Annotated in this window: 44 protein-coding genes and 1 pseudogene (2 of these 45 only partly in view); 41 read left to right on the plus strand and 4 right to left on the minus strand. The window is 38.8% G+C overall.

Features of this window, described 5'->3' with window-relative positions; all coding sequences use genetic code 11:
- The 16 genes and pseudogenes from CLO1100_RS01315 to wecB all read left to right on the plus strand — a co-directional run.
- On the plus strand, window positions 1-149 hold the 3' end of the coding sequence (locus tag CLO1100_RS01315; RefSeq protein WP_014311963.1) for a putative manganese-dependent inorganic diphosphatase. Its footprint begins 1498 nt before the window's first position; 149 of the gene's 1647 nt are visible here — the last part of the coding sequence; its start codon lies beyond the left edge, outside the window; it ends in the stop codon at window positions 147-149.
- Between the two features lie 183 nt (window positions 150-332).
- On the plus strand, window positions 333-1019 hold the full coding sequence (locus CLO1100_RS01320) for a polyphosphate polymerase domain-containing protein (RefSeq protein ID WP_014311964.1): 687 nt from the start codon (window positions 333-335) through the stop codon (window positions 1017-1019).
- A gap of 25 nt (window positions 1020-1044) precedes the next feature.
- Window positions 1045-1716, plus strand: coding sequence for a DUF4956 domain-containing protein (locus CLO1100_RS01325; protein ID WP_014311965.1), 672 nt, complete (start codon window positions 1045-1047; stop codon window positions 1714-1716).
- Between the two features lie 15 nt (window positions 1717-1731).
- Window positions 1732-3972: a CotH kinase family protein gene (locus CLO1100_RS01330; RefSeq protein WP_014311966.1), complete on the plus strand. Its 2241-nt coding sequence runs from the start codon at window positions 1732-1734 to the stop codon at window positions 3970-3972.
- Between the two features lie 156 nt (window positions 3973-4128).
- Window positions 4129-5433: a hemolysin family protein gene (locus tag CLO1100_RS01335; RefSeq protein WP_014311967.1), complete on the plus strand. Its 1305-nt coding sequence runs from the start codon at window positions 4129-4131 to the stop codon at window positions 5431-5433.
- 277 nt (window positions 5434-5710) lie between these two features.
- On the plus strand, window positions 5711-6079 hold the full coding sequence (locus CLO1100_RS01340; protein ID WP_014311968.1) for a DUF2089 domain-containing protein: 369 nt from the start codon (window positions 5711-5713) through the stop codon (window positions 6077-6079).
- Window positions 6080-6115: 36 nt separating this feature from the next.
- Window positions 6116-7318 (plus strand): DUF4097 family beta strand repeat-containing protein, encoded by a 1203-nt coding sequence (locus tag CLO1100_RS01345; RefSeq protein WP_014311969.1) that lies wholly within the window; start codon window positions 6116-6118, stop codon window positions 7316-7318.
- A 256-nt stretch (window positions 7319-7574) separates the two neighbouring features.
- Entirely contained in the window at window positions 7575-8654 is a 1080-nt protein-coding gene (gene prfA / locus CLO1100_RS01350; RefSeq protein WP_014311970.1) for a peptide chain release factor 1, read from the plus strand.
- Between the two features lie 58 nt (window positions 8655-8712).
- Entirely contained in the window at window positions 8713-9495 is a 783-nt protein-coding gene (locus CLO1100_RS01355; protein ID WP_014311971.1) for a ZIP family metal transporter, read from the plus strand.
- Window positions 9496-9523: 28 nt separating this feature from the next.
- A complete protein-coding gene (locus CLO1100_RS01360; RefSeq protein ID WP_014311972.1) occupies window positions 9524-10588 on the plus strand; it encodes an L-threonylcarbamoyladenylate synthase in 1065 nt (354 codons plus the stop codon).
- A gap of 20 nt (window positions 10589-10608) precedes the next feature.
- The gene (locus CLO1100_RS01365; protein ID WP_014311973.1) at window positions 10609-11115 is read left to right on the plus strand and encodes a low molecular weight protein arginine phosphatase; all 507 of its coding nucleotides are present in this window, start codon (window positions 10609-10611) and stop codon (window positions 11113-11115) included.
- Between the two features lie 76 nt (window positions 11116-11191).
- Window positions 11192-11644 carry a ribose 5-phosphate isomerase B gene (gene rpiB, locus CLO1100_RS01370; RefSeq protein WP_347456369.1) on the plus strand — a complete coding sequence of 151 codons (453 nt, stop codon included), beginning with the start codon at window positions 11192-11194 and terminating at the stop codon, window positions 11642-11644.
- An 11-nt stretch (window positions 11645-11655) separates the two neighbouring features.
- On the plus strand, window positions 11656-12285 hold the full coding sequence (gene upp / locus CLO1100_RS01375) for a uracil phosphoribosyltransferase (protein WP_014311975.1): 630 nt from the start codon (window positions 11656-11658) through the stop codon (window positions 12283-12285).
- A gap of 60 nt (window positions 12286-12345) precedes the next feature.
- Complete coding sequence (locus CLO1100_RS01380; protein WP_004619728.1) at window positions 12346-12783, plus strand: cytidine/deoxycytidylate deaminase family protein; 438 nt, start codon at window positions 12346-12348, stop codon at window positions 12781-12783.
- Window positions 12784-13042: 259 nt separating this feature from the next.
- Window positions 13043-13642 (plus strand): annotated as a pseudogene (locus CLO1100_RS20925) (MraY family glycosyltransferase); the annotation flags it as partial.
- A 408-nt stretch (window positions 13643-14050) separates the two neighbouring features.
- Entirely contained in the window at window positions 14051-15202 is a 1152-nt protein-coding gene (gene wecB, locus CLO1100_RS20930; RefSeq protein WP_278244406.1) for a UDP-N-acetylglucosamine 2-epimerase (non-hydrolyzing), read from the plus strand.
- Between the two features lie 106 nt (window positions 15203-15308).
- Here wecB and CLO1100_RS01390 read toward each other — a convergent pair whose 3' ends face one another.
- On the minus strand, window positions 15309-16085 hold the full coding sequence (locus CLO1100_RS01390; protein ID WP_014311977.1) for a flagellar motor protein MotB: 777 nt from the start codon (window positions 16083-16085) through the stop codon (window positions 15309-15311).
- A 2-nt stretch (window positions 16086-16087) separates the two neighbouring features.
- Window positions 16088-16888 (minus strand): MotA/TolQ/ExbB proton channel family protein, encoded by an 801-nt coding sequence (locus CLO1100_RS01395; protein WP_014311978.1) that lies wholly within the window; start codon window positions 16886-16888, stop codon window positions 16088-16090.
- A 395-nt stretch (window positions 16889-17283) separates the two neighbouring features.
- Here CLO1100_RS01395 and CLO1100_RS01400 point away from each other — a divergent pair, with 395 nt between their 5' ends.
- The 24 genes from CLO1100_RS01400 (at window position 17284) to argS (ending at window position 53317) form a co-directional block, all read left to right on the plus strand.
- A complete protein-coding gene (locus CLO1100_RS01400) occupies window positions 17284-17535 on the plus strand; it encodes a hypothetical protein (protein WP_014311979.1) in 252 nt (83 codons plus the stop codon).
- Window positions 17536-18246, plus strand: coding sequence for a F0F1 ATP synthase subunit A (locus tag CLO1100_RS01405; RefSeq protein ID WP_014311980.1), 711 nt, complete (start codon window positions 17536-17538; stop codon window positions 18244-18246).
- Window positions 18247-18260: 14 nt separating this feature from the next.
- A complete protein-coding gene (atpE, locus tag CLO1100_RS01410) occupies window positions 18261-18485 on the plus strand; it encodes an ATP synthase F0 subunit C (RefSeq protein WP_014311981.1) in 225 nt (74 codons plus the stop codon).
- A gap of 150 nt (window positions 18486-18635) precedes the next feature.
- The gene (gene atpF, locus CLO1100_RS01415) at window positions 18636-19121 is read left to right on the plus strand and encodes a F0F1 ATP synthase subunit B (RefSeq protein ID WP_014311982.1); all 486 of its coding nucleotides are present in this window, start codon (window positions 18636-18638) and stop codon (window positions 19119-19121) included.
- Entirely contained in the window at window positions 19121-19648 is a 528-nt protein-coding gene (locus tag CLO1100_RS01420) for a F0F1 ATP synthase subunit delta (protein WP_014311983.1), read from the plus strand. The genes atpF and CLO1100_RS01420 overlap by 1 nt, the downstream gene beginning before the upstream one ends.
- A 32-nt stretch (window positions 19649-19680) precedes the next feature.
- Window positions 19681-21189 carry a F0F1 ATP synthase subunit alpha gene (gene atpA / locus CLO1100_RS01425; RefSeq protein WP_187288902.1) on the plus strand — a complete coding sequence of 503 codons (1509 nt, stop codon included), beginning with the start codon at window positions 19681-19683 and terminating at the stop codon, window positions 21187-21189.
- Window positions 21190-21282: 93 nt separating this feature from the next.
- A complete protein-coding gene (atpG, locus tag CLO1100_RS01430; protein ID WP_014311985.1) occupies window positions 21283-22167 on the plus strand; it encodes an ATP synthase F1 subunit gamma in 885 nt (294 codons plus the stop codon).
- A 60-nt stretch (window positions 22168-22227) separates the two neighbouring features.
- Window positions 22228-23625 (plus strand): F0F1 ATP synthase subunit beta, encoded by a 1398-nt coding sequence (gene atpD / locus CLO1100_RS01435; protein WP_014311986.1) that lies wholly within the window; start codon window positions 22228-22230, stop codon window positions 23623-23625.
- Between the two features lie 57 nt (window positions 23626-23682).
- The gene (locus CLO1100_RS01440) at window positions 23683-24087 is read left to right on the plus strand and encodes a F0F1 ATP synthase subunit epsilon (protein ID WP_004619753.1); all 405 of its coding nucleotides are present in this window, start codon (window positions 23683-23685) and stop codon (window positions 24085-24087) included.
- 242 nt (window positions 24088-24329) lie between these two features.
- Window positions 24330-27800: a hypothetical protein gene (locus CLO1100_RS20585; protein WP_014311987.1), complete on the plus strand. Its 3471-nt coding sequence runs from the start codon at window positions 24330-24332 to the stop codon at window positions 27798-27800.
- A 159-nt stretch (window positions 27801-27959) separates the two neighbouring features.
- Window positions 27960-30308 carry an S-layer homology domain-containing protein gene (locus tag CLO1100_RS01450; protein ID WP_014311988.1) on the plus strand — a complete coding sequence of 783 codons (2349 nt, stop codon included), beginning with the start codon at window positions 27960-27962 and terminating at the stop codon, window positions 30306-30308.
- A gap of 19 nt (window positions 30309-30327) precedes the next feature.
- A complete protein-coding gene (locus CLO1100_RS01455; protein ID WP_014311989.1) occupies window positions 30328-32823 on the plus strand; it encodes a BslA/BslB family hydrophobin in 2496 nt (831 codons plus the stop codon).
- A gap of 442 nt (window positions 32824-33265) precedes the next feature.
- Window positions 33266-34507, plus strand: a complete 1242-nt coding sequence (locus CLO1100_RS01460) for an RHS repeat-associated core domain-containing protein (protein ID WP_278244407.1) — start codon at window positions 33266-33268, stop codon at window positions 34505-34507.
- 15 nt (window positions 34508-34522) lie between these two features.
- The gene (locus CLO1100_RS01465; RefSeq protein WP_014311990.1) at window positions 34523-34903 is read left to right on the plus strand and encodes a hypothetical protein; all 381 of its coding nucleotides are present in this window, start codon (window positions 34523-34525) and stop codon (window positions 34901-34903) included.
- 830 nt (window positions 34904-35733) lie between these two features.
- Window positions 35734-40626 (plus strand): hypothetical protein, encoded by a 4893-nt coding sequence (locus tag CLO1100_RS01475; RefSeq protein WP_014311992.1) that lies wholly within the window; start codon window positions 35734-35736, stop codon window positions 40624-40626.
- 51 nt (window positions 40627-40677) lie between these two features.
- The gene (locus CLO1100_RS01480) at window positions 40678-44634 is read left to right on the plus strand and encodes a fibronectin type III domain-containing protein (protein WP_014311993.1); all 3957 of its coding nucleotides are present in this window, start codon (window positions 40678-40680) and stop codon (window positions 44632-44634) included.
- 19 nt (window positions 44635-44653) lie between these two features.
- Window positions 44654-45502 carry an S-layer homology domain-containing protein gene (locus CLO1100_RS01485; RefSeq protein ID WP_014311994.1) on the plus strand — a complete coding sequence of 283 codons (849 nt, stop codon included), beginning with the start codon at window positions 44654-44656 and terminating at the stop codon, window positions 45500-45502.
- Between the two features lie 136 nt (window positions 45503-45638).
- Window positions 45639-46391 (plus strand): YwmB family TATA-box binding protein, encoded by a 753-nt coding sequence (locus tag CLO1100_RS01490; protein WP_014311995.1) that lies wholly within the window; start codon window positions 45639-45641, stop codon window positions 46389-46391.
- A gap of 40 nt (window positions 46392-46431) precedes the next feature.
- The gene (gene murA, locus CLO1100_RS01495) at window positions 46432-47694 is read left to right on the plus strand and encodes a UDP-N-acetylglucosamine 1-carboxyvinyltransferase (RefSeq protein WP_014311996.1); all 1263 of its coding nucleotides are present in this window, start codon (window positions 46432-46434) and stop codon (window positions 47692-47694) included.
- A 185-nt stretch (window positions 47695-47879) separates the two neighbouring features.
- Window positions 47880-48908 carry a stage II sporulation protein D gene (gene spoIID / locus CLO1100_RS01500; protein WP_014311997.1) on the plus strand — a complete coding sequence of 343 codons (1029 nt, stop codon included), beginning with the start codon at window positions 47880-47882 and terminating at the stop codon, window positions 48906-48908.
- A gap of 69 nt (window positions 48909-48977) precedes the next feature.
- The gene (locus CLO1100_RS01505; protein WP_014311998.1) at window positions 48978-49802 is read left to right on the plus strand and encodes a M23 family metallopeptidase; all 825 of its coding nucleotides are present in this window, start codon (window positions 48978-48980) and stop codon (window positions 49800-49802) included.
- 188 nt (window positions 49803-49990) lie between these two features.
- Window positions 49991-51121, plus strand: a complete 1131-nt coding sequence (locus tag CLO1100_RS01510; protein WP_014311999.1) for a D-alanine--D-alanine ligase family protein — start codon at window positions 49991-49993, stop codon at window positions 51119-51121.
- A 71-nt stretch (window positions 51122-51192) separates the two neighbouring features.
- Window positions 51193-51660, plus strand: a complete 468-nt coding sequence (locus tag CLO1100_RS01515; protein WP_014312000.1) for a DUF1934 domain-containing protein — start codon at window positions 51193-51195, stop codon at window positions 51658-51660.
- Complete coding sequence (argS, locus tag CLO1100_RS01520) at window positions 51623-53317, plus strand: arginine--tRNA ligase (RefSeq protein ID WP_014312001.1); 1695 nt, start codon at window positions 51623-51625, stop codon at window positions 53315-53317. Before CLO1100_RS01515 ends, argS begins: the two co-directional genes overlap by 38 nt.
- A 64-nt stretch (window positions 53318-53381) precedes the next feature.
- On the opposite strand, the gene CLO1100_RS01525 is transcribed toward argS, so the two are convergent.
- Window positions 53382-54308 (minus strand): polysaccharide deacetylase family protein, encoded by a 927-nt coding sequence (locus CLO1100_RS01525; protein ID WP_014312002.1) that lies wholly within the window; start codon window positions 54306-54308, stop codon window positions 53382-53384.
- A gap of 316 nt (window positions 54309-54624) precedes the next feature.
- Window positions 54625-56319, minus strand: coding sequence for a methyl-accepting chemotaxis protein (locus tag CLO1100_RS01530; protein ID WP_014312003.1), 1695 nt, complete (start codon window positions 56317-56319; stop codon window positions 54625-54627).
- Window positions 56320-56595: 276 nt separating this feature from the next.
- On the opposite strand from CLO1100_RS01530, the gene CLO1100_RS01535 reads away from it, so the two are divergent.
- Window positions 56596-57671: the 5' portion of an S-layer homology domain-containing protein gene (locus CLO1100_RS01535; RefSeq protein WP_014312004.1), read on the plus strand. The gene runs 1648 nt beyond the window's last position; the window shows 1076 of its 2724 coding nt (coding positions 1-1076); it begins with the start codon at window positions 56596-56598; its stop codon lies off the right edge, out of view.

The raw sequence follows: 57671 nt of genomic DNA on the forward strand, positions 1-57671 counted from the left end.
TGTTTGTAGGAGACGACCACGCTGCCCTGATGGAAAAAGCCTTTAATATAAAAACAGGGGAAAACAGTGCTTTCCTAAAAGGTGTAGTTTCCAGGAAAAAACAGGTTGTTCCGCAGATTTCAAGTACAATTCAAAGGGAATCCATTTAAAAAACCGTATTTAATAACAAGGTATCAGTGCACATAAGTGCGTAGCTGGTACCTTTTTTGTTTTCATTTTCGTAACAATTATACTTCCAGAATTCATCCAACGTTCAGAAAATCATCACATTTTAAAGATAATATTTTTATGTAATTGTTATACCGGGTCTTAAAAAAATCGGGAGGTGAAGCATGGAAGAATTAAAATTAAGGCATGAAATAAAGCATGAAATTTCAACAACTGACTACATTGCCTTGCAGCACCGGCTTAAATTTATAGCCCAAAAGGACCAAAATGTAGATGAAAGCGGCAGATATAAAATTAGGAGTTTGTATTTTGATAATGTTGATGATAAAGCACTTAAAGAGAAGATTATAGGCCTGAATAACAGAGAGAAATTCAGAATCCGTTATTACAATGGTGACACTCGGTATATCAAACTTGAAAAGAAAGGAAAAATAAACGGACTGTGCTACAAAAAGTCCACTCGATTAACGATGGGACAGTGTGAACAAATAATTAACGGTGACATAAAATGGATGGGATTTTCAGGGGATCCGCTGCTGCTTGAATTATATACTAAAATGAATTTTCAGCAGTTAAGACCGAGAACTCTGGTGGATTATATCAGAGAGCCTTATATTTATAAACCGGGTAACGTAAGAATTACTTTTGACAGTGGCATAAAGACCGGTCTCAATTCAAAAGAGCTATTTAATCAACAATCCGCTGCAATGAATGTTCATAACCTTAACAAGATTATACTGGAAGTAAAATTTGATGAGTTCCTGCCGGAAATAATCAGGGACATCATTCAGCTTGGACAGAGGCAGAATTCAGCATTTTCAAAATATGCGGCCTGCAGAATATTTGGCTAATCTAAAATCAGGAGGGATTAAGTAAATGAATTTTAATGATATTTTTAAATCCAATTTTATTGAAAAGGTTTCATCTTTTTCACCCTTGGATATGGTAATCGCATTGGCGGTTTCCTTTGCACTTGGATTATTTATATTTTATGTATACAAGAAAACCTTTAATGGTGTAATGTACTCCGCAAGCTTTGGAGTTTCCCTACTGGCAATGACACTTATAACCACGCTGATAATATTGGCGGTAACATCCAACGTTATTCTTTCCCTTGGTATGGTTGGTGCATTGTCTATTGTGCGTTTCAGGTCAGCTATAAAGGAACCCATGGACATAGCATTCCTGTTCTGGTCCATTTCCGCAGGTATTGTAACAGGTGCGGGACTCATACCTCTGGGTGTATTTGGATCATTGTTCATAGGAGTAGTTATGGTATTGTTCGTAAACAAGAAAACCACTGATAATCCGTACATCTTGTTAGTAAATTGTACCGACGAAAAAGCAGAAAAGCTGGTCAACAGTGCAATAAGTGATAATGTTAAAAAACACATGGTTAAATCAAAGGCTGTTACCACAAGCGGAATTGAACTCACTGTAGAAGTCAGACTAAAAGACAGTACTACTGAGTTTGTAAACAGAATTTCTGATATCGGCGGAGTAACAAACACAGTACTTGTAAGCTATAACGGGGAGTACATGTCATAAATTTGGAGGCAGCTTATGATAACCGGCAAATATATAAATATACTTATTGCTGTTGTTCTGCTCGTGGTGGTTGTCTTTACCGGAATCTTTATGACTGTTCCCGGCTCAATAGGAATAACCACTGAAAATTCCCAGCCTGAATATGTTACAAAGTTGTTTAATAAGGATAAGATAATTTCTATTGATATAAAGGCAGATAAGAAAGAATGGGAAGACATGTTGAAAAATGCAACAAGTGAAGAGTATATTCAATGTGATGCAACTATCAACGGTACAACCTATAAATCGGTGGGTATAAGGCCTAAAGGTAATTCGAGCTTATCCATGGTAGCAAACAGCAATTCAGACAGATTCAGCTTTAAATTGGAGTTTGATCACTATATAGAGGGACAAACCTGTATGGGGATGGACAAAATGGTTATAAACAATATACAGGCTGACTCCACATATATGAAGGAGTACCTTTCTCTTGACATGATGTCCTATATGGGTGTTACTACTCCTTTATATGCCTACACCAATGTAACCGTAAACGGAGAAAAGTGGGGCTTTTATCTTGCAGTTGAGGCTATGGAGGAGTCCTTCGCCAAGAGAAACTATGGAGACGATTTCGGGAAATTGTATAAGCCTGAAACTATGGGAGACCGGGGAAATGGAATGATGAAGGATTTTCCGGGCAATCAGGAAGGCCAAAAGGATATTAAACGGGAAAACGGAAATCAGCAGCAACAATCAGAAGCAGTTACAGGTGCCGCTGCCAAAGGCAATGGAATGAATGGCAAAGAAAATACAGCTGATACGAAAAATAATAATCAAGACCAACAAAAAGACCCAAATAATCAGAATCAGGGCGAAAATCAGGGAGGTCCCGGAGGTTTCCCGGGAGGGCCGGGATTCGGCGGATTTGGGAATAACCAAGGCGGAGGGGCCGACCTGAAATATATCGATGATAAAATAAGCAGTTATTCAAACATATTTGAAGGGGAAATATTTAAAGGTACCGATGCAGACTATAAAAGAGTTATAAAAGCTATTGAGAATCTAAACAACGGAACAGAACTTGAAAAATATATTAATATTGATGAATGTCTTAGATATTTCGCAGTAAATACAGTGGTAGTTAACCTGGACAGTTATTTCAGCAATATGAAGCATAACTATTACCTTTATGAGGACAACGGTCAGCTTTCAATGCTCCCATGGGATTATAATCTTGCTTTTGCAGGATTTCAGTCGGGGTCGGCGTCGGCAGCGGTAAACTTCCCTATAGACACGCCGGTATCAGGCATTGAAATGTCTGAGAGACCGATTTTAAACAAACTTCTTGAAGTTGATGAGTATAAGGAAAAATATCATAATTATTTGCAGGACATAATTAACGGGTATTTTGACAACGGAGAATTTGACAAAAAAGCGGATGAACTGAATTCATTGATTGGGGAGTATGTTAAAAATGATGCAACGGCATTTTTTTCATATGACAAATATACCTCAGGCATAGCTATGCTGAAAGAATTCGGCAAGCTAAGAGCAAAAAGTATTCAGGGACAGCTTGACGGAAGTATTCCATCAACTACCCAAGGACAGTCAAAGGCTTCTGACAAATTAATAGATGCATCTGCAATAAACCTTTCAGTTATGGGGACACAAGGCGGAGGCGGCAGAATGGGCAGAGATGGTGCAAACCAACCGCAAGGAGAGCAGCAACAAGGTGATAATCAAATACCTCAGGAAGGAATGGAGCCGCCTCAAGGGAACCAACAGCAAGGCAATGGCCAAATACCACAGGGAGGCATGGAACCGCCCCGAGGGAATCAGCAGCAGGGTGATGGTCAAATGCCACAGGGAGGAATGGAGCCGCCACAAGGGAACCAACAGCAAGGTGATGGTCAATTGCCGCCGGGTGATATGCAGGGCTTCGGGGATATGCCTGACAGGGATGTGATGATGCAGGCGATGAAGATAATGCAATCCGCCAACGGAAAAGATTTGACTGACGAACAGCTCCAGCAATTAAAAGCACTTGGAATGACTGACGAACAGATAAATTTTACTAAAAATATGCCCTTCGGAAATGGAGGCATGAGGGAAGGCGGATTTCCTACACAAAACGGTAAAAATGATATAGGAACCCATAATATGCAGTCATTAACACGAATGTCTGTTGAGGATGCTGTGGTATTGGGAGTTTGTTTAGCATTTATGGCAGCAGGACTGTTATTTGTCGTAAAATTTAAACGTAGAAAAAGCAGTTGATAAATATATCTGGCCAAAATGAGAAAAGCTATATTAAACAAGGTTTTGGGACTGTTTCCATGAGTTGACACAAAATTTGCTTTTTAGTATATTAGGTTTATACGAGACGGTTGCGTAAATAAACTTTGCATATATATGGCGTGGAGGTTGGATTATTTGTTAACTAAAGTTTTACTGCTTGTGATTCTTGTACTGCTAAATGCATTTTTTTCGGGGTCTGAGATTGCCCTCATTTCTTTGAATGACAAAATAATTAAGAAGCAAGCGGAAGAGGGAGATAAAAAAGCAAAACAGCTCTATAGCTTTCTTAGCGAGCCAAGCAGGTTTTTGGCAACCATTCAGATAGGTATAACATTGGCAGGTTTCCTTGCAAGTGCATTTGCAACGGAAAGCTTTGTGGACGATTTAACAGGATTATTGATAAAGGCGGGTTTGCCTGTTGCTGAATCCGTTATCAGAAGTGTTTCACTTGTAGTGATTACCATAATTCTTTCGTACTTTACATTGGTTTTCGGTGAGTTGATACCTAAAAGATTGGCAATGCAAAAGGCGGAGTTCTTAGCCAACATTGCTGTAGGACCATTGATGTTCTTATCCCGCGTAACAAATCCTTTTGTAAGATTTCTGACGTTTTCAACAAACTTCTTCATTAAGATTTTTGGAGGAAATCCGGCAGGTGGGGACGACGAAAAAGTAACCGAGGAAGAAATCAGGATGATGATGGAAGTCGGAGAAGAGAGAGGCGTTATTCAGGATTCTGAAAAGGAAATGATTGACAATATATTTGAGTTTGATAATAAACATGTTTCTGAGATAATGACGCATCGTACAGATATCGATGGTATCCCTGTGGATTCAGACCTTGAATATGTTTTATATGTCATGAACCGGGACAAATATACCAGAGTGCCTGTTTACAGTGAAAATTTGGATAATATTGTGGGCATACTGCATGTAAAGGATTTATTGGAGTACACGCAAAATAATGCTAAGGACTTTAGCCTGAAAAAAATTACAAGAAGTGCTTACTTTGTTCCGGAATCAAAGAGAACTGACGAGTTATTTAAAGAAATGCAGAAGAACAAGGTTCATCTGGCAGTTGTAATAGATGAGTACGGTGGCACAGCGGGAATAGTTACAATAGAAGATTTGCTGGAAGAAATAGTTGGAAACATTTTTGACGAATACGATGTAGAACAAAAAGATATAGAATATCTTGAGAATGATACTTATATTTTCGGTGGTGCAATCAGTCTTGACAAGGTTGAGGAAGTATTGGACGAAGATCTTCCTGCTGACGAATTTGATACCTTGGGAGGTTTTATTCTAAAGCTTCTGGGTCGAATACCAAAAGTAGATGAGAAACCTATTGTTCAGTATGAAAATATAGTTTTTAGAGTAACCGAAATGGAAGGTAAGAGAATAGTAAAGGTACAGGCAAGTAAAAAGGAAAATGTTTAAAAAAGGGTTATTAGACTGTCTCACACAGATTATTAAATCTTGTTGAGGCAGTTTTTTTATACCTTTATTAAATATTTTAATCAACATTTCATAAAAATTAATAATTCAGTTAAAAAAATTAAAAATAATATTGACATTATATGAGAATGAGCATAATATATTAATATAAGATTAATAATATTAATTGACGGATTAAAAAAATTAATTAATTGTCTGGGAAAATTAACATTAGCGGATATAAACAAATTTAACTTAATTAAATTCAAGAGGTGATTTTATGGCAAGAGAAGCTATCGGCAAATGCCCGGTCTGCGGAAACGAGACTGAAGTAACAAGGATAACATGTAACAGCTGTGATACTGTTATTGAAGGGCATTTTAAACTATGCAAGTTCTGCAAGCTTACAAATGATCAAAGAGCATTTTTGGACGTATTCATAAAGTGCAGAGGAAATATAAAGGAAGTTGAAAAAGAGCTGGGCGTGTCATATCCCACAGTAAAGAATAAGCTGGAAGATGTAGCGGCCGCACTTGGACATAAAGGTGAACCGCAGCCCGAAGTTCCAGGTAGAAAGAAGGAAATACTTGATAAGCTTAACAGCGGAGAAATTAGTGTTGAAGAAGCAATAGAACTGATGAAGGAATAACATTTTTCTATCTGAAATTTAGGAGGGATTTAAATAATGTCTATAAGCGAAGAAAAATTATTAATACTAAAGATGCTTGAAGAAAAGAAAATCACAAGCGAAGAGGCTGCAAAATTACTGGCGGCTCTTGATGAAAAGGCAGAACAGGAATCTGCTAATGGATACAAAGGTAACCAAAAGGCAAACGGCTTTACTGAAGAGGCAGCAAAAGTAAGAGAAAAGGTTAATGAATGGAAAAAAGGATTCAAGAACAATTATAATCAGGCTGATTTTGATAATATGATTGATGATTTTGCTAATAAAGCTGAAAAAATCGGTAAAAACGTTGCCTCAACAACATTTGGAATTGTAGACAAGGTAATAGATTATGTAGGAAGCTTCGTAGATACAAATTCTTTTAACGTTTTCGGAAGCTGTCAAACGGTTCAAAAGAACTTTGAGGTCTACCCTTCCGAAGATGCAACCTTTGACATAGCAGGAGTAAATGGAGCAATTACTATAAAAAAGCATCTCGATTCAAAAATTGTTATTATATCAAGAATTAAAAGCTCAGTGCCCGACGGAGAGGGAGTTGTTACATTTTCCGATGATCCGGCCAATATTTCTATAAAGGTTAACAGTACTGGATTTAATGTTAGTGTATCCCATGAAATATTTATTCCTGACATTAAGTTTAAAAAAATTGCAATTCAGAACTCAAATGGTAAAATATATATTGAAGATTCTATTTCTGAAGAAATCACAGCTGTTACCAAAAATGCACATATAGAGTTGATGGGAGTAAACAGTGACAGGATTTCCGTAAACACAAAAAATGGTAGAATCCAGTTAAATTACATTATCGGGGACACCATTGATATAAATACCTCAAATGCTGTTATAGATATAAAACACATAAAAGCAAAATCTGTTAATGCAGTTACAAAAAATGGCAGAATTAGTATTGAAAATGCCCAGAATGTTAATGGGGAAACTGATATGGATATGTACCTCAAAACCTCAAATGGGGGCATAAAGGTGAATATGAATGATATGGACAGCAGGGTTTACAAAGTAAAAGCCCATGCAACCAATGGAACTATCAACTTGCTGGTTCCGGAAATTCTATATCATAATGTTAACCGTCAGGGTACAGGCGGAAGTTTTATCGAAGCGGAAAGCAAAAATTATGAGTCTGGACTCTGCAAGGTTAATATAACCGCAGAAACTATGAACGGTCATGTAGAAATTGTAAAGTAGTACAAATAACCACCGTAAACTTACCCATACTATAAAATAGATATTTTCCACCAAAATAAACAGTCTGAAAGCTAAGCTTTCCAGACTGTTTATTTTTTGTAGATTAAATTAATTGTTCATGATATAATATTGAATTGCGTGTGGGATTTTACTGTATATTCAGCATTTATGCAAATTAATGCATATTAGCAAATTAATATATAAAACTATTACTTATTAGCCAAAAAATAGAAACTGTTGTTTTACGGAGGAATTTATGTTTGACAAACTTCAGGCTGCAGAAGACAGATACGAGGAGATAAGCCACAAGCTTAGTGACCCCGATGTCATTAACAACCAGGATGAATATAAAAAATATATGAAAGAGTATTCTGATCTGGAAGAAATCGTTCAGAAGTACAGGGAATACACAAAAGTAACAAAAGAAATTGAAGAGGCAAGAGAACTTCTTGATCAGACTTTGGACAAGGACTTCAGGGAGATGGTTCAGCAGGAGTTTCAAGAAGCTCAGGAAAAACTTGAGGTAATAAAAAGACAGCTGAAAATATTGATTGTACCCAAAGACCCAAATGATGATAAAAACGTTATTGTTGAAATACGTGGAGGAGCTGGCGGTGAAGAAGCTGCATTATTTGCCGGAGTACTTTTCAGAGCTATGACAAAGTATGCGGAAAAAAAACGTTGGAAGTATGAAATTATGGACTCCAATCCTACCGAATTGGGCGGTTTCAAGGAAGTTGTGTTTTCCATAGAAGGAAAGGGTGCGTACAGCAGGCTTAAATTTGAAAGTGGAGTACACAGGGTTCAAAGAGTACCATCTACAGAATCAAGCGGACGTATTCACACCTCAACCATAACTGTTGCCGTTTTGCCGGAAGTTGAGGAAGTTGACGTAGATATCAATCCCAGTGATTTAAGGATAGACACTTACAGAGCCAGCGGTGCAGGAGGACAGCACATTAACAAGACTGATTCTGCAATAAGAATAACCCATATGCCTACAGGAATTGTGGTAAGCTGTCAGGATGAACGTTCACAGCACAAAAACAAAGATAGGGCTATGAAAATACTTCGTTCAAAACTTTATGAAATAGCGCAGGAACAGCAGATAAACGAGGTTGCTCAGGACAGGAAGAGTCAGGTTGGAACAGGTGACAGAAGTGAAAGAATCAGAACCTACAACTATCCTCAGGGACGAGTAACCGACCATCGTATCAATCTTACACTGTACAAGCTGGAGCAGGTACTTGACGGAGACCTTGACGAACTCATAGATGCTCTCATAACTACAGACCAATCCGAGAAGCTCGGAAGCGGTACTGATGATGAGGATTAATGAGTGTAAATAAAAAAGTAGGACAATTTAATAATATTCCACACCAAGCAGGAATAGTATGTTTAGTAGACATACTATTTTGAAAGAGGAAATTAATGTGGAACATATATTGAAGATAACAATTGTGGGCTTGATATCAGGCATTACCGGAACAGGTATTGGCGGATTGATAGCCTTTTTTGTGGATAAAAGGATAAGCAACAGGCTGCTTAGCTCAATTTTAGAATTTTCAGCAGGATTGATGACAGCTGTAGTGTGCTTTGAACTCGTCCCCGAAGCCTTTAAGATTGCGGGACTGAATTTGACAATCATAGGAATGGGCTTGGGGATATTGATTGTAATAATCCTTGACGATATGGTGAAAAGGCTTGATAGCGTGAAAAATACAAAAGGCAATTCAAGTTTGCTTCGAGCGGGAATACTTGTATCGGTAGGTCTCGCACTTCATAACCTCCCTGAAGGATTTGCCGTTGGTTCAGGCTTTGAAGCTTCTGTTAAGCTAGGGCTTACTCTTACTATTATAATTGCCATTCATGATGTACCCGAAGGTATTGCAATGGCACTTCCCATGAAAATAGGGGGTTTTTCTGCAAAAAAGGCTTTTCTGTTGACTGTACTGTCAGGGGTACCAATGGGCTTGGGAGCTTTTATTGGAGCAGTTTTAGGCCATGTCTCCCAGCAATTTATTGCACTGTGCCTTGGCTTTGCTGGAGGAGCCATGTTGTATGTAGTCTTCGGTGAACTTATCCCAGAATCCAAGAGGATTTATCTGGGGAGAATGTCATCGGTAGGCAATATATTGGGAATAGTATGTGGTATAATAGTAACGATGCTCAATTAGTACCAATACCATATTAGAGGTGAAATATTTGAAAACACAGGTTATTAAAATAGATGTAGAAAATATAGACATAATTGCATTAGAGCCGGCTGCTGAAGCGTTAAAGCAGGGCATGACCGTGGCTTTCCCTACAGAAACTGTGTACGGCCTGGGAGCCAATGCCCTTGACGGAGTAGCTGTAAACAAAATATTCAAGGCTAAGGGAAGACCGTCCGATAATCCTCTTATAGTACATATCGCAGACAGAGAGAAGGTATCGGAGTTGACTTCCTTTATCCCTAATAAAGCGGTTGCATTAATGGACAAGCTTTGGCCCGGGCCGCTTACCCTCGTAATGAAAAAAAGTTCTGTTATTCCAAGAGAGATAACAGCAGGGCTGGATACGGTTGCCATAAGAATGCCGGGACATCCTGTTGCCCTTCAACTTATAAAACTTGCAGGTATTCCTGTTGCCGCCCCCAGTGCCAATGTTTCGGGCAAACCGAGTCCCACTACCGCACAGCATGTACTGGATGACCTAGAAGGGAAAATAGAAATAATAATTGATGCAGGCAGTTCCAGAGTAGGACTTGAATCCACTGTTCTTGATGTTTCGGTAGACCCTCCGGTGCTTTTAAGGCCGGGAGGAATAACACCACGCCAAATAGAAGAAATTATAGGACATATAGATATTGATAAGACGATTATGGAGAAAGCGACTGCGGATAATGTACCAAAGTCACCGGGAATGAAGTACAAACACTATTCTCCCAAGGCCCATGTTATTATAGTTGAAAGCAGCGATATGGACAAACAGGCTGAAGTACTGTGCCGTTTAGCGGAAAAATATATAAAGGAAGACAAAAAAGTTGGAGTATGTTCTACAGATCAGACCTTTGACAGGTATCCTCTCTATGAGACGATTTCCATGGGCGACAGAAATCACCCCGAAACTATTGCATCCAGCCTGTTTTCAATTTTAAGAGAATTTGATGACAGGGGAGTTGACATTATTCTGGCAGAAGCTGTTGATCAAAACGGTGTAGGATTGGCAATAATGAATAGGATGGTAAAAGCAGCCGGATATGATATTGTCAAGGCAGACCTTGTTTAGTTTTATTTTGGAGGTTGACAATGAAGGAAAGTAACTCATTAACAGATTCCATAAAGATAATATTCGTTTGTACCGGTAATACATGCCGCAGTTGTATGGCAGAAGGATTGATGAAAGAGGCTTTAAAAGATCTGCAGAATTCCCGAAGAATAATAACCGTATCAAGGGGAATAAATGCATTTGACGGTGAGCCAGCTTCGGGGCACTCCATAAAAGCACTGAAAAACCTGTGTAATATAGACATATCTTCTCACAAGGCAAAAATGCTCAGCAATATGGATGCAGAACAGGCAGATTTGATTCTGACAATGACAAGACAGCACAGGGATATTATTAAAAGATTATGGCCCCAGAAAAAAACTCAGATTTTTACATTAAAAGAGTATGTTTATCCGGATTTAAACCCAGATGGTAGTGTGGCTGATATAAGTGATCCCTACGGAATGCCGTATGGCGTATACGAGGCTTGTGCCAAGGAATTACAGGAATGTATAAAACTGCTTTTAAACAAATTGAGTTTTTTTTGACATGTAATAATTTATACTATAAAATAATTAAAGATGTGATTATAGTTATAGAGTAATTTTGTCAATTTTTGGAGGAATTATGATTGCAATAGGAAGTGACCATGCGGGATATCTGTTAAAAGCAGATATTATAAAGTTTTTGGAGAGCAAGGGACTTGAGGTGAAGGACTTTGGTACAAACTGTCCGGATTCAGTTGATTATCCTGATTATGGACGGGCTGTAGCAGAGGCTGTAGCCAGTAAGGAATGTGAAAAAGGTATTTTAATATGCGGTACCGGGATTGGCATTTCAATAGCTGCCAATAAGGTTCCGGGTGCAAGAGCAGCATTGTGTACCGACAGCTATATGGCCAAAATGTGCAGACAGCACAATGATGCCAACATAATCGCTATAGGCGAAAGAGTTGTAGGACCGGGACTTGCTCTCGATATAATTGAAACATGGCTGGAAACAGAATTTCTTGGTGGAAGACACCAGAACAGGCTTAACAAAATTTCAGACATTGAAAAAAAATATTTGATAAAGTGAGGAATTTAAAAATGGAGAATGTATTTGTTTTTGACCACCCGCTCATACAACATAAGATATCGCTACTTAGAGACAAGAACACAAATACAAAGGAATTCAGAGAATTAGTAGCAGAAATAGCAATGCTTATGGGTTACGAAGTTACCAGAAATATGCCACTAAAAGAAGTGGAAATTGAAACTCCTATAGGAATGGCTAAAACCAAGGTTATTTCAGGAAAGAAACTTGGAATAATCCCGATATTGAGAGCTGGTCTGGGAATGGTTGACGGTATGCTGAGACTTATCCCAATGGCAAAAGTAGGACATATCGGGTTATATAGAGACCCGGATTCATTAGAACCGGTTGAATACTACTGCAAGCTGCCAGTTGACGTTGAGGAGAGAGAGATAGTTGTTCTTGACCCAATGCTCGCTACAGGTGGTTCGGCATCAGCAGCAATCCAGTTTATCAAAAACAGAGGCGTAAAGAATATAAAGCTTATGTGCCTTATTGCTGCAAAAGCAGGAATTGAGAGAATGCAGAAGGATCACCCGGATGTTGAAATCTACTGCGCAGCAGTTGATGAAATCCTTAATGATCATGCATATATCGTTCCCGGACTTGGAGATGCAGGCGATAGATTATTCGGAACAAAATAATTAAACAGTTATATTTGTGGATTTTATCTTAAGTAAAAGTTTAACTTTAGGGGGTGCTTTATGAGGCCGTCTTGGGATGAATATTTTATGCAGATTGTAGAACTGATTAAGACCAGGTCTACCTGTATAAGGAGACAAGTGGGTGCCGTTATCGTAAAGGATAAGAGGATACTTGCCACAGGGTATAACGGTGCTCCGGTGGGCTGTAAGCACTGCTCTGAAGTTGGATGCATGCGAGAAAAGTTGAATATCCCGTCGGGGCAACGACATGAATTATGCAGAGCAATTCACGCAGAGCAGAATGCCATTGTTCAGGCTGCATATAGCGGAACCAGTGTAAGCGGGGCTACGTTGTATGTTACAAATCAACCTTGCGTTCTGTGTGCCAAATTGGCCATTAATGCAGGCATTGTCAGAATTGTATTTAATGGTGAATATCCTGATGAACTGGCGATGACGCTACTCAGTGAAGCCGGTATAGAGGTTGTTAGATTATAGAACTATGACCTAGGTATTGACACTTAAAACATGATAATTAACAGAGGGGGACTGCCTCCCTCTATTTTGATGTTTGGATGGTATGTTTTTAGTGGTTTTGTCTATGGTTATAATACAAGAAGGTGTTTAAATGTCGAGTGTATATGAGTATTTTATTTCTTTCACCCTTGCATTTATAGTTGCTTTTTCAGCTACTCCGGCAGTAAAAAGCCTTGCTTTTAAATTAGGGGTTGTTGACGTTCCCAAAGACAGTCGAAGGATGCACAAGAGACCAACTGCATTGTTGGGCGGTTTGGCTATAATTGCGGGGTTTTTTGTTTCAATACTATTTAGTATAGTCAGCTCCAAACTATTAAATGTAGGGACTGCTTTGGTTTTTGACAGGCGTTTTCTGGGATTAATAGCAGGCAGTTTAATTATTGCAGTATTGGGTTTTATAGATGATAAACTGGCATTAAGCGCAAAGCTTAAATTTCCTATTCAGATAGTAGCCGCTCTTATAGTTGCATTAACCGGTACCAGGATTGAATTTGTAACCAATCCTTTCTCGGTCATTGGAATATCAACCTTTGGACCATGGATTTCATACCCGTTGACTGTAATATGGATTGTAGGTATTACAAACGCAATCAATTTTATTGACGGATTGGACGGACTGGCGGCAGGAGTATCGTCAATTGCTTCCATGTCTTTATTCTTTGTTTCTGTAATGAGGGGTGATCCCGATATACGTACAGCGGTACTGGCTGCAATTCTTGCAGGGTCTGTACTGGGTTTCTTACCTTATAATTTCAATCCTGCAAAGATTTTTATGGGAGATACGGGAGCAACATTTTTAGGATTTGTACTGGGAACGATATCCATCCAAGGTACATACAAGTCTTATACGGCCATAGCTATAGCCGTACCGTTGCTGGTTCTGGCACTACCCTTGTTTGATACGCTTTTTGCCATTCTTAGAAGAGTTGCAAGTGGTAAATCACCAATGGCTGCGGACAGAGGACATTTGCACCACAGACTTGTTGATATGGGGCTTACCCAGAAACAATCGGTCTTGGTTATATACGTTGCAAGTGCGGCACTGGGATTATGTGCTGTAGTACTTGACTATAAAGGGCCCGTTAGTGCCATTATATTGGTAATAGCGGTAGCTATATTCATAGTAGGCGGATCAATGTATATGAGTGAAGTGAACAGTGCCAGCAGGGCAAAAGAGGTTCACTACCTGTACAACCCGTCAAGAATGTCTATAATAGGAGGTAGAAAGTTGGACAGACTAAAGGTAATGACAATATTCGGTACAAGACCTGATGCCGTTAAGATGGCACCTCTTGTAAAGGAACTGGAAAGGTGCGATAAAATTGATTCCATTGTGTGTGTAACAGCTCAGCACAGAGAGATGCTTGATCAGGTATTGAAAATGTTTGAGATTACACCTCAGCACGATTTGAATATAATGCAGAGCAGACAAACCTTAACAGGTATTACAACAAGGGCTCTTGAAGGCCTTGAGAAGGTTATGGAACAGGAAAAACCTGATATAGTACTGGTGCACGGCGATACTACAACGTGTTTCGTGGGCAGCCTTGCAGCCTTTTACAAGCAAATAGCTGTTGGACATGTAGAAGCAGGCTTGAGGACATTTGATAAGTACTCTCCATATCCGGAAGAAATGAATAGGAAACTTACCGGGTCAATGGCTGATATTCACCTTGCGCCAACTCAAACAAACAGAGAAAATCTTTTAAGAGAAGGTGTAAGTCAGGATTCAATATATGTTACGGGTAATACTGTAAATGATGCATTAAAAACAACTGTAAAAGAAGACTATACCTTTCAGTGCGAAGAACTCAGAGGTATTGACTTTAAAAATAAAAGAATTATTGCTGTTACTGCCCACAGAAGAGAAAACCTTGGGGAACCACTTCACAATATCTGTCGTGCACTTGCTGCAATTGTTGATAAGTATGACGATGTTGAACTGGTTTATACAGTTCATTTAAACCCGGTTGTACAGGAAACAGCCAAGGAGATACTTGGCGGAAAAGAAAGAGTTCACTTAATCCCTCCCTTGGACGTTCAGGATATGCATAACCTTATGGCAAGGTCATACATGATAATGACAGATTCCGGTGGAATACAGGAAGAGGCACCAACTTTGGGCAAGCCTGTTCTTGTATTAAGAAAAGAAACCGAAAGACCGGAGGCTGTTAAAGCAGGTACCGTAAGACTTGCAGGAACAGTTGAAGGCGAGATAATAGAACATGCATCAAAGCTTCTTGATGACAAAGAGGACTATGATAAAATGGCAAAGGCAGTAAACCCATATGGTGATGGACATGCTTCTGAAAGAATTGTCAAAGTACTTCTGTATCACTTCGGTATAACAGATGAAATACCTCAGGAGTTTAGTGTTTGATTCTGCAAAATTTAATAATTAAGACTATTTTAAAGGGGCTGTTGTCCATGAATAATTGCTATTCATTGGACAACAGCCCCTTTTTTCAGATTTTATATTATTCCTATTATTTAGCGATTGAGCCTTCTTTATCCGTATCAGCTTCACCCTTGCTTGATGAATCCCTAAGTATTACGATATCAACTCTTCTGTTTTTTGCTCTGTTAGCATCTGTAGTATTTGGAACTAATGGTGAATATTCACCGTATGGCACAGGAGCAATCATCTTTGGGTTAATACCGCCTTTATCAACCAGAAGCTTTAAAACATTTATTGCTCTTGCCGCAGACAATTCCCAGTTAGATGCATATAAGGCACTCTTCATTGGGACATTATCAGTATGACCTTCAACACGGATATGTTTGTTTGGAATCTTACTCAGAATGTCTTTTCCTATTTTTATTACCGTGTCCTGATCTTTTGGCTCTATTATAGCGCTTCCGCTTTTAAACAGTATCTTCTCATTTATAGTAACAACAATACCACGTTCCTGCATGGTTACTGCTACGTTTCCTTTTAAACCTTCAGAGTCCACAAGGCCGTTTATTTCCTCTTGCAATGCCTCCATCTGTTGATCCTCAATCTTTGATGGTATTACGGGAGACGGCATTGTGGCAGGAAAATCAATCAAAGAATTTCCTGAGCTACCACCCTGAACTACAGACGGCCGTTCTCCATTACCAAAGGCAGAACTCAGAGATTGTGAGAGCTGCTGAAACTTTTCGGTGTTAACCTGGCTCATGGAATACAATATTATAAAGAGTATTAACAACAAGTTCATCAGGTCGGCGTAAGTCAAGAGCCAACGCTCATTATTATCTTTGACAATTTTTTCCTTTGCCATGCTTATGCTTCAGCTCCTTCTTCCGCAGTAGCTACTGATTTGTTTTTAGCACCATTTAACTTCTCCATCAGGTTAAGGTTGAGTTTTTCCTTGATAATACGTGGATTTTCTCCTGCCTGTATGGATAACAGACCTTCTATTATAATTTCATTAATCATTGTTTCACGTGCTGCTTTAGCCTTTATTTTTGAACCGAATGGCAACCAAACTAGGTTGGCGAAGGCAACACCGTACATGGTTGCAATAAAGGCACTGGATATCTTAGGTCCAAGTGCTGCGGAATCTGACAAATCTTTAAGGATACTGATCATACCCATAACCGTTCCGCAAACTCCCATGGCCGGCCAGGTTCCACCCATAGATTCAAATATCTTTGCACCTGACTCGTATATCTCTGCCTGAAGCTCGGTTTCTCTTGCAAGTATGTCCTTTATTACTTCTGTTTCGATACCGTCAACAACCAGAGCTAAGCCTTTTCTTATAAGGTCATTCTTATTAGTCTGGGCATCCTGCTCAAGACTAAGAAGTCCATCTTTTCTGGCCTTCTCAGATAAATCTGCCAGCTCGTTTATAATATCTATTTCGTTATATTTCTTTTGAACGAACAGCATGCTTATTGTAGAAAGCATTTTCTTAACTTCTGATAAAGGAAATGCAACCAGTGTCGCACCAAAACCCCCGATAAAAACAATCAGAAACGGAGCTACTTTAAAAAGGGCGCCTAATTGGCCTCCTTCTTCCAAATATCCTGCAATAACTCCACCAAGACCCAGTACCAAACCTACAATGGTTGTAATATCCATAGAATGACCACTCCTGAATTTTTTGAATTTCTTTTGTGCATTTTTACTAAATTCACTAACCCCATAATGGCACTTTTCGTTAAAGTACCATTGATTTACCTTTTTTACTGTGCTATTATTTAACTAATTTCTTGCCAACCAGTGGTTATTATCATTGCATGCAGATAAGTAACCTAAATAGATATCGTAAATTTTGGCGGAAAACTTAACAACTTTTTATGGAGATTGGCACAATAAAATATTAATATATGAGTAATAGTATAAAGTTTTTTATTAAAAGGGTTCTTATTGTATATTTGGTGTCGCTTACTGCATGTTTTTTTGTAAAACATCATAGACTACCAATGATAATCATACTTACTTTCAGTGTGCTATTTTCCTTGTTGAGGTTAGCTGTGCTTGAATCTGTGCTGAAGCATTTGGGCGACGGTATCAATAAAACAGTTGCAGTTGTACTGAATTTAGTGCTATATTTATTTAACCTGGGAATTATTAGTGTTACAATTGTCTTTGCATTGCGTATGGGAGTACATACTTTTTTTGCTGCATTGACAGGCACTTTATCGGTAATGATAGTAATAGTGCTAAATGTTATAACGGAAACTTTGGGTATTACAAAAAATCAATTTGGACAGAAGGTGAACTAAGTGGATTTAGGCGAAAGACTTATTGAGGCAATGGAACCGCATGAAGTATTTACTTTTACCCTCTTTGGTAACGAAATTCCTGTTACTGACGTGGTGGTTACCATGTGGATAATAATGGCGGTGATGATTACTCTTGCAATCATATTCACCCGTAAATTTACTACAGTGCCTGGCAAAAAGCAGAACGTGGTTGAAATTATTGTTGAGTTTATCAACAACATAGTTAAGGATGCTATCGGAGAGCATCATTGGAAGGCGTTTGCACCTTATCTGGGAACTATAATGCTGTTTCTGATTTTTGCAAATACTGTCTCAATTTTTAACGTTATTCCTGGAGAAGGGTTCAAGCTAAGACCTCCAACCAGAAATATAAATGTAACTGCGTGTATGGCTGTTATGTCAATAGTAGTAGTTATTTATGCCGGAATAAGGTACAAGAAATTCAGCGGTTGGTTAAAGAGTTTCATTGAACCGGTACCTTTGATACTTCCGTTTAAAATACTTGATTACGGTATTAAGCCGCTATCTTTGGCATTACGTCTTTTTGGTAACATTCTGGGGGCATTTATTGTAATGGAACTTATTTACATGGCAATGCCTCCAATAGTACCTGCAGCGTTAAGTCTGTATTTTGACTTGTTTGATGGTATATTACAAGCCTATGTATTTATGTTTTTGACGTCTCTGTATATTGCAGAGGTACTAGAATAAGGGGGTGAAATGGAATGGGAATAATAGCTTTAGCAGCGGCAATAGCAGTATTTACAGGTATTGGCGCAGGAGTAGGTATCAGTTTGGCAACCGGAAAGGCAGTTGAAGGTATAGCAAGACAGCCTGAAGCGGCTGGACAAATCAGAAACGTAATGCTTCTTGGTGCGGTTCTTGCAGAAGCAACAGCTATCTACGGTTTGGTTGTTGCGTTGGTACTGGTATTCTTGAAAATGAAATAAAAGGAATATGAGTATCTGTGGAAGGTATTATAAGTACCTTCCACAGATATAGTAGTAACAAAGAAGAATATAAAGCCCGGTGTTAAATAATAGACGGTGCTATTATATAAATGTGTTATAAAAATACAGGTAATAAGGAGATGCGAGTTTATGCTAACACCTGAAAAGTATACATTTCTTTTTGTTGCATTAAACCTGTTAATTTTATATTTCTTTATGAAACGATTTCTGTTCAAACCGGTTACTCAGTTTATGGAGAACAGAAAGAACTCAATAGAAAAAGCGTTGAATGATGCTGAACAAGCAAAATTAGAAGCAGCTGAATCACGCAAAAGCTACGACCAACAAATAAGAAATATCAAAGTGGATTCCGACAGGTTGGTAAACGAGGCTAAACAAAAGGCTTCACGGGAGTATGAAGAGATAGTGGCTGCTGCTAAAAAAGAAGCTGCGCTTATTGTACAAAAAGGCCGTGAGGAAGTGGAACGTGAAAGAGCCGAAATGCTCAAGCAGGTAAAACAGCAGATAGCTGTTCTTGCTATTTCAGCGGCTACAAAAGTTGTTCAGCAGAATATGGATTCCGAAACAAATAAAAGTCTGGTGGAAAAATTTATTGATGAGGCGGGTGCTGCTTAATGCCACTTGTAGAAAAAAGGTATGCACAGGCACTGCTGCAATTGTCAGGTTCAGATATTAATTCGGTAAAAGAGGAATTTGGAGATTTTACCAACTTATATAATTCCGACAAGGACTTCAGAGACTTTTTGAATAACCCTGCTATTAAAACGGATAAGAAGCAAGCTCTTATAAGAAATGTATTTACAGGACGTTTAAGCAAAAATATGCTTAATATGGTACTGCTTCTCATTTCAAAGCAGAGGACAGCCGAAATACCAGGAATATTCAGCCAATTTGTTCAAATGTCAAATGAAACAGCGAATGTTCTGGATATGAGGATAATAATGGCTGCAGCCTTGGATGAAGTTCAATTGGAAACTATAAGGGAAAAGTTTAAAAAGAAATATAACGCAGTAGCTGTAAATTCCACTGAAATCGTAGATGAATCCCTTATTGGCGGTATAAAGGTAATTATAGGTGACAAGGTTTACGATGGAAGTGTAAAAGGCAGGATAGAATCATTAACTGAGATAGTCAGTGTTTAGCTGATGGTATCGGAACATATGGGGTGAGAAACATGAGTCTTAGACCAGAAGAAATAAGCTCGATTATAAAACAGCAGATTGAAAATTATGATACTGCTGTAAAGACTGATGATGTTGGATACGTCCTTCAGTCCGGAGATAATATAGCGAGAATATACGGACTTAAATCATGTATGTCCGGCGAGCTTTTACAGTTTGAAAATAATGTATTTGGTATGGCTCTCAATCTCGAAGAAGATAACGTGGGATGTGTTGTTCTGGGAGATGACAGAGGGATAAAGGAAGGCTCAACTGTTAAAAGAACAGGAAAGACTGTTCAGGTGCCGGTTGGACAAAGCCTTATCGGGAGAGTTGTCAGTCCGCTTGGAAAACCGTTGGATGGAAAAGGTGATATTGCAGCAGAAGAATATCGTCCTGTTGATTTTACGGCTCCCGGTGTTATTGACAGAAAGAGCGTTAACAAGCCACTTCAAACAGGTATTATGGCACTCGATGCCTTAATTCCAATAGGAAGAGGGCAAAGAGAGCTGATAATAGGAGACAGGCAAACAGGTAAAACAGCTATAGCTATAGATACTATTATCAATCAAAAAGGCAAGGATGTCATTTGTGTTTATGTAGCAATAGGACAAAAGGCATCAACAATTACGGGTATTGTAAACACTCTTGAGAAATTCGGAGCTATGGAATACTCTATTGTCGTATCATCAACAGCAAGTGATCCTTCATCGGTTCAGTATCTTGCACCTTATGCAGGCTGCGCTATGGCAGAGGATTTTATGTACAGATATCATAAGGATGTTTTAATTATTTATGATGATTTGTCCAAGCATGCGGTAGCCTACAGAGCAATGTCACTTCTGCTGAAAAGGCCACCGGGAAGAGAAGCTTATCCTGGAGATGTATTCTATTTGCACTCAAGACTACTTGAAAGAGCAGCTAAACTTAGTGATGAACTGGGTGGAGGTTCAATTACCGCACTGCCTATCATAGAAACACTTGCAGGAGACGTTTCTGCGTATATCCCAACCAATGTTATTTCGATAACTGACGGTCAGATATATCTAGAGTCGGAATTGTTCTATTCAGGACAAAGACCTGCTGTTAACGTTGGATTATCAGTTTCTAGAGTTGGAGGTTCTGCACAGATAAAAGCAATGAGAAAAATTGCAGGTCCTTTGAGAATAAACCTTGCTCAGTTCAGAGAACTTGAAGCGTTTGCACAGTTTGGTTCTGATCTTGATAAATCCACAAGGGATAAGCTTACTCAGGGAGAACGTCTTGTAGAGACACTGAAACAACCACTGTATGCAACATTACCGGTTGAGGAACAGGTTCTAATACTGTATGGAGCTACAAATAACTATCTGATGGACTTACCTGTTAACAAGGTTAGAAAGTTCAATCAGGAATTTGTGTCATATGTAAAGGAAAAGTACCCTAAAATTCTGACCAGTATTGCTGAAACAGGAGATATAAGCGATGAAATATCGAAGCTTATGAAGACTGCGGCAGATGAGTTTAAGGCTCAATTTGTTTAAAACTAATTAAAGCTTATCTAAACAATAACACAGCAGATAAGCGTTATGATTATAATTTTGTCGTGCTGTGGGACAGAAACGGCGGGTTATCATATGGCAAACAATATGCGTGAAATTAAATCACGTATCAAAAGTATAAATCAGATGAGACAAATTACTAAGGCCATGAAGTTGATATCGGCGTCAAAACTAAAAAAAGCTAGGACACAGCTGGAAGAGACACTTCCTTACTTTAATAAGGTCAGAGAAACCATAGCCGATATTCTTGCACATAGTGCGGAGGTTGAAAGCAGGTTTTTTGATATAAGAGAGGAGAAGGAAGGCAAAAAGAAAGCATATATTGTTATGACCGGTGACAAGGGGCTGGCTGGTGGTTACAATAGTAACATTCTTAAGCTGACAGAACGTGAAATCGGTGATAACAAAGAAAATGCATTGCTTCTGGTGGCAGGTACCACCGGAAGGTCTTACTTTACCAGGAAGGAATACCATGTCCACACCGAATTCGATTATGCAGTTCAGAATCCTACGGTGTTCAGGGCAAGGGAAATTACAGAGATTATACTTGATTTATACAATAAGCAGGAAGTTGATGAAGTCTATATAGTATATACTCAAATGATATCTGCTATATCTTTGGAACCAAGGGTATTAAAGCTTCTACCAATTGAAATCGGTGCTCTCCGCGAGGATGTAAAGGTTGATGAGATTGTATTGGATCAGAAGTTCAAATATGAACCATCAGAACAAGAAGTTCTTGATGTCCTTATTCCCAAGTATATAAAAGGTATTATGTACGGCACCTTTGTTGAAGCTTTTACAAGTGAACAGAATGCACGTATGACTGCAATGGATAATGCAACTAAAAATGCAGATGAAATGCTGCAAAAGTTGAATCTGTATTACAACAGAGCAAGACAGGCGGCTATAACTCAGGAGATTTCCGAAATTGTTGGCGGCGCCTCGGCTTTAAAATAGAAATAGAGGACAAAAATTTACTATGAAAAAGTTCTCCTAATTTTGAAAGGAGTGTATAAAATGGCTGGAAGTTCCGGAGTCATTGTACAGGTTATAGGTCCTGTACTTGACATAAGATTTGAAAATGGTATTTTGCCTAACATATATAATGCTATTAAGATTCCTACAGATTCAGGTGCTGTTACTGCGGAAGTAATGCAACATCTTGGAAACGATACAGTCAGGTGTGTTGCAATGTCTTCGACAGACGGACTTGTTAGAGGCATGAATGCTGAAGATACAGGAGATGCAATTACTGTACCCGTTGGTAAGGAAGTTCTGGGTAGAATTTTTAATGTTTTGGGTGAGCCTGTTGACAAAGCAGGACCGGTTAAACCAACTGCTTACCTTCCCATACATAGGGAAGCACCATCTTTGGAAGAACAAAGACCTTCTACAGAAATACTTGAGACAGGTATAAAAGTAGTAGACTTGCTGGCACCATATGCAAAGGGCGGTAAAATAGGACTTTTTGGCGGTGCCGGAGTTGGTAAGACAGTTCTCATAATGGAATTAATTAGAAATATAGCAACAGAGCACGGTGGATATTCAATATTTACCGGTGTTGGAGAAAGAACCAGAGAAGGTAATGACTTATGGCATGATATGAATGACTCAGGAGTTATTGAAAAGACTGCCATGGTTTTCGGACAGATGAATGAACCACCGGGAGCAAGAATGAGGGTTGGTCTTACAGGACTTACAATGGCTGAGTACTTTAGAGATCAAATGGGACAGGATGTTCTTCTGTTCATAGATAATATATTCAGATTCGTTCAAGCTGGTTCAGAGGTTTCTGCATTATTGGGAAGAATTCCGTCGGCGGTTGGTTATCAGCCTACTTTGGCAACGGATGTTGGTGCACTGCAAGAGAGAATAGCATCAACAAACAAGGGTTCAATTACTTCCGTTCAGGCAGTATATGTTCCCGCAGATGACCTGACTGACCCTGCTCCTGCAACTACTTTTGCACATCTTGATGCAACTACTGTTTTAAGTAGAGATATTGTTGCAATGGGAATTTATCCTGCTGTTGACCCTCTTGAATCAACATCAAGAATACTTGATCCCAAGGTTGTAGGTGAAGAACACTATGCTGTTGCAAGAAGGGTACAGGAAATTCTTCAAAGGAATAAAGAACTTCAGGATATTATTGCTATACTGGGTATGGATGAGTTACCGGAAGAAGATAAGTTGACGGTTTTCAGAGCCAGAAAGATTCAGAGATACTTGTCACAACCTTTCTTTGTAGGAGAACAGTTTACAGGATATAAAGGAAAGTATGTTCCTTTAAAGGAAACTATTAGAGGATTTAAAGAGATTATCGACGGTAAGATGGACAATATTCCGGAAGCAGCTTTCTACATGAAGGGCGCTATTGAAGAGGTTTACGAAGCTGCGAAGGAAATGGAAGGATAATCCCCTGATTTAATGCATTTTTAAGCCGGTATATGGCTTATGGAGGTTAAAAAAGACATGGCCACATTTTTTTTAGAGGTATTAACACCTGAGAGAAAGTTTTTTTCAGGAGAGGCAGAGTGTGTAATATTTAAATCCAGTGATGGTGAGATGGGCGTTTTGGCAAAGCATGCACCTACAGTTTCTGCTGTAAGCGTCGGACCTCTTAGAATCAATGCACAGGGTAAATGGATTGAGGCAGTTGTTACCGAAGGGTTTGCAAAGATTATGCCCGACAAGGTTGTTATACTTACCGATACGGCCGAATACCCGGAAGAAATAGATATTAACAGAGCCAAGGCTGCAAAACAACGTGCCGAGGAACGGCTTCAGAAGAAACTCAGTCAATTGGAATATATGAGGTCAAAAACAGCTCTTGCAAGGGCGATGGCACGTTTGAGTGCAACAAACAAAAGGAGTTAAATAGTAAAGTTTTTTTAGAGCCTATACTGGATTTTTAAATAAATCTTGTATAGGCTCTTTTATTTTTGTTAAAACACATTAGCATTTCGACAAAATGCAATAGCTTTCTATGCTGTAAAAAATATTTTTAGGAAAAAAAGTCGCATTTTAACGAATTTTGTATAAAGGAAATGAATAATTTGGGCGATATATTAAAGGAGTATTACAATTTTGTGACAACATAATAACAAGGAGGTTAAAAGATGAAATCTAAGTTTAGAGTTCAAAGTATTTTAGTTGCAGCAACTTTATTTTTATCAACAACAAATGTAGCATTAGCTGATGGGATATCACCAAAGCCTGATGCTGCAAATATTACAATTACCAATAATGCTGGCATAGCAGATACTGTTAAAGTAACGTCATTATCAGTAGGTGATGTAGTAAGGGTTTACAGTCCAACGACTCAGATAGGTACTGCAACTGTAACGACAGGGAAGTCAGAAGCTATTGTAAGTATTCCTCAGATAGGTACGGATGCAGGTATTGTGTATGTATCTGTAACTAATATCAGTAGTTTAGAGAGTGATAAGGTTGAAAAAGCATACATAGCGGAAGCAACAAGTACTGATCCTGTAGCAGATAATATTACAATCACAAACAACGTAACCGGAAAAGCAGATACAGTTAAGGTAACCGGACTTGCAGCAGGAGATGTAGTAAAGGTATACAAGGATGGAACAGCAACTACAACATTGGGAACAGCAACAGTAGCAGCAACAGCAACAGAAGCTACAGTTACAATCCAACAGCTTGGAGTAGTAGAAGGAAGTGTATTTATAACAGTAACATCCACAGGTAAGAAAGAAAGTACAAGAGTAGAAAAAGCATATGAAGCAGAAGCAGTGACAGATGCGGTAGCAGCTGATGCGGTAACAGTAACAAATAACGCAGGAAAAGCAGATACCGTAGTTGTAGCAGGACTCGTAGCAGGAGATATAGTAAAGGTATACAAAGACGGAACAGTAACTACAGCATTGGGAACAGCAACAGTAGCAACAGGAAAAACAGAAGCTATAGTTAGCATAACCCAGTTGGGAACAGAAGCCGGAAAGGTATTTATAACTGTAACAAGTGCAGGGAAACTGGAAAGCACAAGAACAGAAGTAGCATATGCTGAAGAAGCAACAAGTACTGCACCCGTAGCAGATAATATTACAGTAACAAACAACGTAACCGGAAAAGCAGATACAGTTAAGGTAACCGGACTTGCAGCAGGAGATGTAGTAAAGGTATACAAGGATGGAACAGCAACTACAACATTGGGAACAGCAACAGTAGCAGCAACAGCAACAGAAGCTACAGTTACAATCCAACAGCTTGGAGTAGTAGAAGGAAGTGTATTTGTAACAGTAACATCCGCAGGTAAGAAAGAAAGTACAAGAGTAGAAAAAGCATACGAAGCAGAAGCAGTGACAGATGCGGTAGCAGCTGATGCGGTAACAGTAACAAATAACGCAGGAAAAGCAGATACCATAGTTGTAGCAGGACTCGTAGCAGGAGATATAGTAAAGGTATACAAAGACGGAACAGTAACTACAGCGTTAGGAACAGCAACAGTAGCAACAGGAAAAACAGAAGCTATAGTTAGCATAACCCAGTTAGGAACAGAAGCCGGAAAGGTATTTGTAACTGTAACAAGTGCAGGCAAATTGGAAAGCACAAGAACAGAAGTAGCATATGCTGAAGAAGCAACAAGCACTGCACCTGTAGCAGACAATATTACAGTAACAAACAACGTAACCGGAAAAGCAGATACAGTTAAGGTAACCGGACTTGCAGCAGGAGATGTAGTAAAGGTATACAAGGATGGAACAGCAACTACAACATTGGGAACAGCAACAGTAGCAGCAACAGCAACAGAAGCTACAGTTACAATCCAACAGCTTGGAGTAGTAGAAGGAAGTGTATTTGTAACAGTAACATCCGCAGGTAAGAAAGAAAGTACAAGAGTAGAAAAAGCATACGAAGCAGAAGCAGTGACAGATGCGGTAGCAGCTGATGCGGTAACAGTAACAAATAACGCAGGAAAAGCAGATACCGTAGTTGTAGCAGGACTCGTAGCAGGAGATATAGTAAAGGTATACAAAGACGGAACAGTAACTACAGCGTTAGGAACAGCAACAGTAGCAACAGGAAAAACAGAAGCGGTAGTTAGCATAACCCAGTTGGGAACAGAAGCCGGAAAGGTATTTGTAACTGTAACAAGTGCAGGCAAATTGGAAAGCACAAGAACAGAAGTAGCATATGCTGAAGAAGCAACAAGCACTGCACCTGTAGCAGACAATATTACAGTAACAAACAACGTAACCGGAAAAGCAGATACAGTTAAGGTAACCGGACTTGCAGCAGGAGATGTAGTAAAGGTATACAAGGATGGAACAGCAACTACAACATTGGGAACAGCAACAGTAGCAGCAACAGCAACAGAAGCTACAGTTACAATCCAACAGCTTGGAGTAGTAGAAGGAAGTGTATTTGTAACAGTAACATCCGCAGGTAAGAAAGAAAGTACAAGAGTAGAAAAAGCATACGAAGCAGAAACAGTGACAGATGCGGTAGCAGCTGATGCGGTAACAGTAACAAATAACGCAGGAAAAGCAGATACCGTAGTTGTAGCAGGACTCGTAGCAGGAGATATAGTAAAGGTATACAAAGACGGAACAGTAACTACAGCGTTAGGAACAGCAACAGTAGCAACAGGAAAAACAGAAGCTATAGTTAGCATAACCCAGTTAGGAACAGAAGCCGGAAAGGTATTTGTAACTGTAACAAGTGCAGGCAAATTGGAAAGCACAAGAACAGAAGTAGCATATGCTGAAGAAGCAACAAGCACTGCACCTGTAGCAGACAATATTACAGTAACAAACAACGTAACCGGAAAAGCAGATACAGTTAAGGTAACCGGACTTGCAGCAGGAGATGTAGTAAAGGTATACAAGGATGGAACAGCAACTACAACATTGGGAACAGCAACAGTAGCAGCAACAGCAACAGAAGCTACAGTTACAATCCAACAGCTTGGAGTAGTAGAAGGAAGTGTATTTGTAACAGTAACATCCGCAGGTAAGAAAGAAAGTACAAGAGTAGAAAAAGCATACGAAGCAGAAGCAGTGACAGATGCGGTAGCAGCTGATGCGGTAACAGTAACAAATAACGCAGGAAAAGCAGATACCATAGTTGTAGCAGGACTCGTAGCAGGAGATATAGTAAAGGTATACAAAGACGGAACAGTAACTACAGCGTTAGGAACAGCAACAGTAGCAACAGGAAAAACAGAAGCTATAGTTACTATAGCACAGTTGGGAACAGAAACCGGAAAGGTATTTATAACTGTAACAAGTGCAGGCAAATTGGAAAGCACAAGAACAGAAGTTGCTTACGCAGCTGAAGAAGTAACTGCTGACCCTAATGGGGATAAAGTATTAGCCATTAATAATACCGGAAACGATATGGTTGTTGTGTATGGTTTAACAGCAGGAGACATAGTTAATATCTATGATGTTGCAGAAGGCGGAAAAGTAATTGGTACTTCAACTGTAGCAGCTACCCAGTCACAGGTTGTAATTACAATACCTCAACTTGGACAGACAGGCGGAACTTTCTACTTCACAGTTACTAACTCTGGAAAGCGTGAAAGTAAAAGAATAGCAGTTACATTTGCAGCTGAATAAAAATTTAATAGCTGACAGGAAGCTGTACACTAAGCAATTGGTGTACAGCTTTTTTATGCATTAATGTGACATTAACATTACAAAATGTACAACCTTATAAAATCTATCCCCAAAATTGCCGATAAGGTATAATAAAAGAAATTTTTGGGGGTATATGCTTTGATTTCTAACAGGGGAAAAAAATATCACAAATTTAAACACATTTCTAAGTTAGCAATAATGCTTGCAGTAGCGATTTTAATGCAAAGCCTTGTTGTATTAAACACAGCAGCTGGCACTGTAAAATCAAATATTACTGCGTTAATACATAATATAAACGTGGTTACCCTCACTTGGAACGACTATTTAACCAATGAGATAAATTATTACCTGGAGCGCAGTGTGGATGGTGGGATATTTTCTATAGTCTCATATTCTGCAGCAAATCTTACAACTTTTACAGACAGTTCAGTTCAACCCGGACATATCTATACATACAGAGTAAAAGTCATGGACTCAACCTATACAACATATGTTTACACTGATGAAATTTCAATTCGCACAGATGAAATTGTAAAGCCGGATTCCTTGACCCCCACAACAGTTTCGTCAAATCAGATAGATTTAAAATGGACTTATCCTGATGGTAAGATAAGCAACACTATAATTGAGCGAAGAATGGAAGGTTCCACCTCCTGGTCGGAAGTAGCCAGGGTTGCAGCAGGTCAGAACACGTACAGTGATAAAGCAATAGCGGCTGGTATAAAATATTATTATAAGGTCAGGTCGTATTCAATGGAATATATAAAATCATCTGCTTACCCTGATGAATATGACGGAAGCAGTGCAGTTTCAATGTTGCCGAAACCGTCAAACCTGTCTGGATTTGCCCTTTCAGGTTATAAAATACAGCTTAAATGGCAGGATATATCTTTTGAAACGGCATATATTATTGAAAGGAGAGCATCAAACGAAGGTGCTTTCATTGAAGTTGCAGTACTACCTCAGAATACAACTAGCTATATTGATAACGTCACACATGAAAATTCCATATATAGTTACAGAATTAAGGCATTAACAGGTGTTACCGGTTCCGAGTATTCAGATGTTCTCAATGTAGCCAGTACGTATTTAAAGCCTCCTTCATGGCTCACTGCTGTAAGTGTAGACGGTAAAAAAATTAGCTTGTCCTGGCAGGATCTGACTATCAATGAAACAGGCTTTGAAATATGGAGAAAAGCTCCAACTGAAACAGATTATACGTTGTACGATACAATGGGGAGAAACGCAAACAGTTATATTGATTTAAATGTATCTCCCCAAACAAACTATTCCTATAAGGTAAGGGCAAAAATTAATGATAATGAAGTGTATTCCGATTTTTCCAATGAATCAGGTGCTTTGACTACACCTCTGAGTCCTCCAGCAAACTTGTCTTTTAACGTTATAAGCAAAACGGAGGTTGAGCTTACATGGGATGATACCAGCAGTATGGAGGCCGGATACATAGTAGAGAAAAAGTTTGGTTTACTGTCACAGTGGTATCAGATCTCACAGCTTGAACCTAATACAACAAAATATAATGATAAATGGATCAGCAGCACAGAGCCTACTTTTTATAGGATAAAGGCTTTTGACAGGTCAACTGCTGTCAGCTACAGCAATGAGGTACAGTTGTCATTGGATGCTCCGGAAGCACCGGGTAATTTGCAAACGTCCGTTATATCAACTAATGACGTGAAACTTACATGGAATGATAATTCCTCTACTGAAGAAGGATTTATCATTGAGGCGAAGCAGTTGTATCTTTTTAGGGAAATAGGCAGAGTCGATTCGAATGTTACTACTTTTATATACCACGATGCTATACCAGGAAAAACAATGACATACAGAATCAGAGCTGTAAAGGGCTTGGTTCAGAGTAACCCGTCAAATGAGGTTGTCACAGCTACCTCAGTAAATAATACGTATAGTGATTTAGGGTCTGTAAGCTGGGCTGTAGAGGCAATCAATAACCTTGCAAGCAGAAATGTATTTGAATCCAACAGCAATAGATTTAACCCGAAACAGTCTATTAGCAGAGGTGAATACTGTGCCATAATTGTTAGAAGTCTTGGCATGGAAAAAGCAGTGGCAGGAAGGTTTGTCGATGTTACCGCAAAACATAAATATTATAAAGAAATTATGGCAGCGGAATACTTCGGTATAATCAGCAAAGATAAAAATAACAAGATTTACCCCGATAAGCTGATAACAAGAGAACAGGCGGCGGTAATGCTGGCTTTGGCTCTCAAAATAAAGGGAACTCCATTACCTCAAAAAGACAGCAGCACTTTGAAGCAGTTTGCAGATTTTAATTCAATTTCGGATTCATCTTCCAGAAATATAGCTGCTGTATGTGGAGCAGGTATTATTTCAGGTAGAAAAATTAATGGAAGGGTTTATTTACAGCCCTCCAATAATGTAACAAGAGCAGAAGCTGCACTATTGGCCTATAAGGGATTAATATACAATCAGGGTAATCAATAATAAGAGAAGGAGCAAGTTAATGAAACGATATGCTAACAAAATATCTCTGATGCTTGCAGTAATATGTTTTATGGTTATTCCTCTGTCTGCATTTGCAGCAACGGGAACATCATATTCTAACTACACAGCTTCATTACTGAGCAAGTGGAAAAACAACGGCGTATTGGATAAGAGCTACTCAAGTCTGGACCTGAACAAGCCTGTTGAGAAAATTGACTTTATTAAAATTCTCAATGCTATATTGAAGTCATCAAAAAAGGCTGACATAAATTTTATAGATGTACCAAAGAACTCATGGTACGGACAGGAGATAGCAAAGGCTGCGGCATGCGGATATATTTCAGATAAGGAAAATACAAAATTTTATCCCTTTTCTTATATGACCAGAGTAGAGGCTGCAGAGATGTCTGCATATGTTTTTGGACTAGAACTAAAAAATGAGAAGATACTGAGTAATATAACTGACGGTAAGGTTCTTGAACAGAAGCAGTTGAATGATTTGGCAGCGGTGATAGAAAAAGGGGGACTTGCAGAGGTTGCTGCCGGAAGGTATGCACCAACGGGAGTGCTAAAACTAAAAGATGCTTTAATTATGCTAGATAAATGCGTGGGACAGATTGCTCTTAAATCGGGAACCATAACCACTAATGCCACAGGTAATATGTTTATCAGTGTGGGAGCTGTTACTTTAAGGGGTATTTCCATTCCTGGAGATTTGATTATCGGTGAGGGTGTGGGCGACGGAGTTGTTACTCTGGAGAGCGTAAAGTTGTCAGGAAGGCTTATAATAAGAGGAGGAGGCCCTAACGGGGTAGCTATAAAAAATTCTCAGATAGGCGGAACTCTGACCGTTGAAAAAAGTGAAGGCAACGTATATATAAGAGTGGTAGGAAGTACAACCATTAAGCAGGCATATTTAAAATCGGGATGTACCCTTGAAGAGGGTTACCTGACAAGCGGAGACGGATTCGTAAATATTACTGCTATGCATGGGGTTTTTGAAGGTCAGAATGCCATAATCAAAGGTGATTTCAGAGATATAGTCTCGGAAAACAGTAATATAAATATTAAATTAAGCGGTAACATTGAAAATGTTAACATAAATAAGGAAAGCCAAGGAGATTTTTCTCTTTTGTCAGGAATAATTAAAACGTTATCTGTTGGAGTAACAAAAAGACAGCTTGAATTCCTTGGTGGAAAGGTTTCCACCCTAAATATTTTAAAGGATGCCAAGGGAAATAAAATAACCATAGACGGTTCAGCTGAAATCAATACTGCAAACATTGAAAGTACAACTGAAATTTTATTTAAAAAGGGAACCGTAAGTTCATTGATCTTGGACGCAAATTCTCAAGGCTCATATATCAATATGCAGACCGGCTCGTTTATAAGAAACCTTGTAATTATGGCAGATTCTGAAATAAAGGGCTCTGGTAAAATTGATAGTGCATATTCCTATGCAAACAATGTTAAAATGGGGATTATACCTTCGTTCTATTCCTATAAGTATGTACCGGGCTGGGGTACAAATGAACCTTTTCTCCCAAGTGTTAATATTGGTGTTTCTGGTGCAGATAATGACAGTATAACCCTGCAAGAAGGGAAAACTATTGATTTATATAAAGATTTAAGTTTGTCAGTTTACCCTGATAAGAGTACAGTAGGCTTCGTATCTTTGAATAGCAGTGTTGCCACCGTAACTGATAAAGGTGTGGTAACAGCTATAGCAGCCGGAGCCGCAAAGATATACATTACCGGACAGTATTCGGGTTTTACCAGCGGTATAAAACGTATTGACGTAAATGTGACACCCGGTAATATAACACTTCCGGGAAGTATGGAAATAAGTCCTGTAACAGGTGAAGCAGCAACAGTAAAGGACTTTGAAATAACGTATACTTCAAAGGACGATTTTTCAAATGGTACGGTTACTTTCTGGCTGCCGGAAGGATTCCCTGCTTTTGAATCTGATACAGTAAAGATAGGAAACGGTGCAGAGGTAACATTAAATCCATCCCAGAGACTTAACGTCAGAACCCTGTCCTTTACAAATCTTAATTTGAGCAAGGGACAGAAGATAGTTGTAAAGCTCAGAAATAAAACGGTGCCTCAAGGAGGAGAATACGTATTTAGTGTTGTTGCAGATGCCGATGGAACCGGGCCAAAGCTGCCGACATCAGGCCAGGATGAAAGAACGGTATTTACTTCTGATAAGCTGAAAACACTCTTGGAGACTACAAACTACACATTATCTGCCTATGATTCCCAAACCGGAGCTGTAAGCTTCACAAAACTGTCATTTGCAGGCTTTACGGGAGCTACAAAATGGCTTATAGCCGTTCAGGACGGCGAATTTACACATCCGGGCTATGACGACCCAGTTTTGGGAACAGAATATACTGTAGGAAGTGCTATAACCATTGCCCCAAACCAGCATCTGATGTTGGCGGCAGTTGATGGAGATAGCACGGCAGGATACAAGGTCAAGGCCTTTGTTGATATTACTATTCACTGAGATTAATAGACAAATAGATGTATAGTCACAATTTTAAGACCAATTCAAATAAAACGTTTGAGTTGGTCTTTTTTGATGGCTTTTAAGATATATACATATTCTTTATAGTAAAAATATAGTCCCGATTTAACAAAAAGTAACAATTTTTCATTGATTATGTTAGAGCATTAGATAGTCTTAATATACTTTAGTTACTTTATATGTCAAAAACAGGGAAGGCAGAATAAAGCAGCAAACAGACAGGAATGGGCAGACAATAGCTGTAGATTACAATAGTGACAATAACATAACCAACGAGAACATAATTGGAAAAGGAGACCAGCGTAAATTTCTGTACAATCAGGACGGAAGTCTTTTAGCAGCAATTACGGATTCAAATGTAGATAGCTTTACTTATACCCTGAATGGCCGCATACTATCACAGACAAGAAATGAAAGGAAAATATTAAGCTACAGCTATGACAAAAACGGTAATGTGACGGGAGTGACTGACCAGACCGGTAAAACTACAGAGTATTCATATGACAGCATCAATAATTTGAAATCGGTTAAAGACGGCAATGATGCTCTTGCAGCTTACACTTACAATCCTGATAGTACAGTATCAAATATTAATTATAGAAATAGAATAAAAATAAGCTATAATTACAATAAAGACAAAAATGTTACATCTCTGGTTCAGAAAGATGCCAAAGGAAAAACAATTAACTCCTTTGATTATACATATGACAACAACGGTAACGAGCTTTCAAAAAATGAGAACGGAATAGAGACAAGCTATACATATGACAAGATGAACAGGCTCCTGACGGCAGGTACAGATTCATTTACATATGATAATGCGGGTAACAGGGCAACCTGGAACAGGGGAAATGAAAAAATTAAATACACCTATGATGCCAATAACAGGATGACAGCAGTAACCAGCTCAAATAGTGGTTCTATTGTATACACCTACGATAATAATGGTAATCAACTGACTTCATCAGATGGAACTACATATACTTTTGATGGATTTAATCAATTAAAGTCCGTTGAACAGGTAGACGGTTCATGGATGGAAAACCAGTATGACGCATTTGGCCTAAGGATTTCTGTCACGGAAAATGGTATTGTAAGCAATTTTACATACGACAGGGGAAATATAATAACAGAGACAACTGGTAGCGGCGGTCTTGTTTCCAGAAATATTAGGGGCCTGGGTCTTATTGGGAGAGAGAATCCTATCGGAACAAAGGCATATTACCTGAATAATGCTCATGGAGATGTTTCAAAGCTAGTGAACGAAAATGGAGAAGTCCTTAACTCCTACCAGTATGATGCATTTGGAAACACTACAAGCTCAAAGGAAAAAGTACAAAATAGATTCCAATACACCGGGGAACAACTTGACAAGGTAACCGGACAGTATTATCTGAGGGCAAGACACTATGATCCGGCAACAGGAAGGTTTATAGCCGAGGATACATACCGCAGACAGTTGGATAATACTAAGAGCTTGAATCTATATACATATTGTGAGAATAATCCGATAATTTATGTAGATCCGAGTGGGCATTGTTATTTAAAAAAGAATAAGGATGGAAGTTATTCAGTAAAAAAAGATTCATGGTGGGGTGTGTTATTAAAAAGTGTAGTGCCAACACTTATACCGTTTTCTGATAATGCAATTTCGATGTTTTAAAAAGAGATATTAGGTATGGAAGGTGGTACATCATTAACTCAACCCAATAATGGTAGTAATATTGCTCAGGAATGGGCAGGTCAAACAGCTTCGGCTGTCGGTAAAAAAATACTAACTGCATTAAGTGTTTGGGATACTATAAAAAGTACAATTAGCGGGTCTGATATCCTAGTTACAGATAATGTTGCATTTAAGTTATTTAATTCATTAGGTATTTCGTTAAATGGAACAAAGCAGTCTCTTGAAGCTAAAATGAACAAAGCCTATAGTTTTATAGAATCTGATACAGATTATTTTACAAATTATTTAGGGGGACCTTTCGGGAATAAATCCCTATATACCTTAGATTTAGAGATTAGTAAATGTTCTTCACACGATGCTTTGATAGAAAAGTAATGGACGAAAGTCAGAGATTATTATGTTTTCGATTTAAATTATAGTATCGAGAATGCAGAATTATATGCAAATTCTGTGGAGACCATTTTGAGTCAATATAATAGAAGACTAAATTTGATCAAAAAGATGTTTAAGGCATATATAAATCAATAAATTTAAGGGAGAGATTAATGGAAAGAATCATTTTGGCCTGTTTATTTATACTTTTTGGAGTATTGTTAACTTTAGCGGGAATATTTAATTGGAAGAAGTTTATGTACTTCATACCGAAATCAAATGTTTGGATAGAAACGTTTGGTGTTACATTTTATAGGATTGTTATATCAATAATAGGAATTGCCAGTGTGTGTATAACTTTATGGGCATTAATAACCCAATAAGATAAAAACTTACATATTTTTGGGTATAAGAGCAATTAAGCACCTTATCTCTGTAAAAGTCGAGAATAGACTAAGTTTGTTAGTATATCTTCCAAATATCAATGAACTATAAATACTAGTTCCGTTATATCTATTATGTTTACTGAATAAATAATCCCATATCAGTTGATCCGGTTTACAAAAGTCATCAGTACTTGAGAGAGGTAATCAAAGAACCTGCCATAATTGAAAGAGTTCGAAGGTCATTAAAGGAATGGGATAAATAAGGACAAAGTAAAATCATTAGATTATAAATACAAACTCTACCAGAAGCACAACCTGCCACCCAACAGGTTGTGCTTCTTTTTTTACGTTTTCATTACAACTTTGTCCGATACATAAGTAAATAGTGCCAAAATGCCGATAAATAGGTTGTAAAACTAGTATTTAACTTGCGGGGGTAATTTTACAATGAAGACTAAATTAAGGTTTGTTTCAGCTATACTTGTATTAAGCCTGATATTATCGAACTTTGCGGGGCTAATACAACCTGTTTATGCAGCACCGGATGTTCTTAACTTTTCTATAGATCAAAGTACATTTAATGAAAACGCCGGAACGGTTAGAGCAAGCTGGAACGGACAGCTGAATGTAACGGGAACAATAACATATGAGGCACCCGCTACCTCAGGGCATAAGACGGTAAGTATAAATGTAAGTGCCGGAATGGGTACGGTTCTGCTTACAGATATCAAAAAGGATTATATATATGACATAAAGGTCTCAATGGAAAATCCATCAACTACTTTTTCAGCAGAAAAGTTTTATCTTGCGGGTGTATCTGTATATGGCGAGCAGATGAGGCAGCAATATGTTGACCACCCCGGAGGAGGAAGGGAGACTGGAGTATATCCTGCCATAAAACTATCATGGAAGCTTCCTCTAATATATGACGGGACAGGTGCATTCGTCCCTGCCAAAGGTACAATACTCAGCAAGATAGCTCCTGCAATCGATAGGATAAACTATAAATTCCATATGGAAACAAGCAAGACAAAACCAAACCTCGCAGATGTAATAGTAAATATGAAAAATGATGGCAGCGGATACACTGCCATGGTGTCAGGAGATACAACAAGGGTATCTGACGTAAAATGGGATAATGCGCAAGGTGAATACTCCTTGTATCTATTTGGTGTTAAAGACGATGAAACTGCAATTCCAACAATTCAGCAGATAAAGGACGGCACCGCAACAATTCCGACGGGAATCCCCGCTGCGGATGTAAATTATGTACTTCCTCACCAGGAGATACGTCCGGGATGTATTTATGTTGTCACTATGGATACACTTGTATGCGACCTGAATGGACAATATGTTTCAAAAGCACTGTCAGGTGCTACTACAAGTCCATTGACCGGTATTGTAAATTATACTTATACTCCTGTCAGGTTCCAATTAACCAAGGATTCCATGGACAATATATTAATCAGAATAAACACAGTTAACCTCGGAGATGTTTCCATGCCCGAACTTAGTTACTTTGTTCAGACAAGTAATGTAGATTCGGATGATGACAGCGATTGGAAGAATATCAAGGAAATCACAAATATTACAGGAGAGTATACTATAACCAATCTTCAGGGAATCAACCCGAGAAATACAGTATATTACAGGATTGTGGTAAGGTCCGCATCGGTAGATGACAGGATTATGTCCTTGCCTATGCCATACAGGATGTTGGATGATACCTCTAAGACTCCTGTACCCAAAAATGTATCAGTAATAGGGGTAAATTTATCAGACACAATACCCAGTGACACAGAAAGAACCTCAGACATTAAAATAATCTGGGATAAGCCGGCTAACTGGGAGGACACAAAAGATGATGATGTATACTACCATTTTATGTTAAGTACAGGTCAGAAGGATCTTGACCCAGCCGTGAAATATCCGCTTACAGCAAACGGAAAGGACTACGGCACAAGCAGCTATGCGGTTAAATACAGATTAGTACAGTATGTAAGTACCAAGTCAGGTTTAATAAAAGAAAATGCAAATGACAATACAAAACTTGAATATACAATAAAGGGCTTGGATCTCTTTAAGGGCTTTGAGGGAGACGGAACAGTTTCACCTATTAGTAACCCGGATGCATACCCTGAATTTCTGTTGCCTAACAAAACCTATTATTTGCAGGTTTACACCACACTACCAGTGGACAAGGGTAATACAACCGATAGTTCTAAGATGTCAGAAAAATCTTTAACAACAAGCTTTACTACACTTTCACTGACAAGCAGGGATGTACCTACTCCAAACAATTTTCAATTGGTTAATACAAAGGTAAATCCGGCAACAGCAACAACACCTGCAAATGCGGTTATAACATTAAGGTTTGAAGACCTTAAAATTGACTGGAGTAAATATACAAGCAACCACAGTACTACCGACGACGCTGTAATATACGACCTTTATATGAGTAAGCAGCCTGACCTGAGCACATTTAAACTTATAGGGTCAAGTAATCAGGTTGGTAGCGATGTTGAGTTCAAACCGGTTATATCCGGTAATACAACATGGATAAATACGGTTATAAACAAATTCAGTGATGCGGGTAATATCAACTCATTCGGATATTCCTTGTCACCGAATACAATATATTACTTTATGATAAAGGTAAGATTGAATCTTGAAAATGAGAATCCAAAGGTAAGGGAGTCTACACAGACCAGTCTACTTTCAGTGACAACTCCAAGAGGTGAGCCTACAAAGCCGGATGACAATGCAAAGAAACCGGTGGCTCCGTCTGATTTTGCCATAGCCTTGGATAAAAGCGGGAACCCAATGGTTACAGGACATTCAGTAACATTTGAGTGGACTGTAAAGGAAAATGAGGCATCATACAACCTCATTTCCACTGGCAAAAAGGTTGCACTTGATACACCTGATACAGACCCCTCTATATTGGAGGATTCTACGTATATAAGTTATATAGCTGCATTTGGTGATAAGGACAGAAATATAGACGGTAACTCTCAAAAGCTGACCCTTGACCCAAAAGCTTCACCGCTACCGCCTAATCTGGTATACGACAGTAAGACCAAAAAATGCAGATATACCATAAATACATGGTTATATCCAAACCGGGTTTACTATTTCAGTTTAAGGTCTGAGGTAGTGGAAGCAAATAAATCAAAGTCCAGTGTATGGATATCCATACCTGTAACTACATCCTTAATCGAAAGCCCAACTATGTTGCAGACCATAAGCGACTGTGAACTGAGCTTTTACTGGTTTGACACAAACCCTCAAACAACCGCAGACAGCTACAGTATAAAGATAAAAGCTGCCGGAGACAAAAACTATACTCAGCTTACAAAGGCACAATACAACATAGTAAAAGACGGCAGTGTGTACTATGGACGACTTTACAAACTCAAGTCCAATACACAGTACAATATACAGGTTGTAAGAACAATTGATAATGCAGTATTGAGCAATATAACCCAGTCAACGAGAAATGACTATTACCAGATAGAAGTAAAGTGGCAGGGGATAGCGGTTGATGATTATTCCGGGTATGAGCTTGCAATTAAAACCGAGGATGATACGGATTACAAAGTCCTTAGCAACTCTGATTTGGAACAGTATATTGATATAACAAGACATACTTACCCGTATTATATTGAAAAAACCTTTAACAACCTTGGCACAGAATACTATACCTATACTGCAAGAATAAAATATGCAGAAGTAACTTTGCCAAGCGGAGCAAAGGAACACAAGCCTTTGAAGCCAAACACGAAATATTATATAAAGGTAAGGGCTTATAAAAAAGACCCCTCAAATATGGAGGCAATTACACGTTCCAAATATATCGGGCCTGTAAATACAAGAACCGAGTTCAATCAGGATGATTATGATGATGACGACGATAATACAAATATTACGGCAAAATTCCTTGATATGCTTGATAAACTTGAGCAGGGACTATACTGGGATGTAAACAAGGGCAGCAGCAGTACCATGGAAAAGGTGTATGTAAAGGATGACAAAGTGGTAAACCTCCTTGAAGGTGCCGGATATTACTCCTGTACAATAGACATATCCCAGACACCTGCATATATAAATACTGATGAAGTTTATATGGCTAAAAACATATTAACGGCCATGAAGACCTATAACAAGAGTGTAATTATTAAGACAAAGGATATTGAATACACTATAAGGCCTGATACCTTTGATATTAATAACATGGAGGAGTTCAAGAAGGCTCAGGCAGCAGCCGGGGCAAAAGATGTATACCTTAAACTTGACAATATACAGACCGGTGAAGTACAGCCAAAGGCACCTGCAAACACTACTTCCGCATCCAAGGTAAATATAATTACTGCACAGGCGGTTGCAAGCAGAGAGACAAGTGAAAACATTAAGAACCTGATAAAAGACAAGCTTTACAATGAAGACACTGGTATAATAAAGAAAAAGCTTGATGTAATAAAAAATCCTAACAACCCTAACACAAAAGGCAACGATGCCAGTATTGACAAGTATTTAAATCAACTGATTGAGGAGATAAAGAGTGAATTGTCATATTTCATAGACGATACCCTGAACGGTGCCAACTATTCAACAGGATTCTTCGCAGAGAAATATGACATAGCAGGATATAATTCTCCAATGTCCGTTAAAATGTCATATAAGGGAAACACGGTTGCAAACCCGTATGTACTTTACGGGAATGCAGGTAACTGGCAGAAGCTGACACAAAACTTAAAGTATGATACAGGATATGTTACATTCTTTGTAGCAAGTCCCGGTAAATATACAGTGTTTGCCGGAAAGGATGTAACCTCAACAATAGGTGATGAGAGTCCTGCTAAACCATATATAACAAAGCTTGCAGGGAAGTATGACCTGACTCTGGTATTCTCCGGGGCAGGAGAGTCATATAACCCGGAATTAATTGTATCAGTGAAAGAGGCCATAACGCTGTATGAGCTTGTATCCGATTCACAGGTGGACAGTACCACTGATGTAAAGGTAAAAGCAAAGAACTATGGACTTGATAAAATAATAAATGTAAGCAACCTAAACAGAAATATAACAAGACAGGAAACGGCAGCATTGATAATAAAGCTTTACTGTCAGAGAACCGGAGCAGATTACGACAGATTGAGGGCATCTTATAATAAAATAATTAAAGATGATTCAGCTATTGGAGCAAAATATGCAACACCTGTATATGCATGCCTCAATATGAATATCATGACCCTTGATGCAGGCTCGAAGTTCAATCCATCGCTTTCAATAAACAGAAAAGACATTGCGGTTGCATTTGAAAAGATGCTTGAAGCATAGATTAACTTGTATGTATACCCGCCGGTAATGGCCGGCATGTGGAGGTCAAAGATGAGGACAAAAAGGATATTTGCAGCTTTAGTATTATTGATATTTTTCATAACGACATATGGTACGGTATATGCAGCGCCCATTGATGTACCCATACCGGCCGCACCTACACAGCTGTCAATTCCAAAAAGCAGTCAAGGCACAGAGCCCAGCATAGGATATGATTCGGCAGATGGGGGAAAATCAGGCTATTATGCAGACATTCAGTGGCAGGTGGCAAATCCGGCAGGAAAATTTGTAAACATATATCTGCAGGAATCTCCAAAAGGCTACAGAACTACAAGACCTACATATTTAAAAGAAAAAGATCTTCCTGCAATTACAACCCCAATTAGAATGAGAGATCTTACATCGGGAACTGTATATACTGCAAGTTCAAAGGCCTATGCCACAGAGGTTGACCCTTTAACGGGACAAGTATATAAATCCGGTGAGTCTGACAGCTCAAACCTTGTAAAATTTATGACTGATATAAACATACAGTGTATTACATCCGGAACCAATAAGATTAAGATAATTTGGGATGATGTCTGGAATGACGGCAAGAGAATAAATTATCAGCTTTATGTTTCAGAAAACAGGGATTTTGCCAATACGCTTCCTATTACTGTTACACAGGAACAGATAAGCTCAACCGGGCCGGTATACGCCAATCAATCTGATGGAACACTGGAGTATGAGCATACAGTTAAAGATCCGGGAAGAGTGTATTATGTCAAGATTGTTCCTGTTGTATCCGACCAGTCAATTATTAAAACGTCACAAACCAAAACAATTTTGGTAAGCACATATATATTAGTAAAAACATCCAGAGTGTCAACAACAGATGACGGAACAATCTGGAGACTTGATTGGAGTCCTGTTATAACAGGTCTTTCATCCTCCAACATAACTGTTCAGTATCAGATAAACAGGTTTGAAGCGGACAACATGCCAAAGATCATAATGGTGGAATCAGGTACTACAACCTTTATTACAGTGCCCGACGGACAGGAAAACAGCTACATGATAAGGGCAATTGTAAAGAAGGATGGATTGCCATATTACCCGAGCAATATAGATATAGTTTCAGACAAGGTGACACTGAAGGAGAGTGATGTTCCTGCAACGCCTTCAACACCGGAACTGGTACCTCAGTTTAAGGATTCAACTGATTCCGTTATAATAGCCTACGAAGATGTCAAGGACACTAACGGAGTAGTCATTAAAAAAGGAGAACTTGGAAAGGATACGGCAACAATATTATGGCGTCTGCCTAAAAAAGCCGATGGTACAATAGACTCGGATGTTCTATATGATTTATGGTTATTGGAGGACTCAGGCGCAATAGATGATCCTCCTGTAGAAACAAAGATACAGACAAATTTTAAGCCTAACAGTGCAAACTTTGTAAAGGACGAATCCAATGATGGAAAGGTTATAGGCTATAAATATAAAATTGAAAACCTACAGCCAAACCATACCTATTATTTCAGAATAGTAGCAAAGAAAACCTTTGCAGAGGAAAAGGAAGGAATCATTCAAAACGTAGAGCATATTTCAACCCCGGCACTAAAGGTAATTGTTACACTGCCGGGAGGGTTAATAGATACCCCGTTGATACCTTCAAATCCACCCCTTCAGATAAGAAAGCAGGAAGACGGAATCAAAGACATGATTACGGATACCAGCATAACAATCCAGTTGAAGAACAGGTGGTTCGAACAATTTGATCCTGTTACTGGAAGATGGTCTTATATACAGGCGGACAAAACATCTATGTCGGATATACCTCCATATAATCCGCAAACAACACCGCCGGATAATCAGAACTACAGAAAAGTTGAATATGATCCGGAGGTAACTCTGTACGTGGGTTGTACTGAGTATACGCCGAGTATTGATATATCAGCAATAAATACATATAAGCTGGAAAAGGTGTCAACAACTCCAAATGATGATTTGGAGGACATGTATCTGAATGTACCTGAAAATGTACCCGTTCCGGCTTCGGGCACTCCTGTTTATGCAAAGCACAACGTAGTTGTACCTGTAAAAGATTTAAAACCCAATACAACCTACATACTGTGGGTAAGAGCATCCAGAGGCGGTAATCCGCCATTGCTTTCAGATGTTTCCAACCCGATAATTTTCACCACACTCCCTACACCAGGTGATACTATAGAAAAGCCTGTAGTTCCTGACTTGAGATGTACAAATGTATCCGATACATTTGCTGATCTGGCATGGAATTACAAGGAGCAGAATACCTATTATCTCAAATACGGTAACGTAGATGATGTAACAAAGGCACAAGGCTCTTTAACAATTACAGGCGCACAGATAAAAAAATCCGGTCTTGACTATGTGAGGGTAACAGGGTTGACAGCAGACACCCAGTATTATTTCTGGATTCAGGCGGAAGCATTTAATTCCGACTTGTCTGCCAGTGAAAAGTCGGAGTGGAGTGATTCACTGCCTTTAAGGACATTAAAGCTGATGCCTCCATCAACACCAAGAGGCTTCGGAGTTAAGAATACTGCGGATGCAGTGACCAAGAACAGTATAACCTTTGAATGGATTCAGGAACCGGGACTTACATATATACTTGAAATTGCTGGAAAAATAGACTATTCCGATGCAAAAGTATACGAGTGCGGAAGTGTTACCGAATTCAAGGTTGAAGGACTTACATCCAACTTCAGATATTACGCAAGGCTATATGCATATGACCCGGCTAAAAAACTTCGCTCACTGCCTACACAGAGTATCAGTGTAAGAACGTTGAGAAGCAGTGACGACTATGATTCAGATCAGGATGTAGACCATCCAATCACCGGTGATGTCATAGAAAAGGCACCAACCATTGTAAATGGTACATGGGTTGTTAAGATAACAGGAGTAAATGCTGACAGACTTGTACAGATAATAATGACGGACAATATACTTGACTACACTGTTGATATATCCAAGCCGCCGGCACCCGCAACAAATATATCCCTTATGATATCAAAAAAGGTGTTTGACAAGTTGGATCAGCTTAAAGAGAACATTTCCTTTAAGACGGCGGTTGTTTCATATAATCTGAAAGCAGGAATACTTTCAAATGTGACTACTACAGATACTAAAAAGGAACAGATATATACCTTTGATATTGTACTAACACCCCAGAAACCTTCGGTCCGGGCAAATGAACTTATACTAAGGCAACCGCTGGCACAGATTGGGGTAACACTTGATACAGGTGCAAGTATAATGACAATATCTAAATTTGCAATACCACTGATAATCAGTTATCCTTATACAAACTCAAAGGATTATGTTGAGGGACAGACCTTGGGATATCAATATAACGGGGTAACAAGCAACTGGGAACAGAAAGCTACGTCAAACAAATTCGATATAGACAACAGTAAGGGCTTTATAAGCTTCCAGTCAGCAGTTCCCGGACTTTTTGCTCTTGCTGACAGAACCAATAACTTGTTTGATGATATATACGGTCATACGTATGAAGACTCTATCCTGAATGTTGCAATGGCTCATAAGCTTAAAAGTATAACAAGCCGCATGTTTAATCCGGACAAGGCTGCAACAGTAGGAGAAGCGGTAAAGCTGGCATTTGACAGTATTGAATATTCCTATGGCAGTGATTATATGGATTTGGCGGTAAAGACGGGATTAATCAAGACAGGAAAAGCAGCTTCGACAATCCTTACAAGACAGGATGCAGCATGCTTGGCGACAGTATTATATGAAATGAAAACAAATACAAGGGTTAACGGAAACAAGGACATAATCTCCATGTATAAAGACTATAGCAAGATAGATAAGACAATATTTAATAAAGTTGCCTTTGCCGCTGAAAACGGATTCTTGCCATATCAGTCATCTACATTATTTAACCCTGCCCAGAGTGTTACAAGGGGAGAACTGATGTATATGTTGGAAAAGGCGCTGGTACTTGCAGGAGACATATAAACGAAGGACGGAGAACTCAATGAAAAAACCCATTACCAGATACATTGCGATATTATTAGCGGCAGTAGTATTGTTTACAATTGGAGTACAGGACGTTCAGGCACATAGTGTAAAAGTGACTACACAGAAGATTGACGGTAAATATAAGCTAACTCTTTCAAGTCAGGAATCAGGGCTGGGTGTAAACATACTGGCATTTAGTATTTCAAAAGGTAAAACAATTAATATTGCCTACACATTAAAGAAGGGTGCAGTGACTTCTGCTTCAACAGAGATTGATGAGTCAATGGTTCTGGCACCTTTCAGAGTTATAACAACAAACTCCGATGATATAGACGGAAGACCATTTTCAGATATTGCTAATACCGAGTTTGATGAATACATCAGGCACTTGCATGATGTGGGTATAACATCAGGGTTCTCGGACGGAACCTTTCGACCGGGTAATACACTTTCACGTGCTGAGGCAGCTGCAATGCTATCAGTGGCATTAAGCTTAAAGCCTGATGATTCTCAAAGTACCAAACTAAAGGATGTAAACGGCCATTGGGGAAGGAAGTACATAAACGCCGTTGTGAACAAAGGCATAATGACAGGATACTCGGACAAGACCTTCAGACCGAACAATAAAATAACTGTTGCAGAGGTTTGTACAATAATAAGCAAATCCTTTAGCTTTAAAACAAAGGCTCAGGGAACATTTGGGAAATTAAAGGAAAATCAATGGTACTCAGCTTACGTACAAAATATTTTTAATTTAAAAATTTTAACTATTGAGGATAGTATATACAAAAACTTCTCCGAAAATGGAAATATTTCCAGAGGCAACTTTGCAATGATGCTCAGCAGAGCGCTTTCCACGTTTTAAAAGATACAAATTGTAAGAAAACTTATCATGTATACGACTTTTTTAAAAAGGTAATAATTTTATTATCTTGAACTGATTTTGATTGAATTCAGACAAAATCGGCAAGGAAATTTAATTATTATAAGGTGGAGTATATATGAGAAAGTTTTCTTTTGTTTTAGTGGCTATTTTAGTAGTCGGGACTATTGTTGGAACTGCATATTACATAACAGGAAAAAACAACATTGGTGAAGGGCAAATTTCTATTAAGGATGCATTCAATTACTCTGGAGCCAAAATGGTAGTTAATGATGTGTATTTTTTTGCCAGGGCATCAGACAAATATAAGACTGTACGTGAATTATCAGAAGTATGCGAGGACGTTTTCAAAACTCTGGAAATTTCCGAGTATTCAAAGAATACAAACAGTTCTGATAATCTGGCAAAAACAGACATGCAAGGCACAACAAGGGACGGCGTTAAAATATCTGCAATGGCAAGTATTGTTGGGAATAAGTCAGGAAATAGAGACAAATATATAACTATAGATACAACTGAGGCCGGAGACGGAAAAGCATTATTGCTGAGAAAAAAAATTGAAGGTGTATTTAAAAAACATAAACTTAAAGCTGAAATAAACTCATGTATTACGGGAACATATGAAGGAAATCTCAACGATAACCAATTAGAAAACATTTGCAAAAAAATACTTAATGAAAGTTCAGCTAAAAAAATAGATAGCTTCAGGCAGCAAAATGAAATCAGTGTATCGGCCTTTTCTCCTTTGATAGGGGATAAGTTAAGAGTTGGCGGTAAAAATGTAAATCTTGGAATAGCATTTAGGTACAACAAACTAGAAAACAGGACATATTTATGGGTGGCAACACCTGTAGTCAATGCAGAGTATTGAACAAAAGAAAAAATATTAAAAAACGAAAGGAAGAGCTCACTTGGCTAAATATGTAATCAGTGAAGGTGTGCCTTTGAGAGGCAGTGTAAAAGTAGATGGTGCAAAAAATGCAGTTCTTCCAATAATAGCAGCATCCCTGCTAAGCGATTCAAAAAGTATAATAGAAGAAGTTCCCGACTTGAATGATGTCAGGATAATGTGTGATTTATTAAGGTGTCTGGGAGCAGATGTTCAAAAGCAATCCGACCCCACAACTATATCCTTCGAGACCAGGAAAATAACAAATTCAACTGCCCCATATGAACTGGTAAACAAGCTTAGAGCGTCTTTCCTAGTAATGGGCCCGATGCTTGCCAGAACAGGCTATGTGAGGGTTGCTTTGCCGGGAGGATGTCCCATAGGGTCAAGGCCTGTTGATTTACACTTGAAAGGCTTCGCCGCTCTAGGTGCAGAGATAACTCAGGGGCACGGTTATATTGAAGCCAGAAAAAATAAAAAGCTGGTGGGAAACAAGATATATCTGGATTTTCCCAGTGTTGGTGCAACTGAAAACATTATGATGGCAGCCGTAATGGCTGAAGGCCAGACAACTATTGAGAATGCTGCCAATGAACCTGAAATAGTGGATCTAGCAAGCTATCTAAATGAAATGGGAGCAAATGTAGTAGGAGCAGGCACTGACACCATAAGGATTGAGGGTGTTACAAGCATGAAGGGCTGTACCCATACAGTAATTCCCGACCGTATTGAGGCAGGTACATTTATGATAGCTGCTGCAATTACCAACGGTGAAATAAGAATTGAAAATGTTGTACCCGACCACCTGAAACCTGTAGTTGCAAAGCTAAAAGAAACTGGACTGGAAATTTCGGAGGAATTGTCCGCAATAACGGTAAAAAGCACAGGCGAACTAAAGCCAATAGATGTGAAAACACTGCCGTATCCGGGCTTTCCCACTGATATGCAGGCTCAGATGACATCAATGCTTTCCTGTATTCCAGGTACAAGTATGGTTATAGAAACTATATTTGAGAACAGATTTATGCATATAAGTGAGTTAAAGAGAATGGGTGCAAATATAAAGATAGATGGAAGAACAGCAGTAATAGAGGGTAAACCGTGCCTTACAGGTGCATGTGTCAAAGCCACAGACTTAAGAGCAGGTGCGGCACTGGTACTGGCGGGCCTTGCAGCAGAGGGAGCTACTGAAATAGGTGAAATACAGCATATTGACAGGGGATATTCAGGATTTGCAGAAAAGCTGAAATCTCTTGGGGCAAAAATAGAGCGGGTTGACGATTAGAGGGTAATATTATTTATATTCAATATATACTAAAAAACGGGCATGCTGGTATGGTAAGCCCGTTTTTTGCATGTTAATATATAAATGTGCCAATTCATAAAAAATCCTTTAATGAATATATATAATCAATGGCACTGTAAAGTGCCGGCATATCGATTAGGCACATTGGGACATGGGTGGTTAAAATGAAAAAAGTTATCAGCTATATATTATTGATGGCTATTATTGTTGTACTGGTACCTTTTGCGGTTATCCAGCTGAACGGTAAAGAAGAAGGCCCGGTACAGGTTCCGGACAAAATAAAGTCAGATACCAGTACTGAAAAACCAGAAACTGCAATCACCATAAATGTTTACATGCATACTCAAAAAAAAACCGTGAAAATGTACTTGGAGGACTATATTAAGGGAGTTTTAGCAGCTGAAATGCCTGCTGAGTTTGATATAGAGGCCTTAAAGGCCCAGGCTGTGGCTGCTAGGACGTATGCACTGGGAAGGGCGGCCAAGCTTTATGGATCAGCCGGTGTTCATGATGAAGCTGACGTATGCACAGACCATACGCATTGTCAGGCATGGATAAGCAAGGAGCAAGCTATGAAAAACTGGGGGCTACTATCTTCCTTTAAATACTGGAATAAAATAACCAGGGCAGTAAATGAAACTCAAGGTCAGGTTATCGAATATAACAAAGTCCTTATAAATCCGTTATTCCATTCCAACAGCGGCGGCCACACAGAAAATGTTGAGGATGTCTGGGACGGGACAAGTGAGCCCTACCTAAAGGGAGTAAAAAGTATGGGTGAGGATAAATTTAGGGAGTATGAAAGTACTGTTGAGTTGTCTGAAACCGAAATGATAAAGACATTAAAAAAGACTAATCCCAAGATTATTATAAATAGCGGGAATTTGCTTAAAAACATTAAAATAAATGGATACTCCTCAGGAAACAGAATATTAAGTATGAATATTGGCAATGTAAAAATAAAGGGAACTGATTTTCGTAAGATGTTTAATCTGAAATCTACCAACTTTAAATTGAAAAAGCTTGCCGGAGGTAAAATATCTATTACAACCTATGGTTACGGTCACGGGGTAGGCATGAGCCAGTGCGGTGCCAATTATATGGCTCAAAAAGGAAGCGGTTACAAGGAGATATTGAAGTACTACTATAAAGGGGTTGAAATAACAAAGCTGGATTTATCGAAGAAAAATTAATTCAATTCACGTCCATGTATATTGTTGCCAATATAGGAAACAATACTTAATGGAGGTGGAATATAAAATATGAAGAAACTTATTCCAGACGAAAATAATTGGAAAAACAAACTGTCTAAATTTTTTAGCAGTAAGGGACTTTATGTAGTTTTGGCAGTTTGTATAATAGTTGTGGCGGCAACGGCAATATTATTAACAACTCAAAACATGAACTCTGATGTCGGCATGGACACTGGTAAAATAATTCCTGGTGAAGTTGCCAATGCTGGTCAGGACGAAGCATCAAAAGCAGTATCCGGCAAATTGGACAAGACTGGAGCAGCAAATCAGGCTGCGGGTGCAAACAATGCACAGTCGGCTGCAAATGAGACTGCAAAGTCGACACCAACACCACCAAAATCAGGTACCGGTAAAAGTAAAAGTGCCTCTACAAGTGTAAATGCTATTGTTAAGTTCAGCTGCAAGCCGGTAGATGGCCCTGTTATGAAAGACTTTACCCGTGATATCAATACTTTCTCAGAATCAAAAACACTGGGAGACATAAGAGCACATGACGGTATTGATTTCAAGGTAGAGAAGCTCACAAAAGTGAGAGCTGTTGCATCCGGCACAATATCAAAGGTAGAGGATAATCCCAATGGTATAACTGTTGAGATAACCCATTCAAATAACTTGAAAACCAGATATGCAGGATTGTCCAAGCAGAATTTGGAGGACATAAGCTGTGGATTAAAGGTCAAAGCCAATGATATAATCGGTCTTGTAGGTGACCCTATCCAGATAGAGTGTGAAGATGGACCGCACCTTCATTTTCAGGTTTTGAAAAACGGTAAATCAGTTGACCCGTCACCTTATTTAAGCGTACCGTCAACTGCTAAGGGACAGGGAAAATAAGAAAATAATACACTCAAATACATTACAGAGGAAGTACCGCACATCTAGGAATAGTAGATTGTGGTACTTTTCTTTATGTACAGCTCATAGATATGGCTTTCCCCGGGCATTATTGTATTATTGGTACTTAAATAGTAAAATATTTAATATAATTTAATTAACTAATTAGAATATTTGGGGGTAACCAGATGTCAAAGAAACGAGTAGCTATTATTTTTGGCGGGCAGTCATCCGAGCATGAAGTGTCAAGAGTATCAGCCCAGTCAGTAATAGAAAATATAGACAAGCAAAAATACGATGTTGAAATCATAGGAATTACAAAGAAGGGACAGTGGCTTAAATATGACGGGCCGGTTGAAAAAATTGGAAACGGTGACTGGGAAACCATTGCACAGAAAAAGCTTCTGGAAAGTAAACCTTCAGAAAATGAGACCGAATTTGAAATAATTACAGTAAATTCAGCAAGGCAGGTTATATCCGGTAACACAAAAACTCCCATTGATGTTGTATTCCCTGTACTACATGGTTGTAACGGTGAAGATGGCACTATTCAGGGACTTTTTGAGCTTGCGGGAATTCCTTACGTAGGATGTGGTGTGCTAGGTGCTGCTGTTGGAATGGATAAGGCGTATACAAAGATAATATTTGAAAAGGAAGGTCTTCCTCAAGGCGACTATCTTGTATTTAACAGAAAGCAGGTATATAACCAGATGGATGATGTTGTAGCTCAGGTAGAGGGCAGACTTACATATCCGTGTTTTGTAAAACCATCCAATGCCGGTTCATCTGTTGGTGTGAACAAAGCTTCTGACAGAGAGAGCCTTGAAAAGGCTCTGATTATTGCAGCTAAAAATGACAGGAGAATTCTTGTTGAAGAATTTATCGACGGCAGGGAAATCGAGTGTGCAGTTCTGGGAAATGACGATCCAGTTGCATCCACTGTAGGAGAAGTAGTACCTTGTAATGAATTCTATGATTATGAGGCAAAATATCAGGTAGGAGACAGCTCAAAAGTTGTGATTCCTGCGGAAAATCTATCTGAGGAAACTGTAGGAAAAATCAGAGAGTATGCTGTTAGAGCGTTCAAGTGCCTTGATTGTGCCGGGTTATCCAGAGTAGACTTCTTCGTTCATAAGGATACAGGAGAAATTTACATAAATGAAATTAATACTCTACCGGGATTTACCCAGATAAGCATGTACCCCAAGCTTTGGGCTGCTAGCGGTATCCCTTATTCAGAGCTCATTGATAAACTGATTGAGCTGGCATTTGAGAGATATGAGGACACCAGAAGAGAGTATACAAATACACTGGATTAAAAAAATGTTGAAAAATTTACCGCAAATGTATATTATATTGAAAGTACAAAAGGTTTCGAGGAGGAGACTTAATGAGTAAAGATGTGATAATAAATGTAAAGGGTGTTCAGACTGGCGACGACAATGACCCCAATACCCTCGAACTTATCACAGAAGGGAAGTACTATCAGAAGGGCGGTAATTATTACATTACCTACAAAGAGAGTGAAGTAACCGGTATGGAAGGGACTACCACCACATTGAAGGTGGGAGAGGGTGTTGTTACCCTGATGAGGTTTGGAAAGGTTAATTCACAGTTTGTTTTTCAAAAAGGTCAGAAGCATGTTTCAAGCTATAATACTGAGTACGGAAGCTTTACAATAGGAGTTTACGCAAATAATGTAGATATAAATATAAATGAAACAGGCGGAGAAATCAGAATAGGTTATCAGATTGAAATAGACAACCAAGGTTCAGGAAGAAATGATTTTTATATGTTAATCAGGGAGGCAGGAACTGCAAATGAAAAATATAAACTCGGAAATACGCCAGCAAATTAAGGATGCTGTCATCAATTCAATAAACAAGTCTGTTGAAACGGGCGAGCTTCCTTCATTGGAAATAACTGACATTACCATTGAAATACCAAGAGAAAAAGGACATGGCGATTTTTCTACAAATGTGGCAATGCAAATTACCAAAACTGCTAAAAAGGCACCAAGGCAAATAGCTGATACTATAATAAAGAATATAAGCACGGATGGAACATATATTAAGAAGGTTGACTGTGCAGGCCCCGGTTTTATCAACTTTACACTGGATAACAGATACCTTTATGAAACAATCAGTATAATAGAGCAGGAAAAGGAAAACTATGGCCGTATTAATATCGGAAACGGTAAAAAGGTTATGGTTGAGTTTGTAAGTGCAAACCCAACAGGGCCGCTCCACATGGGAAATGCCAGGGGAGGAGCACTTGGAGACTGCATAGCAAGCGTTCTGGACGCTGCGGGCTATAATGTTACAAGAGAATTTTTAATAAATGATGCCGGAAATCAGATAGAGAAATTCGGTACCTCACTTGAAGCCAGATATATTCAGCTAATAAAGGGTGAGGATGCCATAGAGTTCCCGGAAGACGGGTATCATGGCGAAGATATTACTGAACATATGAAGGATTTTATCGCAATACATGGCGATAAATATATTAATACCGATTCCGAAGAGAGGAAGAAGGTATTCGTGGACTTTGCACTCCCAAGAAATATAGCAAGGATAAAGGAAGGTCTGGAAAGCTACGGAATCCATTTTGATGTGTGGTTTTCAGAACAGACTCTTCACAAAAGCGGCGAGGTAGCGGAAACAATACAGCTTCTCAAGGACAGGGATTGTACCGTTGAAAAAGAGGGAGCTCTTTGGCTCAAAGGCTCAGTTATTGGCAGTGAAAAGGACGAGGTTCTTGTAAGGAATAACGGTATTCCTACTTATTTTGCTGCAGATATTGCATATCACAGAAATAAGTTTGAAAAGAGAGGTTTTGAGTGGGTAATAAATCTCTGGGGTGCTGACCACCATGGTCACGTAGCCAGGATGAAGGCGGCTATGGCTGCACTTGGAATTGACCCGGACAGACTTGATGTAGTATTGTTCCAGTTGGTAAGACTGTACAGAAACGGTGAGATTGCCAGAATGTCCAAAAGAACGGGCAAGTCAATATCCCTTATGGACTTGGTTGAAGAGGTAGGAAGAGACGGAGTAAGATTCTTCTTTAACACAAAAGCTTCAGGCAGCCATTTGGATTTCGACCTTGATCTGGCTGTCAAGGAGTCCAACGAAAACCCTGTTTTCTATGTGCAGTATGCACATGCCAGAATATGCAGTATGTTCAAGCTCCTTGAAAGCGAAGGCATCAAGATTCCTGCTGTAAGTGAAATAAAAGCTGAACTACTTGACAAACCCGAGGAACTTGAACTTATCAGAAAGCTTTCAGAATATCCTGACGAAGTAAGGATATCGGCTGAAACTCTTGAACCAAGCAGACTTACAAGATACGTTCACGAGGTTGCTTCAACCTTCCATAGCTTCTACAATGCATGCAGAGTAAGGGGAGAGGAAGAAGAGCTTATGAAAGCAAGGCTTGTACTTGTTAACTGTACAAGAACCGTAATAAAAAATGTTCTTGATTTGCTAAGTATAGATGCTCCTGAGAGAATGTGACAATGATATAAGAAAGCCGGCTCTTCATGTTGAAGAGAGCCGGCTTTTTTGATATTACTATGACTTACGGTAAATATGTATAAATTTTGTTGTCTGTAGGACTTAATGTAACACCTTTTATTTTGAATAAATCACTCAAAGTGACAAAGGTATAACCCTCGCTCTGAAGCTTAGGAATTATAATATCAAGGGCTTCAGGGGTTGGGTGAGGTAAAGGCTGAACATCATGCATAAGGAATATTGCTCCGTCTCTTGCACCTGCAAGTATGGCATCAGCTCTTTGCTGAGCTGTAGTTGACTGAGTCCAGTCATTGCAAGTTACGCCCTGAACAAATGTCAAATCGATTGCATCAAACATGGAACCACCTGTTGCCAGATTTGGCGCACGGAAGAATTTAGGAGTGGTTCCTGAGTATTTTATTATTGCAGCAGTTGTATCGTCCACAGACTTCTTAATAGCAGAGTAAGACATTCCGCTCATACTGTCATATGCCCATGAGTGGTTTCCGATTTCAGAACCGGAGCTTATGATTCTCTTAACTACAGAAGCTGTAGAATCGTTAATCTTTTGTCCTATCATCATAAATGTAGCAGGGACATGATATTTGTCCAGTTTATCCAATACTTTTGGAGTAAGTGTTACGTCAGGCCCATCATCAAATGTCAGAGCAACAACCTTTCCAGTTATAGGTGGAGTACCTACAGGTAAAGTAATAGCACCTAACAGGAACTTTTTAAGATTAGCAAAATCGATGGCATCCACAGTCTTGTCAAAGTTAGTGTCAGCAGCTGTGAGGTTAGCGATTGTACCTTTACCCAAAAGGTACGCTTTTACAGTTGCATAATCAATTGAATCAACGACTCCGTCGTTATTGACATCACCGTATTTTACGGTATCTGCAGCTTTACTAACAGGGTTCATTACAAGTATAGAAGCTGCAACCAGGGACACAGCAAGAAGTCCCTTAAAAACCTTTCTTAAATTAAACATACTTTTTGCCTCCTTTTAAATTAAAAAATCGTTTTGAAATAAAAAAAGAACCTTTTTATCAATCCTCCTTTATAGTAATATGTTAAACAGTAGTTTTTAGACAGAGTAGGGGTTGGTATTAGTCTGGAATTATAATAATTATAATATTGATAATATGGTGATTATACTGCTTGTACATTATTATATAATAGGTATATAGAAATTTCTAGGCAAATAACTATTATTTGTAAAAGATATTTATAAAAGAAGCTATAAAAAAATACTCCTCAGGCTTTATGGGCACTAGAGGAGTATTGAAATTTATAGTGTGTTTTAATTAAATTTTAAACCCTGCAATATATTTCCTGAGACTTTCAGATGACTTCTTTGAGGCTTCTGAAAGATTGACTACTTCAGAACCCTTGACTAACATATCAGAAGTTCTTGAAGCAATATTCGTTGTTCCTGCTGCACTTTCGTTAGCAGAAAGAGTTACTTCATTAATGGCTTTTAGCATATTCCCGATTGAAACCATAAGTTCCTGCGAGGTGGAAGTAAATTCCATAACCAGATTGTCAATACGTCCGGCATCGTCACTGTACTGCTCGCTTGCGGCAGTCTGGTTTGTATAGTCTGGAATAACGGTGTTTTCTATAAATGCCAAAATGTTTTTGGAGCTGGTTACCAGATCTTCAACTGATTTAAATACTTCCTTGGTTACACCCTGTATTTCACTGACTGCTATTTTTGAATCTTCAGCAAGCTTTCTTATTTCATCAGCAACTACAGCAAAACCTCTACCGGCCTCACCTGCACGGGAGGCTTCTATAGCAGCATTCAATGAGAGTAAGTTGGTTTGAGTGGTTATCTGCATAATGGACTCTGAAAGTACTCTGATTTTTTCTATGGACTGTGCATGTTCAATAGCTGTTGTCAGCTCATTATTTGCTGATTCATATACACTATATGCATGGTCTTTTGACTTTTTAGCGGAAACCATGAGTGACTCGGCACGTTTACTTATATCTTGAGCTGCGAAGGAAGTTTCTTGAGCCTTAGTTGCAATATTTTCCACGGCCAATTCTATATCTGCCGATGTCGCACTCATTTCCTCCATAGCGGCGGCAGTTTCTTCCATACCCGCCGACAGTTCTTCCGTGGTTGCTGAAATTTCTTCTATAGATGAATTCAAATCAGTTATACTGACGACGGACATTTTAACAGAATTGTCTATGTTACCGGATTCACTTATAATAGTTTTAATAATTCCTGTTACAGAATTATGCAATGTGTTTGCCGATCTTGCCATATGTCCTATTTCGCTTGAATTTTTGAGTATCTTTTCGGGTAATGACACACTGAAATCACCCTCAGAAAACTTATTAAGGCAATCATTGATTTTTTTGATAGCTCCGGACATACTGCTTCCAATAAGGTAGGAAAAAGCAGCCCCGAAAAGTAGAATAATTAATACAATGGCAGTTATTTTAATAAGAATATCGCTAATTTGTTTATCCACTACAGATTTATCTATACCTGTGAACCACATACCAATGACCTTACCGCTGCTGTCCTTTAAGGGAGTATAGTATGTAAATGCATTTTTTCCTGCAACCAAGGCAACACCATTATATTCATTGCCTTTTGCCAGAACTTTCTCTGTAACCTCCTGTGATGCTTTAGTACCGATCGCTCTTTCTCCATTCTCCTGTAATACGTTTGTAGCTACTCTTGTGTCATTTCTGAATATTGTTGCCAGATTTCCTGTACTTTTTTTAATGTGATCCACAAACTGCGTATCGTCATTAATAACATGATCTCCTTTTAACAGCGAATCTCCGGCGATTTTCCAATCTCCGGGGTATTTCTCATCAAGAAATGACAGAGCTAAATTTGCACTGGATTTTATATTATACTCATATTGGTCTTTAACCAATTTAGAAACCATAAAATTCATAAGCAGAAATATAGCCAGAGCAAATAACAGAAGTACTGAAGAAAAAGATAAAACGAGTTTAGTTTTAATTTTCATTATACCGTCTCCTTTGTTAATTTGGTATGAAATATATTGTATGTAACATTTAAAGCTACTAAGACATAATATATGCTAAATTTTACCACAAAATCGGCACACCAAACATAGTTTTACATATTTATATCGGTACCATAAAAATAGTACTATAGTGCTATTTTTTTTAATATTCTGCCAGATTATAGTTGTAATAAAACTTTAATAAAAAAATATGGTAAAAACCCGATATAATTAATATGAATAATATAACTTACTTGGAAAACAGGAGTCAGAAAAATGAATCTATTCAAGCTGAAAAATAAAAAGGGAGAAAAGCTCATTTCAAGGGCAGCTGCAACAATACTGAGTATGACTCTTATTGCTCAGACCTTTGTTGTGGGTGCTGCAAATGAGAAGGTTATAAATTCTTTTAATGCAGTTTCAACGGGACAGGCCGTTATAAATAATCTCAAATATACCGATATAGCCGGCCTTGACAATAATTCAAAAAATTCAATATTTCAAAACGGGGCATTAGGGATTTACATAACACCCGGCAGTAAAAAGTTTAACCCTAAAGGTTATATTTCAAAAGAAATGGCTCTTTATTTAATATATACCGCTGCAAACAGAGTCCGTGAGATAGATGAACAGGGACAGGCACTTAACAGCGAAAGAACTGTAAAGAAAACCAACCCTCAGGACGTACTTTTTGACGGAAGCTTGCAACTGGCAGCAAATGATGGACTTATATCAGAGACAGAGCTGGCTGATGCAATGCAGGCAAACCAGAAAACTCTGGGCACATCAGACTTTAGGAGAAGTGCGCCGGTTCAAAGACAAGAGTTTGCAACCTGGATTGCAAAAGCATTAATGATACCACCCGAACCACAGCAACAGGAGTTGCTAAACAACTTTTCCGACTGGAAAAGCTGCAAGCCTGAAAACATACCTTATCTGGAGGCTGTGCTGAGGGCAAAGATCATGAACGGAAACGGCTCAGGCAAATTTCTTCCGGCAGGAACGGTTACACGTCAGCAAGCAGCGGCAATCCTTAAAAATGCAGAAGACATTATATTGCCTCTTAGACGACTTGAACAAAGAAATGCAACTATAGTAGGTATTCAGTCGGGAAAGGATAATTCCAACGGAAGCACCACTGTCTACACTACAATTACTATAAGAAATTCAGACGGACTTCTGGATGAAATCACTGTATCCAAAAGTAACAGAAAGCCCGTCTCAAATACAAATGAATTAACAGTCTCTGCGTCTGCTTCATATAACTCTGAACTCCCTGTATTTAAAAATGGGAAGATAACAGGTTCTGTAGACTTGAGGGCAGGAGACCGCATACAGTACATAGCAGGGAC

It is taken from the genome of Clostridium sp. BNL1100, from assembly GCF_000244875.1.
In the GTDB taxonomy this organism is placed as follows: domain Bacteria; phylum Bacillota; class Clostridia; order Acetivibrionales; family DSM-1351; genus Ruminiclostridium.

Coding starts and splice junctions, on each gene's coding strand:
- CLO1100_RS01525 (WP_014312002.1), bottom strand. CDS start 54,308: ATGTTTAATTTAAGAAAGGTTTTTAAGGGACTTCTTGCTGTGTCCCTG.
- CLO1100_RS01490 (WP_014311995.1), top strand. CDS start 45,639: ATGAGAAAGTTTTCTTTTGTTTTAGTGGCTATTTTAGTAGTCGGGACT.
- atpD (WP_014311986.1), top strand. CDS start 22,228: ATGGCTGGAAGTTCCGGAGTCATTGTACAGGTTATAGGTCCTGTACTT.
- CLO1100_RS01355 (WP_014311971.1), top strand. CDS start 8,713: ATGTTTAGTAGACATACTATTTTGAAAGAGGAAATTAATGTGGAACAT.
- CLO1100_RS01325 (WP_014311965.1), top strand. CDS start 1,045: ATGAATTTTAATGATATTTTTAAATCCAATTTTATTGAAAAGGTTTCA.
- CLO1100_RS01340 (WP_014311968.1), top strand. CDS start 5,711: ATGGCAAGAGAAGCTATCGGCAAATGCCCGGTCTGCGGAAACGAGACT.
- CLO1100_RS01390 (WP_014311977.1), bottom strand. CDS start 16,085: ATGGCAAAGGAAAAAATTGTCAAAGATAATAATGAGCGTTGGCTCTTG.
- CLO1100_RS01510 (WP_014311999.1), top strand. CDS start 49,991: ATGTCAAAGAAACGAGTAGCTATTATTTTTGGCGGGCAGTCATCCGAG.
- CLO1100_RS01440 (WP_004619753.1), top strand. CDS start 23,683: ATGGCCACATTTTTTTTAGAGGTATTAACACCTGAGAGAAAGTTTTTT.
- atpE (WP_014311981.1), top strand. CDS start 18,261: ATGGGAATAATAGCTTTAGCAGCGGCAATAGCAGTATTTACAGGTATT.
- CLO1100_RS01420 (WP_014311983.1), top strand. CDS start 19,121: ATGCCACTTGTAGAAAAAAGGTATGCACAGGCACTGCTGCAATTGTCA.
- CLO1100_RS20585 (WP_014311987.1), top strand. CDS start 24,330: ATGAAATCTAAGTTTAGAGTTCAAAGTATTTTAGTTGCAGCAACTTTA.
- atpF (WP_014311982.1), top strand. CDS start 18,636: ATGCTAACACCTGAAAAGTATACATTTCTTTTTGTTGCATTAAACCTG.
- CLO1100_RS01530 (WP_014312003.1), bottom strand. CDS start 56,319: ATGAAAATTAAAACTAAACTCGTTTTATCTTTTTCTTCAGTACTTCTG.
- CLO1100_RS01505 (WP_014311998.1), top strand. CDS start 48,978: ATGAAGAAACTTATTCCAGACGAAAATAATTGGAAAAACAAACTGTCT.
- CLO1100_RS01515 (WP_014312000.1), top strand. CDS start 51,193: ATGAGTAAAGATGTGATAATAAATGTAAAGGGTGTTCAGACTGGCGAC.
- CLO1100_RS01465 (WP_014311990.1), top strand. CDS start 34,523: ATGGAAGGTGGTACATCATTAACTCAACCCAATAATGGTAGTAATATT.
- argS (WP_014312001.1), top strand. CDS start 51,623: ATGAAAAATATAAACTCGGAAATACGCCAGCAAATTAAGGATGCTGTC.
- CLO1100_RS01345 (WP_014311969.1), top strand. CDS start 6,116: ATGTCTATAAGCGAAGAAAAATTATTAATACTAAAGATGCTTGAAGAA.
- atpG (WP_014311985.1), top strand. CDS start 21,283: ATGGCAAACAATATGCGTGAAATTAAATCACGTATCAAAAGTATAAAT.
- prfA (WP_014311970.1), top strand. CDS start 7,575: ATGTTTGACAAACTTCAGGCTGCAGAAGACAGATACGAGGAGATAAGC.
- CLO1100_RS01330 (WP_014311966.1), top strand. CDS start 1,732: ATGATAACCGGCAAATATATAAATATACTTATTGCTGTTGTTCTGCTC.
- upp (WP_014311975.1), top strand. CDS start 11,656: ATGGAGAATGTATTTGTTTTTGACCACCCGCTCATACAACATAAGATA.
- CLO1100_RS01395 (WP_014311978.1), bottom strand. CDS start 16,888: ATGGATATTACAACCATTGTAGGTTTGGTACTGGGTCTTGGTGGAGTT.
- CLO1100_RS01455 (WP_014311989.1), top strand. CDS start 30,328: ATGAAACGATATGCTAACAAAATATCTCTGATGCTTGCAGTAATATGT.
- CLO1100_RS01365 (WP_014311973.1), top strand. CDS start 10,609: ATGAAGGAAAGTAACTCATTAACAGATTCCATAAAGATAATATTCGTT.
- CLO1100_RS01480 (WP_014311993.1), top strand. CDS start 40,678: ATGAGGACAAAAAGGATATTTGCAGCTTTAGTATTATTGATATTTTTC.
- atpA (WP_187288902.1), top strand. CDS start 19,681: ATGAGTCTTAGACCAGAAGAAATAAGCTCGATTATAAAACAGCAGATT.
- CLO1100_RS01485 (WP_014311994.1), top strand. CDS start 44,654: ATGAAAAAACCCATTACCAGATACATTGCGATATTATTAGCGGCAGTA.
- CLO1100_RS01380 (WP_004619728.1), top strand. CDS start 12,346: ATGAGGCCGTCTTGGGATGAATATTTTATGCAGATTGTAGAACTGATT.
- CLO1100_RS01320 (WP_014311964.1), top strand. CDS start 333: ATGGAAGAATTAAAATTAAGGCATGAAATAAAGCATGAAATTTCAACA.
- spoIID (WP_014311997.1), top strand. CDS start 47,880: ATGAAAAAAGTTATCAGCTATATATTATTGATGGCTATTATTGTTGTA.
- CLO1100_RS01475 (WP_014311992.1), top strand. CDS start 35,734: ATGAAGACTAAATTAAGGTTTGTTTCAGCTATACTTGTATTAAGCCTG.